Here is a 57671-nt window from a genome sequence, read left to right on the forward strand (position 1 = left end):
TTGATTGCAGGTGTGTAAATCTCCCAGGTGTAATCAAAGTCAAACAATTCGCTGATAAGTTTTCTGTCCCATATGAAATTATCTAGCGGGGCAATAAGTTCGCAACGCAATTTTGTTGGCTCCTGATTTTGCAGAACGGCTTCAATAAGCGGTAAATCCTCCACGAGGCAGTACAGCATGTCCTTCATTTGCTCCACGGCAATAGCAATAATGCGAGCTTCGTGTAATAGCTGGCGGAAAACCTCTTTCCGCTGTGCTGCTTTCAGCCCCCATATATTCAACCATGCATCTGACGCACGATTCCATAAGAGACCAACCGAGCCGATACGACGTAGTACCCGCCACTTATGATGCTCAAGCTCATCTTCAAGCGGCTCTGATGCATTCAGCAGATTTGACTGTATGTACTTTTTGGCTATATCGTAATATTTACGCGTTCCTTTTTTATGATGGATAATCAACTCACCCGTCGAATACATCTGTTCCAGCACTGATCGAGATGAATTGCTTCCGCTGCTCCAGTGGATGGCCGATTGCCAGGAGAAATCTCCATCTAATTTTAAATCATCTGAACATATTGGACCGTGAATTTGGATATGAGCCCGTACTTGCGCTGTCAACGCTTCCATTTCGGGATAGCGTACGGCATGTTGTCGGGCGGCCTGTCTGTATCGCTCAAAATACGGCCAGTCCTCCACAGGGATAATGGCCAGGTTCTTGTCAGGATAATCGACAAGGCTTCTATCCTCATACAGCAAATCGGCGAGCATTCCCTTAGTAAATCCTTTGATTCGTGACTGTAACACCAATTCGGCGTTTTTTCCGCAAACATCAATGGGATCGTATTGAATACAGCCAACCTGCCGAGCAAAGTCCAATACGCCCTGCTTCCCGCTAAATTTATATTCGTTCAAAAGTCCGTGTTTCAATAACAGAAATTGGCGTGTCTGGCGGTTTGTTAATTGGATCATGCGCGCACCTGCCTCTAGTTTAGTTTTCTTTTTATATTATAGTGAGGGATGGAGGAGAAAAGAAAAGCGAATGCGTGAAGGAAAATTTGTTCACGTCCTCGCTGGGGTGTTTCTCGGACTTTTTATTGGCTGGCACGAGGCCAGTGCAACCCCGTACTCAAACCAACCAATCAGCCGCATAAAAAACTCTAACTTTAAGTAATATTACCCATGAGGGCATCTCTTCTTTATTGCATTTCTTTAGTTGGGGCCATCACAGATGGTACTGGTAAGCCTGCTTGACGTACTAGCACCATCATTTGGCCGCGGTGATGTGTTTGATGGTCAATTAAGAAATGTAATAATGCACCTTTTGTTGCAATACTCGCAATGCCTCTTTCTGTTAGCAAGTCTACATCTGATAGCTTGGCTGCCTCTTCCTTGACCGCCTCTGCTGCTTTTTCGTAAGCTGTTATAATTTCTCTTGCTCTCGCTGGAACTGATTCATCTCGACTAATCATTGGCACAGTTAAACCTGCTATATGACTAAAATAACCTGTTGTTTCTACTAAATTCCAGCCTAACCAACCAAGTGTACTATGCCCTTACAAAATACCTTGTCCTAATTTGTCATCAGTTACGGCTTGTACTACTTGCAATGTCCCTTCCACAGCCAATGCCCATTCCTTTAAAAAAATCATCCACTTGTCGATACATCCATACTCCTTCTCTATCATTCATTTCTATTTTATTAGCAACATATAAAAGAAAACACAAACGTGCATTCCTGTTAAGAAGTATGTATAAAAAACATCTGTAACCGCTAAATCCGAAAGAATGAGCAGATTATTGAACATTCCTTTTCGTACAAAAAAGCCGCCGGCCCCCGCACAAAGGACAGGCAGCTTTTAGCTATCTGGTTTTACTGAGCCATTTTTTCTGCTTCCAGCTCACATAAATATAAGAAACGGCACCCAGTCCGGACAGGCAGTAAAAAGCGTTTAGAATAATGAAGTTCTCTATGTACGTTCCGCCTAAAATACCGGCCAGTCCGGCGATGCCTGCCGTAACCGCATGCTTTTTTTGATTTTCAAAAGAAGTGAACACCATTTCGTCCCGCTGCAGGCGTTCCTTTAATTCCATGTACTGCCCCGGTGCTTGAAATACCTCTTGGATCAAGTGAAAAAACCGAAAAGCCGGCTGGCTATTGATCCATTTCCATATAAACTTCCACTTATTTAAATTGCTTTCAAGCAGCCATTCCTTAAAAGCCGGTCCCATAATATCAATGCTTTCTCTCTCCGGGCAGAGTGTATGCAGCATGCCTTCTACTGTGACAAACGAGCGGCCGAGAAAAACGAACCTCACCGGCACTTGAACCGGCAGCGATCTCACCATCTGGTTTACTTCTTTTTCAACTGCAAATAAATCCATATTTTTTAAGTCATTAATTTGAAAAGCCAGCGCTTCAGCCAGCGGCTTTTCAATCACTTTTGTATCTGTGCCGGGAATTAAAAAGCCCAAATCCCCCAGCACTTCTGCTGCTTTTTTATGATCTTTTAAGAGCAGTGTTTCCACCAGGCGCTGAAAATTCGCCGCATCTGTTTTAGAAATGCTGCCTGTCATGCCAAAATCGAGCAGGATAAGAGTGCCGTCTGACTGAATCAGCACATTTCCCGCGTGAGGATCAGCATGAAACATGCCTGCCTCCAGCCATTGCGGAATAAACAGGCGAAACAGGCGCCGGGCCGTTTCCATGCGGTCGATCCCATGCTTGTCCAAAAATGAGGTGTCCGTTACTCTGGCGGCTTCTATCCACTCCATAACCATCACTTTGGAAGTAGTCAGCTCCCCGTACACTTTTGGAATACGCAGCCAGGCAAGCGGACGGAACCTCTGTTGAAAATGAAAAGAGGTATTCATTTCATTATGGAAATCAAGCTCTCTTTCCACAACCTGCTTTAGCTCCTGATAAAGCATGGAAAAATTAATAAAGCCTTTTGGCACAGGCGCAAAATAGCGCGCAAACCAGATGATGACAGCCAGTGACTGAAAATCGGTTCTTACAATCGACTGGATTGCCGGCCGCTGTACTTTTACAGCTACGTCTGTTCCGTCGGGCAATTTCCCCCGGTATACTTCGCCGATCGAAGCAGAAGCAACCGCTTTCGGCTCAATCGATTGAAGAACGTCACTAATTGGCCTGTCCCACTCTTCTTCAAGAACCCCTTTAATTTTTTTCCATGAAGAAGGCGGCACCTGATCGGCTAAATCCTGAATCTGGCTGATAAACCCGCCCGGCAGCAAATCCGCGCGTATGCTTAAAAACTGTCCGATTTTAATGAGCGGGCCTTCGAGCTCAAACAGCATTTCGCGAAACTGCTTCCCAATTCTTTCCCCTAGTTCTTCTTTTTGTTCCGCTGACTTTCTCATAAGCTTGTACCCATACACCCGCAAAACAACCGACAGGGCAAAGGATAGTATTCTCCACATACGGTACAGCTTCCGCTCCGTTTTCATCTTCATTCCTCCATCGCTTTATGTGCCTCATTGTTACATGACAGGATTGTGTTTATTCCTATATTATCCTTTTGAGATGTAAAAAGCACCAGTTTTCAAAACACCGTCAGATAAACTGCCAGGTTCCTTGCGGCTTCTTATTGGTATGAACAAAATATAAAGCAAGAAAGGAGCTGGACTGAATGCTGTCTTTTGTTTTAAATAATCTGCTGGCGGTTTTATGGATTATCCTTTTTGTAAAAACTAAAAAAGAAAACGGACTGCAGGCCGCCCATTTTCTTTTTCTTTTTATCGCCATTGGCATTTTAGTTTATTCCTGCCTGGACACGTTTCCTCCCCTTTATTCACCTTCTTAACCTGGAAGTGCCTTCACTGTAGCTACCGGCGGCGCTTTCGTTCATTTGATTTCCGGACCCTGAGCTGTGTTTCAGCCGGCTGCTTGCGGATCCATTTAATGTATTTGCTTATTTTTTCATCCTGGCGCAGCCGTTCCAGAGTATCGAGACGCACCGCCAGTTCGTTATTTGTGTAAATTGCATGTATTTGTTTATGGCATGTGCGGCACAGATTGGCTGTCGGTCCGTAAGAGCCGCCTTCCTCGCGGGGAATTAAATGATGGACGGTTGTCTCAACAGGCGACCGGCCGCACAATTCGCATACTGATGATTTCATCGCGCTCACCCTTTTTCTACATTGTAACAGGTTCTGTTATTTGCTAAAATGGACGAGACCACATGGGGAGTCTTCGGGCTGAGAACAGATACGATCTGGACCCATGGAACCTGTCGGATCATGCCGGCGCAGGGATGTGGACTTTTTTCCTCTTTCTTCGCGTGCGGTAGAAAGGAGGAAAAAATGAATCGTAAAGTACCACTTCAGGCTTTGATTGAAGCAGCAGTTATGGCAGCTCTGGCATTTATTTTAGATTTGCTTCCCTCTATTAATGTTGGACCGTGGATGTCCATATCGATTGCGATGCTGCCTGTTTTTCTTGTTGCCCTTCGCTGGGGCTGGAAAACCGGCATGGCGTCCGGCTTTATTTGGGGCTTATTGCAGATTGTATTGGGAGATGCCTACGTTCTAACGCCGCTTCAAGCATTTATTGAATATTTTATTGCATTTTCATTTGCAGGCTTAGCGGGGCTTTTCGCCAGACATTCTTTATCGGTACGTTTCATACTGCTCGCTGTATTGATCGGCTCTCTTGCCCGTTATTTCTGGCATTTTATTGCCGGCTGGGTATACTTTGGCGAATATGCGCCGGAAGAGATGCCTGCCGCGCTTTACTCACTGATTGTAAATGGCGGCACAGCGCTTTTAACGTTCGGACTATGTGCCATTGTTCTTATTCTGCTCTGGAAAACAGCTCCCCGGCTGTTCAAAACAACATAACTTCTTTTAAAGACCGGCTCAATGCCGGTCTTGTTTATTTTTCTTCAAACTGCTTAATTTTAACCCAGGATGGCGCGTTTTACTGAGGAGCGGCGCGTTTTTCTAAAAACGCGGCGCAATTCCTTGTTAAAATGGCGCGTTTCATCCAGAATCACGCCACCCCGGCTGCTTATCGCGCCGTTTTACCTGGAAAACGCGCCAGTTCCGTAAATAAATAAAATTAAGCATTAAAAAAGCAGCTGCTTAGTTTGCAGCTGCTTTCCACTTTTCAAGAAGAGGGCCCTCTGTTCCAAAAACCGGGTCGGTTTCCGGCACTGGAACGTTTGCGATCTCACTGAGCGACTGGGCTCGTACAGCGGGGGCCCGTTCTTTTAAGTTCGGGCTTTTCCCATCCGGATATGCTCCGATTACGGAAAAATCAGGACTCTGATCAAGCCGCTTATGGCCTGTTCCAGCCGGCAGCACCAAAACATCGCCAGCTTTTAATTCAAGGCGTTCGCCCTGTTCACCGCCGACCAGAGCAACGGCCGTTCCCGACTGTACACCGAGTACTTCATGAGTATTGGTATGGTAATGATGATAGTCATAAACACCGCCTGACCAGCTGTTCGTCCAGCCATGCTGGTTAAAGGACGGCTCAATATCCTGAGGATTTTCGGCAAAAATACCTTCGTAGAAAATAACCGGGAGCTTCTCGTTATTTGGAATCTCTCCGTCGTCTTTTAAACGAAATGCTTTTACATTTCCTTGCATTGATTATCCGCTCCTTTCGTAAATTGTTTACCCGGAAGCGGAAATAATAATCATGCTTTATGAGAAAGCCGGCTGTTTTACGTTAATAGGATCCTGCTCGATACATTTTTTGCCGTCGCCGAAACAAAGCTTTGTTTCAAAATAATACCGGCTGCCCTCCATTTTTGCCGGCAGCTGAAATGAAAATGGAATTCGTTTGGAGGTATTAGGCGGAATATATTCCGACATAAAAATCATAATAGCCTCTGCATCCGGCGCCTGTACGGCAGCATTTTTCGTTACAAGGTCACATTCAAGACGGCTTAATTTCTGCTCAAACACGCCGCTTTTTATAAGAAAAGAACCGGTTACTTTTTCACCGGGCGTAAATTCATTTTTATCCAGCAATAAATCGATATGTGGTGAGCCAATCCGGTCTTTAACCTGATTGATTAACTTGTTCAACATACCTTCATATTCCCTCCATTGCTTAAAATCACACTTGGCATAATCGCCTGATAAACACGTACTATACGCCCGATTTTCCCTTTTGTAAAGGGGAACAGGAAAAATTATATTGTTAAAAATATGAAAACGCTACCGATTATGAACAAACTGTAAAAAAAAGCGTCGATCCCCATCATTCGTTCTGTATGAAAGCAGCCTTTTCCTGCAAGCTACTAATAAAGAAAGGAAGGTGTTCACGGTGGAAAAACCACAAAATACAGGACAGCGGATTCAAGAAACAGCAGATGAATTAATGAAGAAAGGAGTTCCTCCAAGAGCGGCTGCTTTCGCTGCTTCAATGGGTTTCCTGCGTGAACTTCAAAAAACATCTAACCGTAAATAAGCGGGCTCATGCTCTCGAAAAAACACTTCATACATCTGCGGGCAGCCGTTTTTTGTTTTTAAGAAAACATCCCCGTCCGCGTTAACGGACAAAATAATTTATAAAATCGGCTGCCCGCTTTTTACAGATGGAAGTTCTTCCTGCCAATAGAGACGCAGCTCTTTAAGCATTTTTCCGGAATGTTCTTACTTCTGCATACACTGCACATTTTGAGCAGACACTTCTCTTTCGGTTTTGCTGGTTTATCTGAAAAAGCGGTTGACCTTTTGTTTTGCATAAAGCACATTTAGATTTCGCCAGCCGATCTACCACATGATATTTAATGGACTGTAAGTATGTAAGATTGCTCGTTTTCATAAAACCATCCTCCTTTTTTTAATAATTTCGGTAGAGTGAGAGATTTCCCTGTAAAAATCGTTCATCAAATCGCGACAAAAACTGCGGGTGCCGGGGCATTGCTTTTTATAGGCAATTGGCCTCTTTTTATAATTTAGCGCTTTAACCGCTTTTTTGCCGGGTAAAACATTGAATAACTATTTTTCTTCTACACATAATAAACAGACATAAAAATCCTCATAAAACAATCTGAAAGGGCAATATCTCTGAAATTTTTATTTTGTTTAATTTAACAAGTGACATTCTTCATAAAGAACATTATACTTATGTTATGTTCTTTATAATGAACAATAGGAGGCTTAACAAGAATGAGGCAATTTGTAGACGACACGTTTTTCATTCATCATTTAAAAAATGAATTAAAATCTGTTTTATCCGGGCGCCAGGAAATTGTTTTTGTCTGCATCGGCACAGACCGGTCATCAGGTGACAGCTACGGTCCCTTCGTCGGTTCAAAATTGAAACAAACGTTTTTCCTTCGCAAATATACGCATGTGACCGTTTACGGCTGTCTTGATTATCCTGTTCATGCTAAAAACCTGGCTGAAACGGTCCAAAAGATTAAAGAGAATCATATAAATCCGCTTGTGATCGCTGTTGATGCCTGTCTTGGTTCTGCTCAAAATGTTGGCACCGTTGTTCTTAACCAGGGCGCAATGAAGCCCGGGGCTGGTGTTCAAAAAGAGCTTCCTCCTATCGGCGATTATCACATTTCCGGCATTGTAAACATCGGCGGTTTCCTGCCGCTTCAAGTACTGCAAGGGACCCGGCTTTCCCTCGTGTACAAAATGGCAAACAAAACCGCTGATTTTATTACGAGGGCACTGGTTGAATTAGAATACGAAAAAAGAAAAAGCACAGCCGTTTAAAAAAGGTGCGCCAGATATGCGCACCTTTTTGTTATCTAAAACGCTGAATTTCCTCGGGATCATCTGTTTTTCTGTCTTCCAGGATTCCCATTTCCTGAATATGCTGTTTGGCTGCTTTATCGCCCAAAAGGTAAATAAGAGCGTACAGTACTTTTTGCGAACCATCATAATGGTCGTTTCCCGGGTCGTGATGGTACTCTAAATAAGGTATGTGGGCACGGACAAATGTTTCTAAATCTGCATCGTACTTATCGTCCAAAACCGCCTGCAGCATTTCTATTTCCTTTTCATCCGCATGAATAACAAAGCTTGGACTGTCAATTGGTTCGCTTAAAATGCTTTCACTGTTTAAATCCACATAATATGTTTTCTTTCCCTGCTCCATCCGGATCATCTCCTTTTTGTTTATTCTGTACCCGCTGCCGGCCTATTGAAACGCGCAGACAGTTTTGGATTCTGTCTTTTTTATGCCATTGCATGCTTGTTCGTTAAATACATCACTGCTTCCTCAAGCTGCTTTTCGATGGCGAGGGGGGGTATAAATAATCCATTTGGTAAAAAACAACGGTTTCTTTAAATAGCAGGGTGCACAGATGAAAAAAGTAAAGGAAGTTTATGTTTTCTTTGTCAAGAAACAGCAGTGGCTTGACTGCTCCGGACGAAGCGAACGCCTTTCTGACAAATTAACCTGCGAATAAAGCCGGGCTTTTCTTATTCTCCCCATTTTTTTTGAAGAAGTTGTTTCAAAAGCTCTACGTTTTCCTGCCCGATTTCCTTTGCGGCATCTTCCTCTGCTTTTTTCTTAATCCTGGTCATTTCCTCGCAAAACGCTTTTCCTTTATCGGTGAGCATAAGCACCTTGTCCCGTTCGTTTTTTTGAATCGATTTATCGTCAATATACTGTTTTTGAATAAGCCCTTTTGCACATTTATGGACTGCCTGGCGTGAAATATTCATTTTTCTTGCTGCTCCGGCAATGGTTTCCGGTTCTCGCTCCAGCAGGGCGAGGAGATGAGATTCAGCCTGTGATATATCCTCCTGGCCCGTTTCCTGCCACAGTGTACGCACTTTCTGCCGCATCCTTATATGTTTGTCACTTAATAAGTCTGTTAAATTTTTATCATCATGCATATGTGATCTCCCCCTTTTTTCTTTGCCATTCGTTTCATATCCTTTTACAATAGAAAGAATTTTCTTTTCCGTCAACTATGTTGACGAAAAATAGAACTCTCGTTATAATAAACCGTCAACATAGTTGACAATAAATCAAAAGGGAGTTTTAAAATGGGAAACACCAAAAAAGAAAAACTGATTTTTACTACGTTGATGTGTGCAGGTATGGTTATTTGCATGAGCATGTACAATATCTGGCTGCTTGAAGGCTTCTCTTCAACGTTTTTTAAGCATTTTATCGCAGGATTAATCCCCGGTTTTCTTGTTGCTCTTTTACTTGACCTGTTCGTTGCCGGGCCAGTTGCACGCTTCCTGCTTCACAAATTTACAGGTGAACAGACAAAGCCGGTAAAGAAAATGTTAACGATGATCTTTTCCATGGTTGCGATGATGGTTCTGTTGATGTCATTATATGGCGTTCTTGTTAATGCCGGCGCTACAGCCGCTTTTACGCAGCTTTATGTGAATACCGTATGGAAAAACGCTGTTTTCGCTTTTCCCCTTCAGCTTATTATTATTGGGCCTCTTGTAAGAAGCATATGCTCCAGGCTTTTTGCACAAAGCAGCAGGACAGCCGCCTGACCAAATCCTTCCCTCCTCACGTTTTGTTCGCTGCCAGCAGGGAACGCTAAAGATGACACATCATTTTCAGAGGAGGAATATACATGAGTAAAACCATTTTTATCACAGGTGCCGGATCAGGACTGGGCCGTGGGGCAGCACTTGGCCTTGCAAAAGCCGGCCACCGCGTGATTGCCACAACGGAGATTACCTCTCAGAAAACAGATTTGCTTCGGGAAGCCCGGGACCAGGAAATTGAGCTGGAAGTGTTTAAGCTCGATATTACCAATCCGCGCGACGTGGTTCAAATACAAAAATATGATTTCGATATTTTCGTCGCCAATGCAGCCATTAATGAAGGCGGCCCTCTCGGTGAAGTACCGATGGACCGATTTCGTGCGTTGTTTGAAGTAAATGTTTTCGCTACACTTGAAACCGTGCAGATTGCGGCCCGCAAGTTTGTTCAAAAAGGCCGTGGAAAGATCATTTTTATGAGCTCGATGGCCGGTATTTCAGCCACTCCTTATGTTGGACCTTACACCGCGACAAAACATGCGATCGAAGGCATTGCTCAGACCCTTAAAGCGGAGCTGGAAGGGTTTGGTGTCCAGGTCGCTACCATTAACCCGGGCGCTTATAAAACCGGGTTCAATGACCGGAGCGCCGAGGAAAAATGGAAATGGTTTAATGAAGACACCCATTTTACCCGTAAGGAAGATATGAAAAAGCAGGAAGAAGCGCTGGAAAACCAATTTGACCCGGCTGATATGATTGCGAAAATGGTTGAAATTATTCCCGCCGGCCACCATAAATTCCGCACGGTTCATCCGAAGGAAACAGAAGAGCAGCTGAAGAAAACAGAAAAGGAACGCTGGGATATGGAAATTTAACTGAACGCAGAGCGGAGACTTTCTTCCGCTCTTTTTTGGCGATACTCTCTAAAAAGAAAGGTTGTTTTTTACTTCCCAGGACGGGTAACATAAACATAACGATGATTGACGTAAAGGAGTGCATACAATGGTTATCAAACAAAGCAAAGGCATTCAGCTGCACGATTTTAACAACCTGACAAAATCGCTCAGCTTTAATATGTATGATATTTGCTGGACAAAAACAAAAGAAGAGCGAAAAGCATATATTGAATATATTGATGAGCAATACAACGCTGACCGGCTGACAGAAATTTTACGGAACGTTACGGATATTATTGGGGCACACGTTTTGAACGTCGCCAAGCAGGATTACATCCCACAGGGTGCGAGTGTGACGATGCTGATTTCCGAAGGGCCGGTTGACCCTGAAGCCAGGGAAGAATCACAGGAGGAATCGCCCGGCCCGCTTCCAGATACCGTTGTAATGGCGCTTGATAAGAGTCATATTACCGTTCATACGTATCCCGAATATCATCCGAACGAAGGCATCAGCACGTTTAGAGCAGATATTGATGTATCAACCTGCGGCGAAATTTCGCCTTTAAAAGCTCTAAACTACCTGATTCACTCTTTTGATACAGATATTATGACCATGGATTACCGCGTCCGTGGCTTCACAAGGGATATTAACGGAAACAAGCTTTTTATCGACCATGACATTAACTCTATCCAAAACTACATACCTGAGGATGTTAAGGAACTGTACCATATGATCGACGTTAATATTTACCAGGAAAATATCTTCCACACAAAATGCAAGCTTCGTGAATTTGATTTAGATAATTACTTGTTCGGCCATACCAAAAAAGATTTGGACAAAGATGAAATCGATAATATAACTAAAAAGCTTCATCATGAAATGGATGAGATTTTTTATGGGAAGAATATTGTTCACGATACTAATGCGGAATCGGAATAACTCCCTCCCTCCTTTCACCAGGAGGGTTTTGTTTTATCCGCTATTTGAGGAATCCACTTTTTAATGAACAAACAGATTGTTTTGAAATTTTTTCCCGCTTTCAATCCTTTCCCTGCCGAGAACAAATCTTTCTCCAGCACATTCAGCGGTGTTTAAATGTTTATTTTTGCCGCAATTCGGGCAACGAAGTAAAGACTACCGAAAGGAGAGATGTTCCATGGCAAACTCTAATGAAAAAATTCCTGAAACGCAGGGTCAAGTAGAAGAAAAAGTACAGTCAATGGGCGAAGAGAAAAAAGAAGATATTCTAGCAAGCTTTGAAACTTTTAAAAGCTACCTGGGTGAAAAAGTCGAAAAAGGCGAACGGCTCGGCATGAATGAAGAACAGCTGGCCAAAACCGCTCAAAAAGTAGCTGATTATCTGGCCGCTCATGAAGAACCGCGCAACCGCGAGGAAAAGCTTCTCCAGGAGCTATGGAAAGTCGGCGACGAAAAGCAGCAGCACCAGCTCGCCCATCTGCTGGTCAGACTTGTCCAGTAAAAAAACAGGAACTCTATGAAATGCTTAAAACAGCTCAATAATCCTGACAGGTACTGCACTTAACGAAGAACAAACAGATTACACAAACGAATACACCATTAGCAGGCAAAAAGGAGCTGAAACCAGCTCCTTTTTGTTTTGAAATTATTTAGGTATTTTCCTCCTGTTTAACGTTAAAGCTGTTTAGTAACCATTTTAAACAGGAGTGACTGATTATGCTGAAGCTGCAAACTGAACTGGAAGGCAAACACGCTTACTTTGGCCATGTACGTGAGAAATTTAGCGATCTTGGATACGACTTGGGCGGGAACTGGGAATACGACCGGGGAAGCTTTGATGCGATTCTTTCATGTAACGGAGGCGAAACCATCTATATCAGGGTTCCTTTTACAGTCCTGAAAGGCGCACTCGATAACTATGATGCCTGGATCAAATTTGAAACCCCATTTGTGATTAAGCATGTAGTGAATATTGGACTGGAAAAAGATGAACACTCTCTGCTGACCGCTTCCGGGTTTAATCAATTTCAGGACCCGGTTGAACTGGATGGGAAATTAAAACAGAAAAGCAAGTGGGAAGAAGCTGGAGAAAAAGCCGTTAAGCGCATTATCGGTTATGTAAATGACGGTCTGAGTGCCAGCTGATCTTCTTGTACTTTGTAACATGGCGGAAACGGGCCCAGCGCTGACCTGCAGAAAGCAAAGCCGCAGGCCCGCCGCTATCTTAAATTCTGTGTATTGCCACAAACTGGCCAATACATAAATCCGGCTGCCACCTAAAGGTTATTGTATATTATTTTGAAAATCGATCCATACTAACAGCATGGACTTGTAGCTCAACGGACAGAGCGGCCAATAGCTCCTTTAGATGATCTATTGTGTATCTTGTGGGTTCAACTCCCACCAAGTCCATAAAATATATAAACGAAACAGCGCTGACCAAAGAAAAATCAGGAGTGGCATATATGCTTTTTTTAAAAAGATTTTTTGTTTTATTACTCATCATCAATTCGCTAATTATATCGGCAGATCAAAACTATTTGAATGCTTTTGCTGACTCGCCCTCCTCCAATTCCCTTTCTTTTCCCGCAGGCGAAGAAGTAAAAGGTGCCTATTTACATATGAATACGCCTGAAAACCAGCTGATCATTCAAGTTAAGCCTATTGAGCAGCGAGTAGTTTTCAAAGAAGATGAAATTGATCATTCCATCCAGCTTCCAAACGGAACGAAAGCTGTATACAGCTTTGGAAATCGGATCAATCGCTTATCGTTTGAAAAAGACGGATGGCAGTATATATTAAACGCAAATAAGCGTGCCTCTGAAGTTATGGAGCTTGATATGCTCGCTGCCATTGCCAGCACTCTTATAAAAAACGGGCAATAAAAAAAGCCCCGCTTTTTGGCGGAGGCTTGCGTTAATTTTCTTCCTTATTTAAAGCTTCTTTATAAAAATCCCATGTCTGGGCTTCTTCCAGACCGAGGCTCCAGTTCCCGGCTCCCTTTAAATTATATTTTTCGATGAGTGCCAGCTTTGCTTTTATAGACTGCTCATTTTCAAACCAGAGAGTGTAACGGCCCGGAGTTAAGGCAGTCCACTCCACGGTGATTGGTTCTTCATCAGCCGGAATAGAGAAAACCGCCCTGGCAGATTGCTGCTCCTCATCATAAGTGATTTCGCCATTATAGCTTTCCACTATCTCATTCACCATATTAAGCGGAACGTGAATGCCGCGAATAGAGCCGTCTTCATTCCATAACCTTCCATAAAATGGAATGCCCAGCACTAATTTCTCAGGAGAAACCTCCTGGGATAGAGCATATTCAATTGATTTTTCAACAAAGGAAAGACTGGCGACCGGGCCGGACTTTTCGTGATCCTGGAAGTGCTCATCATATGTCATCAACATTAAATAATCCGTATATTTAGCCAGCTCGGCATAATCATACGCTCCATGCCATCCGCTCGTCCAGCCTTCAGGATTTGCAGGGACAGCCACTGTAACGATTTTTTCTTCAGGCAATTTGCTTCTCAGCAGCTTAACCAGTTCCGTATAGCTGCTTCGATCTTTCTCGGTGACATACTCGATATCCATATTCACTCCATCCAGCTCATACTCTTCTACTTCGGAGGCAATTTCGTCTGTCAGCTCTTCCCTGTTCTCCAGAGCAGCTCTGGCTTTTTCTGTATCCCATCCGTCTGATAAAAAAGGAACGACTTTTATATTCCGTGCGTGCATTTCGTCTACAAATTCCTCGCTGACAATATCCTGGTTTAAAGAGCCCTCTTCGTCTAAACTAAAGTAAAAGGGCGATACCTCATGCAGGGTTCCCGTGGCCTGATCAACTTTTTCAATGTAGTCTACATAGCTTCCATCCGGTTTTCCATTGTAGAGATAAGCCATTACGTACTTTCCATCAGGGCTGTCATCTTTTTGTGTTTCTTCATCCCTCAAAAACTGACTGCTCATAATCCATATCACTCCTGAAACAGCAAGGATTACAGTCAGCCATTTCATGGGTTTATTCATGAAATGGCCTCCTCAATATCAGCCATGTCCTGGCTAAACGGTGCTTCCATTTTTCCTTAAGCTCCTCTTCTCTTTGCACTTTCCGCAACACTCTCGAGCGGAAGGCGCACATTTCCTGATCGGTCAAATTTGTTCCAGCCTACCATTACCCCTTTTAAAACAAAGGTAAAGGATTTCCAGATCGTAAACGTTAAAAACTGGCGATAAACAAAGCGCTGCAGGAACAGCCATATTAAAGGCCTTGCGCTGACTTTTTCCAATTTAAAAGAATAGTAAGCAACCAGCATGTCCAGCAGCAGAAAAGCAGAATAAAAAGCTAAAATTTTAGGGGCATCTCCGAAAAGACCAATAATAAACACGATATCTGCTAATGGCGCCAGCGCCTGCAGTCCATATTGCGACCACATATTGGGCAGGCCAATAAAGCCGAGTGTTTTTTGTTTTGAGTTAAACAGGGCGCCTCTGTGCTTCCATAAACACTGCAAAATACCGTAAGACCAGCGGAACCGCTGCTTAATAAATGTTTTCATATCCTCCGGCGCTTCTGTGTATGCGTAGGCATTCGGCTCATACTTAACACGGTAGCCGTTTCTTAAAACCTGTATTGTAATATCTGTATCTTCCGCAAGTGTGTCCTCTGCAAAGAAACCGGCTTCTTCGACAGCGCTTTTCCGCCATGCGCCGATGGCTCCCGGAACGACTGTGATCGCATTTAATTCATCAAACGCCCGCTTTTCCAGATTAAAGCCGGTAACATATTCTACGTGCTGCCAGGTTGTCAGAAGGTTCCGTACATTTCCGATTTTAACATTCCCCGAAACAGCCGCAACCTGTTCATCGGCAAAATAACTGGCGAGCAATGAAATCGAATTAGAGGCAATGGATGTATCAGCATCAAGAATAATAATAACTTCGCCTTTTGCATCCTTGAATCCTCTATTAATGGCGGAAGACTTTCCTCCATTCGCTTTTACAATTAGCCGGACTCTTTCATCGCTGCTGAAAGCCGTTCTTACTACTTCTGCTGTTCGGTCGGAGGAGCCATCGTCCACCACCATAATCTCAAAATTTTCATAATCGCTTTTTAAAATGGAATGAACTGTTCCTTCAATGACCTTTTCTTCATTATATGCCGGGATAATCACCGTTACAGCGGGCTGGTAATCGGGATCAATTTTTCGTTTTTGATAGTTCTTTCGATGCCGGCTGCTGAAGAAAAGCAAAAATAAAAGTCTTACAATACCGAAAATGATCGCTCCTGTAAAAAAGACCACACTGAATTTTGCCAGGAAGCTATACATGCTGCTGGCGATTTTATAAAAAACCATGTATATGCTGGCATCATTTTGAACAGGAGGCATAATTTCCGACTGACTTTTCCCCATCAAGCTGCTTACTGTTACAAATGTATAGCCTTCTTTTCTCAGTTCGTCAATAATTTTTGGCAAAGCTTCTACTGTAATAGAACGGTCTCCGCCTGCATCGTGAAGCAATAATATATTGCCTCTATCCACGTTTGATACGGCAGTTTCTACAATCTGTCCGGCTGAATTTGCTCCCCAGTCCCGCGTGTCAATTAATGAACCAACCATATGGTAGCCCATATTTTGAGCAGTTAAAATCGGTCCCAGCTCATTAGGAGCATAATCCGCATCCGTTGTATAAGGAGGGCGGAAGAGACTAGTAGAATGACCTGTTGTTTGCTGAATCAGCCATTGCGTGGCATTCAGTTCTGCTTCAATCATCCACGGGCTGTCTTCCTCGATATTCGTATGGCTGAAGGTGTGGCTTCCGATATCATGCCCTTCTCTTTTAATGCGCGCAGCAATATCTGGATAAAGGGCGGTCTGCTTTCCAAGTACAAAGAAAGTCGCCGGCACTCCTTTTTCACTTAAAATATCAAGAATTTTTGGTGTGTAGAGCGGATCAGGCCCATCGTCAAAGGTAATCGCAATTTTTTTGTCTGTTGAATCGGCGTGTCTTTCAACAAAACGGTGAACCGGAAACTCCATATAGGTTTGTTTATCAATAAACCCATTCCCATCCAAATGAATGGTTCTTGAACCTTTGCCGGTATTTTCTGAAAATGTGATTACTTCACCAGAACCAGTATCAGATAGCGACACAAGGTTCTCGATGGTTTTCAGCTCATCTGCCTGCTGTGTAATAGTTCCTTCATTTTTTAAAAGGCTCCATATCCCCTTTTCCTCGAAGCCGAGTGAACGAATGGCTACACCTCTGGCTCCCTGATCAAGCCCCATTTTAATTTGATTGTACGAAGTGACTCCATCGAGAAACCAGACAATATGATTTTCATTGTTTTCTTTATAGCGCAAATATGGATTGCGGCTGTTTTCATCCCATTGGACTGTTAAGTTAGATTCCGAAGCCATTTTCATGATTTCTTCGTATGACAGCATTTTTGCAGGTTCATTGCTGTTTTCTATCCAGTCATAACCAATGTTGGCTATGCCAAGAATTAATTTATCAGCAGGGATTGGAAGGTCTTTTAACATTTTCTGTGTCCAGCCGGCAGAAGCAACCGGTCCTGCCTCACTGCTTTCATAATGTTCATCATAGGCTGTTACAATAATTCGGTCTGCAAAAGCAGATAATTGTTCAAAATCATACGGTCCTCCTTCAGGAGTAGCCGTTATTATAATCTGCAGGCCGCTCTCTTTGAAGGGTATGGATAACTCTTTTACAAACTCGTTGACAGCATTTTTGTCTTCCTCGGGTATTCCGCTAAAATCCAAATTAATTCCTTGATACTGGTCCTTTTGCACCTGGTCATGAACATTTTTCACAAGCTCTCCCCTGAGTTCCGTTGACTGTAGAGCTTTCTGCATCATTTGAATATCTTCAGGCTCTTCGAGTTCAAAAGCCGGTATTATTTTTATGTTTTCCTTTCTCGCAACGGCATCAACTTTCTTTTCCGCTTCCTTCTTGATCGTCCCTTCAGAGTTTATGTAATACCAATTGGGAATTATCACATCGAGTGAATCAATATTTTGCTTTAGAGAGCCCTGGCTGCTCGTATTATCTCGAAGATAAAACCCATATGTTTCACTGGCTTCGTTTTTAGGAATAGAGGCTGCTCTGTATTGATGCTCTGCTACAAAAGGCGGTGAACTTTCAGCTTCATTATTCAGCGGCTCCTGGACTGCTTTCAGTTCTCTGTCAAAATTAACAGGGGTTACATTAGGGTCATCAAATAAGCTGGACGTAATAACGGCAGTAACAGTACTAAGAAATAAAACGGTTAAAACTAAGACCAAAACCGATACTGGCCAGCGCCGGCCAGTATCATCGTGAAAAATAAATTTCTCTTTTGCATAGTTGCTGTACGGCTTTTCTTGCCCCCTTTTTTTGAGAGTCAAAAAACTAACCATTTTCTTAACCAAGAAAAACACTCCTTTTGCCGATAATTAAACCTCGCTTTGTTCTCCATAAAGAACACAGGTATATAATATCACGAAATGTTCGTTATATGAAAACAATTTATTCTTGATAAAGAACGACGTAATTCTTAAAAAATCGGCAAAATAGGACTATAATAAATAAATTTCGATTGTTTCTTAACAATAAAACGCTTTCTTTTTAACGAACAAATTTCTTTTTCATGAATTAATGTCGAATAAGAAAGAAAACTTTTTAAAGAACAAGCTTTTTAAACAGCAAAAAACCTGAAAAAGCTTTCAGGTTTCGGCTGTTAATAAATGGATTTTCAATTAGTTTGTTTCTTGCTGCACGACCGCTTTCGCAGACACTGTGCCTTTTAAAAAGCAGGTAATGAGCTGCCAGGCAAACGCATCGCTTAGCTCCCGCGCCTGCCGCTGTTCATTGCCCGGTCCTGGCGCTGCTTTTTTGAGATCTCTAGATAGAAACTCTCCAAAAACAAAAAGAATGACTTCTGGCAAGTTTATTTTCCAACACTGAAAAACCCTGAGAGCTTTTCTCTCAGGGTTCGTTATTCAGGCGCTTATGAAAGATGAACGCCTGCTTCTTTTTCTTCCAGTTTCTTTTGAACAATGGTTTTTTTCTTAAACACTCTCTTTTTCAAAGCGGCAATAAGCGGTTCTTCTACGAAAGAATGAACTGCGCACCCGGCCGCTGTCATCAATGCCATGACCAGTACGGTAGTTATCAGGCCGCCGGCTGCGTTATAAATGGATAATCTGCTGTACAGATCAATCGAAACGTCTAAAATTAAATTATGAGACAAATAAATAGAGAAGGCAGCGTTTCCTAAATAATGAAAAAACGCCGGGATTCTTACTTCCTTCTGCAGATCGATAGAGGCCAGCCCCAGAATAATGAATACAGAGGCCAGTCCGGTGCCAAGATCAAAATCCAGGTTTACAAAGTGATAAAGGTAATTGATCCATGTAAACGGAAAGCCCAGCAGGCCGATCATAACGAAAGCAGCAGACCACTTTATATTCCATTTAAAGTGAGTGACTGCATACGCACACAGGATCCCCGCCAGAAAAATAATATTATACAAGTTAAAGAAAAAGCGGATTAAATAATGGTCAATTCCGATGTATCCCTGGTAAAAAGCGACCGAAAGCAAAGCCCAGGCCGCCAGAATAGGAACCGAAATATTTCTTTTGACAAGGAAAAAAAGTGAAAAGACAATATAAAAAAAGACAGTATGAACGAGTGACCAGGCGACAAGAAGGAGCGGCTCGGCTTCACTGCTGTTTGGCAGCAGTAAAAAAGAGGTGAGAACCGCTTCAATATTTATGTCTACCTCCCAAAACTGGCCGGGGAATGAAAAAAGAATAAGTAAAAATACACATGTCAGAATCCAGTAAAGCGGATAAATACGGATAAAGCGATTCAGCAGAAAGCTTTTTGCCTGCCCGGGCTTATCGAAGCTCTCCCGGTAAATGTAATACATCATAAAACCCGATAAAGCAAAAAAGTAGTTGACGCCGCCCGATATCGGAAGGTACGTAAAAATCGAAATATCGTAATCAAAGTATGCTTTCATACTTTCCGCTGCATGAAAAAGCATTACCATTAAAGGCACTAGCGCCCGTGAGAATTGGATTAACACCAATTTTTTCCTGACAGCCATTTTCATCTTCCTTTCGTTTTTGCCATTCATCTTTTTGCTTTTTTACTATATCACCTTCATCGTTCATTATAAAGAACAAATTGTTCTTTATTCAACTATTTTATCGGGCAGGCTGCCGCTCGCCGCCCTGTTCCAATATCTTGCTTATGTATGCTAAAAGCCGGAAGCAGTTGCTTCCGGCCAGTCATTTTTCAATATCAAAATTCCACCCGCACACTTTTCCCCTGCTCAATAATGGATTTTTCTCCATTCACTGCATCACTCGTTAACAGCTCAATCCATTGAATTTCACTGCCTTTTTCCACAATAAAACCCATACTGCCGGACTTCACCTCACCCGGCCCAAGCTGCCCTGCCAGCTCTTCCAAATAAAAATCATCTTCCCATGTTTTCAGTTCATCATTGCTTGTTTTCAGCCGGGCAGCCGGATTAAACTGCACTGGTTCGCCGTCTGTATTTTCAATGAGTACATTTAGTTTTATAAAATCGAATTCTTCTTCGTGAGTATACATATGAAAAAAATCAATCATGCTGTAGTCGGGTTTAAAATGCATTATCTTCACTTCATTCACTGTTATCTGTACAGGACCGATCTGTTCCTGTTTATCGGCTGCTTGTAAGCGCAAAAGAGTCAGTTCACCTTTGCCGTCCGAAACGTTCTGGCCTTCTTTTATGAGAGCCCGGTCATCCGTAACCTGCGGATTGGGTACATACGTATCTGCTTCTTTTATTTCAATGGCTGTTTTCGCTTCTGCAGCAGGAAGCTCTGTGTTAGTTGGTACGCCTTGCTGCTGGCTGTTGCTGCAGCCAGCGGCAAGGAGAACTGCAAATATCCAGCTTAATCTTTTCATAGAATAGCTCCTGCCTTTCCAGAAAAACGCCTGCTGCCTGATTGGCAGCAGGTATTTTTTCTTTATTTTTTCTTGCTTCCTAGAAGTTCAAAGATAATTTCTGCATTTTGTGTATTCTCTATTTGGCCTGCAAATCGTTCCTTGTACGGTCCATACGCATAAACTGGTACGTCTTCGCCGGTATGTCCGCCTGTAGTCCAGCCTGTATGAGAACGCTTATTAAAAATTCCTTCAATCGCATTATCAATATCGGCCTGCTTGCCGGCTGCTGCCGCTTCTTCAACCGATTGAATTTCCTCCTCTGTCAGCTTCAGCTTCGCCTGATCAATGTATGTTATCAGTACGTCTTTTACATTGCCGCCTTTTACAATCTCAGCCGCCATAAAGTCTGGAGTACGTTTTGCCGCTTGAATTGGCTCTCCAAACCAGTTATAAATTCCATCTGCTCCGATTGAATAACCGCCTGTAGAATGGTCGGCTGTTACAACGACCAGGGTATGTTTATCTTTTTTGGCGAACTCAATTGCTGCTTCAACCGATTTCTCAAAGTCTTCCATTTCGCTCATTGCACCGACAATATCATTATCATGTCCGGCCCAGTCGACCTGGCTGCCTTCTACCATTAAGAAGAAGCCGTCCTTGTCTTTTTGCAGGCGATCAATGGCTGAAGAGGTCATCTCTTCAAGTGAGGGAATTTCTTCTGTCCGGTCAATCATTTTCGGCAGGCCGCCTTCAGCAAACAATCCAAGAACTTTTCGGCTGTCGTTATTGAGCATTTCTTCCTTGCTTGTTACATAGCTGTAGCCCGATTCTTGAAATTCAGCTGTTAAATCGCGGTCCGCCCGGACAAAATTCGATTCACCACCGCCAAGCAGTACATCGATTTTATGGTTTCCATTAACAAGCTCATCGTAGTAGTCATCGGCAATTGCATTCATATTTTTCCGATTTTCATCATGCGCCCCGAATGAAGCCGGTGTTGCATGTGTAATTTCAGATGTGGCCACAAGTCCCGTTGCTTTGCCGTTTTCTTTCGCTGCTTCTAGTACTGTTTTCACTTCCGTTTTATCGTTATCTACACCAATCGCCGCGTTATATGTTTTAACGCCAGCGGACATTGCTGTTGCCGCAGAAGCAGAATCCGTAATATTTTGTTCCGGGTCTTCCGGATATGTCATCTGCTGGCCAACCAAATATGGATCAAATATTGTCTGCTCAACAGCCGGCGTAGCAGGATTATCCTTTAAATATCGGTAAGCAGATGTATAGGATGTCCCCATCCCGTCCCCGATCATAAAAATGACATTTTTTACTTTTGCGTTATTCTGGTTTTTATTTTTTGCCGCTTCTGCATCTTGATTGGAAAAGCCGCCAGCTGCTCCCATAATAGCGAGCGCCGACACTGTGCAAATCGACAGGTATTTTTTTCCCCATTGCTTTTTCATTTTGTAAAACCTCCAAAGGTGTATGTTAGATTCGTACTTTACTATAAAGATGTAATATGAAGAGAATATTAAGTGAATGTAAAAATAAAAAAGCGTTAAAAAGACTTGGAATTCCCTGTTTTAAAAGTATTAGTTCTCTTTAAACCCACCGGCCTATTCATATGAAATAAAGGAGGAAATTCTAGATTAATAGGCTCTTAAAAGTGGTTATAACCGGAAATAAATTAGCGAGTAGGAAAAAAGGCATTTTTTTATGCAGACTTTAAATTTGCAGACTTTAAACAAGAGGAATAAATTCAAAGATAATGCACAAAATACAAACATTCCATTAAAGCAATCCGATCTAATTGTATTTTTTAAAATGTCAGAAGGCGGGTAAACGATGCAAATTGAAAAGGTTGACACTTTTCCATTACTTTATAAGGTCGGTACACCTTATGGCGATGCAAACGGATACAAAAAATACCGTTCTTGCTTTTTAATACACATTGTAACGAAATCCGGAATAGATGGCTGGGGAGAATGCATTGACTGGCTGCCGGCCTTGCAAGCGGGGTTTAATCAACGAATTATCCCTTACCTGATCGGAAAGCCGGCATCGAGCCGCCTTCAGTTAGTGGATGTAATCAAAAAATGGCATAAGCGCGCGGCGGCAGCTGTCAGTATGGCTTTAACAGAAATTATGGCCAAGCAGGCCCATCTTCCGGTCTGTGAACTATGGGGAGGAAAATGGCGGGATCAAATTCCTGTTTATGCCTCCTTTCAGTCCTATACTGACAGCAAAGACTGGATCAAGCACTCTATCCAGCGGGTGGAACAAACGATTTCAGAAGGATTTAACAGCATAAAGGTAAAAATCGGGGGCCGGGTATTTCAGGAGGATCTTTCTCATATTCGATTGCTGCAAAACATGACCGAAGAAAAAATAGCCCTTATTCTTGATGCCAACCAGAGTTACGATGCAGCGGCGGCTCGTTTATGGCAGCGGCATTTTTTAAACTGGCCGAATATTTTATGGCTGGAAGAACCTATGTCCATCGGCAACCTGCCTGAATATCATCTGCTGCGCGCAAGCCTCCCTGTACCCCTTGCCGGCGGAGAAAACCTGAAGGGTGCCAGAGAGTTTCTGCCGCTGCTCTGCCAGAACACGTTTGACATTATTCAGCCGGACCTTCTGCATGGAGAAGGAGTGGACGATTTTCGCAGCACGCTGCAGCTTGCCCGCCACTTTGGAATCAGGGTATCTCCTCACAGCTATGACGGCGCTCTTTCCCGATTGTATACACTTTTTGCCCAGGCAAGCCTGGCGGGCTGGAGCAAAATGGACGGTGAAAGCATTGAACCGGTCGAGTGGGATGTGATGGAAAACCCTTTTTCCGAGCTCATATCCCTGAAGCCAGTTAACGGCTATGTATCAATTCCTTCTGGAACAGGCACTGGCATCGAGATAAACACAGACATAATCAAAGCTTATTTATGGGACGGATCGGCTTACTGGCAGCAGCCAGCAGGAAAATAAAAATACAGAAAGTGTATCCTTCTTTTCTCAGGATACACTTTCTGGATTTGTCTCTGCTTATTTGCTGTTTCGATATGCTGCTCTTGTAGTTGGACTATACGCCTGGAAGATTCGGTCAATTTCTGCTTCGTGATTTTCTTTTGCGTCAACGAGCACAACAACATTTCCTTCCTTCAAATACCGCTCATACTCTTTCGCTTTTTCCTCTGGAATACCGGCACCAGCCAGCGCACCGATAATTCCCCCGCCTCCAAGACCGACCCCTGCCCCGGTTAAGCCGGCGACAATCGGACCGGCGGCGACAATCGGACCAATTCCCGGAATGGCAATCAAGCCTGCGCCAAGGATCGCTCCCAGTGACCCGCCGAGAAGGCCGCCTGAAAGTGCGCCAATGCCCGCTCCTCTTTCAGCGTGTTCAAGCCGCTCGCTACTGTCGGTAATAATATCCGCATTTGTCTCATGCTCAATATCATGAACATCCTTTCTGCTTTTCGCAAAAACAGAAATATCATCAATGCTGTAGCCTTTCAGCTTCAATTCCTCAATTACTTTAATAACTGCGTCATGTTCTTGAAAAACGCCGCCCATAATTCTCATTGCCATTGTTTTGTTCTCCTTTCTTTTTTGTTTCTATTTCTTAATACCCGGCACTCAAAAAACTAACCGGATAAAACACTGTCTTTCTTTCCAGCGCAAATTAAAGCAAAGCTATTGAAACATTGATGGATCAAGTCCGTTTGAAGCAAGAACAATATCATTTTTCCTAAAAAGCTGGATGATCAAATGACGAAGCCTGCTTTCAAGCTGTTCCTTTGTTTTAAAATTGGCAACGGGAATTTCAACCAAAAAATCCATTGCCCTGTTCCGCAAACCGACAAACCGAATGTCAGGAGCAGGCTCTGCTAAAATTCCGCTCATGCTTTCTTTCATTTTCTCTGCCGCTTCCTGTAAAAGCTCTTCCACTTTTGCTGTATCGGCACCATATTCAATACTGACGGACACTTGAGCCATCATTTCCGCCCCGGTCCGGTTTTTAATAATCTGCTCGATAAAGTACTGGTTGGGTACAATGAGAACTCCTTCTTTGGCAGTCCGGACGATGGTGGAGCGCAGCCGGATTTTTTCCACCTGGCCAACCTGCTTATCAATCTGGATTATTTCGCCTACTTCAATAGGCCGTTCAAATAAAATGATAATCCCTGATACAAAGTTGCCGGCTACATTTCTCATTCCAAAGCCGATTCCGATGCCCAGCACGCCAAAAACAGCACCAAGGGCCGTTAAGTCAATTCCTACGCTTGTAAAACTGATGGCCAGCGCCACAATCATAACCGTATAATAAATAATTTGATTGAATGTATAGCCGAGTCCTCTATCCACCCGGTAGTAATCGTAAACCGGCGTCAAAACGTATTCCATAACCAGCTTCAGGAGACGATCCGCCAGGGAAACAATCATAATGGCCATAATGATTAAAAACAGGGATACATCTACGCCGTCGCTTGAATAAAGAGGATAAAACAGCCAGCTGCTTTTTGAAAAATAAAACAAAAACAGAAGAATAAGACAATAAAACGTAATCCAATTTAAAAAAGAGGAAAAAGAAGTAAAAACTCCTTTTTTAATGCCTGTTTTTTTAGTAGACATCCTGTTGAAGAAGCCTTTTAAGATGATATTCACCAGCACAATGGAGGCAAAAGAAACAATAAACCATGTAAGCTGAAGATCTGAAAACTGCTGTAGAAAATCTGTCATTTGCTGCATCACCCATTTTTAATATAAAGCTTTCAAAGCCTGTTAGTCTGCTTATTCCCTCCTGGGCTGTTCAAAAACGCGAAGGACGGCATTTCCTGTTTTGGGAGCAGAAACAGCACCAAAGCCTTTTCCTTTACTTATCACACCTGATAGCCTATCTTTTGGTGAGGAAGCCTTACAGACGGGAAGGTTGTGTTGAAAATGAAGTTAAGCGTTTTGGATCAATCCGTTATTACGGCCGGCAGTACAGCGGCGGCTGCCTTGCAAAACACCGTAAAGCTGGCCCGGCTAACAGAAAAAATGGGCTATACCCGCTTTTGGACAGCGGAGCATCATAATGCAAACGGCATGGCGGGCTCGTCGCCAGAAGTGCTGATCTCCCATATTGCTTCAAATACCAGATCGATCCGTGTCGGGTCGGGAGGGGTTCTTCTCCCTCAGTACAGTCCATATAAGGTGGCGGAAAATTTCAAGGTACTGGAAGCTTTATTTCCGGGAAGGATTGATTTGGGAATCGGACGCTCGCCGGGTGGTTCTGCGGACACCCGCCTGGCTTTGACAGATGGCATCAGAAAAAGCCTAAATGAATTTCCGCGTCAGGTGAGGGATCTGCAGGGGTATTTAGCCGGCGAAAATCAAACTGTCCAAGCGTACCCGATGACGAGCAGCCTTCCTGAGATGTGGATGCTGGGCATTACCCACCGCGGCGCAAGAACAGCCGCTGAGCATGGCACTGCTTTTACTTATGGGCATTTTATCAATCCTTATAACGGGCGCAGGGCAATGGCGCAATATCGAAACGATTTTCAGCCTTCGTCCCTTTTAAATCAGCCGAAAACAAACGTCTGCGTTTTTGTTATATGTGCAGGCTCCCAGGAAAAAGCGGAAGAAATCGCACTCAGCCAGGATGCATGGCTGCTGGCAGTTGAAAAAAACAGGGATACGAGAATACCGGCTATTGAGGAAGCCGGACGGCGCATTGTAACAGGTGCGGACAAGGAAAAAGCAAAAGAAAACCGGAAGCGCATGATTATCGGAACTCCCCAAAAAGTGAGAGATGAACTTCTTGCCCTGAGCGAGGCTTATCAAACGGAAGAATTTATAATCATTGCCAATGTACATAACTTTGAGGACAAAATAACGTCGTATTCTCTCCTCGCTGAGAGCCTGTTATAAGCAGGCGGCAGAAATATCTTGATCTTTTTCAGGAAAATCCGTTTTCCCCACAAAAAAGCCCGCCTGTTCATGCAGTTTTCAGGCGGGTTTTCTCGTTATTAGTTTACTTTATTGTTAATATACACTTTTCTCTTTTTTGCTTTTAAAGGAAGTAAATATTTTGCGGATCACGGCCAGCAAGATAACGATCGTCAGCACGTTGACCAGCAGTCCTAAAATAGAACCTAACATCCCCATACTTCCAAATAAACTGCCAAACAGCAACCCAGCAAGACCACCTACCATTAACCCACGCATAAGCCCGCTTGACAAAAAGCTGCCCTTTTTCTGGGCCGAGCTTGTGGATTTATTTGTGGCAATCGAATCCGATTTTTTGTTTTGAAAACTTGAAGGACTGTTTACACTGTTGTTTGTGCTGTTAAAGCTTCTTTTTCCCCGCGCTTCCACAGTGGTTGAATGATCCTGAAAAACGGCTGTTCCAAGAGGAGAAAAAGCAATGACTGCTGCAAGTAAAGACGTGATGATTTTCTTCAATTCTCTATCTCCTTCATGCAGTTAAGCATGGTAATTTTGTTAAAGCACAGCCCGGAAATAACCGAAGCTGAGGAGCCAATTTAAGAAGCTTTTCCTGAAAATCAGTTCAAGCTCCTTACATCTCTTATTATACCATTTTTTCAAAAAAAACCGCACTTATAAGAAGTGCAGTTTAAAAAGGAGACTATTTGTTTTGTTGATCCAGGCTATATTCTTTCTTAGCTAATTCAAACGCTTCTTCTGCATTTTTCACGCGAAGCCTTCTCCAGCGGGCTGCAGTTTTATAAACGTCCCGATAATCCGGTGTATTCATATTAAGCTTGGCGCAGTATAAAAGAACGTTTATTGCATCGTCAGGCAGGCGGTATATCCGCAGCTTCCCAACAGCCCGCAAGTCAGCCCCTAATACTTTTCCACCGCTCATATCTTTTAATAATTGAGGCGCACTTACCTCTTTCAGGTATTGCAAAAGTTTGCGTTCTTCATCTGTCATTCAGCTACATAACTCCTTTATATCTCTTTGAAGTTCTTTACGGCCAGCGACTATCACATCGGCAGATTTTGCATCTCGCCGAACAAGCCGGTGCTGCTCCGCAAATATCAGTTGCAGCTTTTTGACATCAGCTGATTAAATATGGCTAACACGCCCTATAGTCTCCTGCAATTCTTCATGCTCCGGTCATTTCATCCATCAAAGCGGCTTGTAACATTTACGTGCCGGCTTGTTCGACGTCTTTCTGACCAAAAGCCCCCTCCCCAGTAAATTAACCGTTCCATCCTGCTTTTAAACAAATGTAAGAGCCATTCAAAGATTGCGGCTGGCTTCTTCACACCAAAGCAGGCGGCAATGATGCCATGTTTACAGGGTAAAATAATAAGGCTTTCTTTTTAAAATGACTATTATTTTATATCGGCTTATCTAAAAATCCTAAAAAGCAGTTCGATATTGTAATATTCCGAAATATTCCGGACAATGTATCTGTACCGAGATTTTGATAATCTACTTTTTATGCATAAGTAAATTTCATGGAAAAAGGCAAGGAGACGTCTCCTTGCCTTACTTTTCATAATACTTTGTATAAACTCTATATAGCAATAGCGCTAGTTGCCCTCTTGTTAAAGGGTCGTTGGTGCCAAACACTGTGTTTGATTTGCCCCGGGTAATGCCGCTGTCCGTCAAAGCATGAACCGCTCGAATGTATCGGCCAGAGACATCTTTAAATGAAGTTGATATATCTTCTGGCTCAATAAGCTCAACATTATGCTGAAATACATTGTATAGCATAATCGCTGCTTCGCCTCGTGTCATTGTATCATAAGATCCAAACAGGGTTGCGGTTTTTCCATTCATAAGACCTGCCCATTTAAGGGTTGAGATCATGTCTAGCGCACGTAGAGGCACATCTGTAAATCCTGCTGACGGGTAATCATCAAACTCAGCAATAAAATCATTTCTATACTTTCCAACGATCATTGCGGCATCCAAACGCTTAATTGGATCGTTTACGCCAAATGTTTCACCGAAACCTCTTGCTATTACATTTTTATGTAAGAACTGCACAGCGTGGGCTAGTTCTGTGTTGGCTGGCACATCTGTAAACTTCGTTACTCTCCCTGGCTCACTTTCTAATACCAGCTCCTCAGGTAGAATTTTGTCGTTTGATGGCATGGATGGAATTGCCGCCTCGTCCTCTTTTTCTACTGCAATCGGGCCATCTGATCTCCATTCAGCGAATGTCAGTGTTAATGTTGATGAAAAACATGTGCCTGCCAGCAATGCTGACGCTAAAACTTTGAATGGCTTTTTCATGGTTCCTTTCTCCTCTTATGTAAATTAATAGATGCCATTTATTATTATATCAAAAGAGCAGTAAACAAAAATTATCTTTGTAGAAACCCTCTTAGAAACCAGGCAGGGATACCTTTTGATCGACAAAAATAAAAAGAGACGTCTTAGTAAGACGTCTCTTTCTCAGCAGTTTGCCACTATAAAGATCCAAAATACGGCGTAGTTTTAGATGACCGCTGGACTGGCTGCTTCATGCAACGATATAGAAGACTGCTGCACCGCTGGTTTAACCTGCTTTTTCATGACGTCCCAGATAGGAATCGAACCTACGACCTGCAGCTTAGGAGGCTGCTGCTCTATCCTGCTGAGCTACTGGGACCTGTAAAGTGTTACTATGTAAGGATATTTGTTAAATTTGCCTGTTTCGGTTTATTCGTTTAACAAAGTCCTCTGCCACTCCTTACTTTAGCAAAAACAGAAAATCTTTGCACTCAAAAAACCTAAAAACTAAAAAAAGAATAGCTTGCACGCATCATTTTTAAAATTGATTGCCAGCAGTCTGACTTTCTTTAGGCAATTCCTATTATATTATAAAACGCCCTCCGATAAAAGACGTAAAAACTGCAGAGCACCTTAATGCACTCTCTTCTACAGCTTACTCTGACCTTTTCCAAAAGAAGCGTGCATGATCTTCTGCCGGCATTTCTCCTTTAAAACAATCACTCCCCGGTTGAGTGGCACATCAGCATTTAATCTCCAGCACTACCGGACAATGATCGCTGCCTATGACGTCAGCATGGATGTCTGCTTTTAACAGAGATCCGGCTATCCGTTTGGAAACAATGAAATAATCAATTCTCCAGCCGATGTTTCTTTCCCTCACCCGGCTCATATAAGGCCACCATGTGTAGGCGCCTTCTCTGTCAGGATAGAAATACCGGAAGCTGTCGATAAAGCCGGCTTCCAGCAATGCTGTCATCTTGCTCCGTTCCCCTTCTGTAAAGCCCGAGTTTCCTCTGTTGGATTTCGCATTTTTTAAATCAATCTCCCGGTGCGCCACATTCAGGTCCCCGCAATAAATGACGGGCTTTACACGGTCCAGTTCAATTAGATAACCGCGTACTTCCTCTTCCCAGGTTAAGCGATAATCAAGGCGGGAAAGATCTCTTTTGGAATTGGGGGTATAAATATTGACTACATAAAAATGTTCAAACTCGAGGATAATTACCCTGCCTTCTGCTTCGTTTTCATTCGCGCCAATCCCGTACTTTACCGAAAGAGGCGGAATCTTAGTAAAAACAGCAGTGCCGGAATATCCTTTTTTCTCTGCATAATTCCAGTATTGATGATAGCCTTCCAGGACGAGATCGATCTGACCTTCCTGCAGCTTTGTTTCCTGCAGGCAGAATATATCTGCGTTTATCTCATTAAAATAATCCAAAAAGCCCTTTTTCACACAGGCTCTTATGCCATTAACGTTCCACGAAACCAATTTCATCAAGTACAGTTGTCTCCTTGCCTTATGTTTTAATAAATTCCACAATTACTATACTAGGCAACAAAAGGGGAAACGTCCAGCGATGCCAATTGAGGAAATCGTGTTAAAACAGCAGCCAGGTACAAAAGAAAGATGAAAGTGGCTATGTATAAAACCAATAGTTCGCTAAAAGCACGGCTATTCTGTGTGTCCCTCTTTTTCTGCCAGAGAGGAAACAAACGGCAGGAGCTGCTTGTAAATATGAATGATTTCCTCCATTTTCATTCTGACTAAACCACTGGAAGAAGGGGCCACAAAGTCCAGCGTACCCGGCACGACAGAGTCAGGCTGCGGACCCCAGGGAACCTGTTTCCTGCCGCTGTATTCCTGATAAACTCCTTTCCCGACAAAACAAACAATTTTGGGGCGGTAATGCTCGATCTTTCTTTTTAATAGAACTCTGCCCTCCCGATACTCCTCCTTTGTAATTTCATCAGCTGTTTTCGTCGGTCTCGCGACAATGTTGGTCAAGCCGTACCCCAATCCCGGCAATTGACTGTCTTCGGCTGCCCTGAACTTCCTCGGGGTCAGCCCTGCTTCAAAAAGAATTTTCCAAAAACGATTATTCGGATTAGCAAAGTGATGCCCCGTTTCCCCCGAGCGGACACTCGGATTGAAGCCTACAAAAAGAATATCAAGATTTTCTTTTAAATGGTCGTTGATTGGTTTCACCCTTCAGAACTCCTCCTCATATGATGAGCAGATTTATTTTCTTTTATTATTCCCGCTTTTCGCGGTAATAAAAAATGCAGCATTGAGCTTTGTACTAAGAAAAGAACCATCCAGCCAGAGATTGGGTTTTTGTCACACGTTAATAAATAGACGGCAGTATGTCTCTGTCATGCAGCATTTTAAAAACCCTGAAATAAAATCGAAACTCATCCAAAAACAACCGGGTTCCTTCTTCAAAATCATGCCAGTCAAAAAACGATTCCAGCGTATCAGAGTCCTCATTATCAAGCTCACCGGAAACATAAAGCGGGTACCTCAGCTTTTCAAACATCCTGCTATGTCCATAAATACCGAAAATATCTTCGATCTCTTCTTCTGTCATTTGTAACTCTCCTTTCTGCTAAATACTTCCTATAGTATGTCCAAACAGCCGCGTGGAACCGGCACCTGTCCCTGCCTGCCGGCTTTTTCAAAAAGAGCCTGGGCTTGTTCACCAATTTACGCACACTTCTCTTTGGGCCTGTTTATAATAAATAAACAGAAATAATTGAAAGGAGCATTCTTAATGGAAAAAAAATCTGAAGCGCCTGATATTTATGAAACAATCAGAAATGCAGGCTTTCTGCTGGAAACACAGCTTAATGAGTGGATCCAGAACCAATTAAATAAAGAACAGCTTGTACTGCCCGCAGCTCTTCTATCCAATGTACACGGCAAGCTGATCGAGTTTATCAGTGAATTCCAGGAAATCATTTCTCTCCATTTAAATACTCCGACCAAGGACGATGTTGCAAATGTTGCCAGACTGGTAATTCAGACCGAAGAAAAAGTAGATGATTTGAACGATAGAATGGAGGAGCTGGCAGCAGTGATAGAGGAGCTCAGTACAGGAACAACGCATAAAAAACCGGTCTCCAGCCATCCGTTATCGGCCCGGCATGCCTCCAGACTGCCGGACCGGATAGAGGAAAAAGCAGATGATTTAGTCCGCAGGATGGATGAATTGGAAGCAATAGTAAAAAAGCTCGGAACCAAAACAGGTAAAAGGCCGGCTTCGAGCTGTTTGTTATCAGCCCGGCATGCAAAAGAGAACAGAAAATCAGAAGCCAGAGATACCAAGAAGAAAGCAATCCTTGAAGAACTTCTGAGCCCCAGGTCCTTTGTTCTTCTGAATTCTGATTCTATTTTTGGAGATGAGGCTTTTTCAAAGCTGCTTCAGGATGTAAAGCAAAAAAGGAGAAAAAAAATATGAAAGAGCTGCCAGACTTTGATAAGGAAAAAGAGTGGCAGCGCTGGAAAGGTTTTTTCAGTATTTGGACTACACCTGAACCTGAAGTGGGCCAGACACCGAGAGTCGCTGTCTGGAAGAAAAATAAAGCAACACTCTGGTATTATCCATCCCCAAATAAAAAACATGCCACCCCTCTCTTTCTTGTTTATTCACTTGTAAACAAAGCATTTGTCCTGGATATGGCTCCGGGAGCGAGCATGATTGAATCTTATCTGCAAAACGGGTACGACGTTTATTTGCTGGATTTCGGTTCACCCGGATACGAGGACAAAGATATAACGGTAGATGACTACTTGATGGACTATATTGACCGGGCGGTCCGGAAAGCGTTAAAGCATTCAAAAGCTGCTTCGCTTACCGTAATGGGCTTCTGCCTTGGAGGAACCCTGGCCGCCATGTATACTTCCATTTCAGAACAGCCGATCCGGAATTTGATTCTCTGTGTGGCACCGCTTAATTTTTCAGAGCCGCCGATTTTTACCAAATGGGCCGAAGCCATGCAAAACGGCGACTTCAGCATGGATCCGGTTTTGGATGCGCTCGGATATATCCCGGGCAGGTTTATGAAGTACGGACTGCGGCTGGCCAGCTCACCTGTTTATATCAGCCCGTATCTTTCTCTGTTAAACAAAGCCTACGATCAGGACTATGTCGACCGGTGGCGGCGGTTCAACAAATGGACGAATGGGCATGTCGGCTTTTCCGGAGCGGCCATCAAGCAGCTCACCAGCGAAATTGGCAAAGAAAACAAATTTATGGACGGAACGCTTATGATCAGAGGGAAAAAGACTGATCCCGCGAATATCAGGGCAAACCTTCTCGTTGTGGCAGGAGAACATGACCGGCTGGTTCCCAAAACGCTCAGTCAGGATTTCATCAACAAAGTATCCAGTCCAGACAAGACCTACCGCCTCGTTTCCGGCGGGCATACTACGCTGGCTGTCAAAGGAAAGGGCCTGCCGTCTTTTCTGGCAGACTGGCTTCCATCAAGGTCTGGTGAATGATAATCCTATAAAACATGTAAAGGCAGCGTTCCGGTGGGAGACGCTGCCTTTTGTTCTGTCATAGAGAGGTCGATTCTAATGACTCTTTATATAAAAATGATTTATTCGATTTCTTTTATCGCCATATTCAACATTATCAATATAAAGATAATGCTCGTCAGTATAAAGGTAAAACAGTACACGTTAGTGGTAAATGATTCGATAAGTAAAATAAAAAACTTCAAATTGATTACACTATTCTTTTGAATGAAATTTTTTAAAAGGATAATTTGAATATACTAAACCATGGATCCTTAATTTACTCTGCTACTTAGCGCGAACTTTTCCGAAAAACTGCTGAAGTATTATTTAAAAACCATTGATCCAAAAACAAAAACGGCAGTGTTTTCAGGTTTCCCCTGTAAAACACTGCCGTTTTATTACAGCTTCTCTCCGTTTGATTCAATCACCTGCTTATACCAGTGAAAGCTTTTTTTCTTATAGCGCTTTAAATCAAGCAGGTCGTTTTCTTCGCGGTTTACGTATATAAACCCGTACCGCTTTGACATTTGCCCCTGTGAGCTTAATAGATCGGTCGCTCCCCAGGTTAAATAACCGATAATATCCACGCCTTCTTTGATCGCTGTTTTCATTTCTTTAATATGGCTGCGCAAATAATCAATCCGGTAATCATCTTCCACCGTATGATCTTTATTCAGTTCTTCTTTTACCCCAATGCCGTTTTCCGTCACAAAAATTGGAAGCTTGTAGCGGGCATACATATCCTTCAGCGCCACCCGGAACCCGATCGGATCAATGGTCCAGCCCCATTCTGATGATTCAAGGTTCGGGTTTTTCGCCAGGCCGGCTTTTATGCGGCCAATTCCCTCTGCATCGGCAGCTTTAACGGTGCTGCTCTGGTAATAGCTAATTGACAAGTAATCGACTTTGTTGTTTTTCAATAATTCCGCATCGCCTTCTTCAAACACCGGCATGATGTTTTGCTGCTCCAGGTAGCTTGTAACATAACTCGGATATTCTCCATGAGCAAATACATCAAAATAAAAGTCATCGAGCAGTTCTTTTGCTTTCATCGCTGCGATGGCATCTTCGGGTTTCGGCGAATGCGGGTACACGGTAAAATACGTGATCATTCCGGCCATCTGCCCACCTGGAATAATGTCGTGAAGCGCTTTAACAGCTCGGGCATGGGCGATAAATGCATTGTGGCACACCTGGTAGCGCAGCGCCTCTGAATCTGCATCACGCACAACGCCCCAATATTCCGGGTTTGGCAGCACAAGATTTTGTTCATTGAATGTCAGCCAGTATTTCACTTTATCTTTATAACGGGTAAACACCGTTTTTGCATATCGTTCAAACAAATCAACGACTTCCCGGGAAGCAAACCCATTGTACTTTTCTGCCAGCGCCTGCGGAAGGTCAAAATGATACAGCGTAATTACCGGCTGAATGCCATTCGCAATCATTTCATCAAAGACATCATCATAAAACTGCAGACCTTCTTCGTTTGCTTCACCTTCGCCGTCCGGAAAAATCCGTGACCAGGAAATGCTTGTCCGGTAGGCATTGAAGCCCATTTCTTTAAACAGGGCAATATCTTCTTTATAACGGCTGTAAAAATCAACGGCCGTTTTCCAGTCCGAATGGCCTTCCGGAATCGGACGGGCATCAACGATCGAAGGGCCCTTTCCGCCTTTATTCCAGGCACCCTCTGTTTGAAAAGAGGTTACGGCTCCTCCCCACATGAAGTTTTCCGGTATATTGTATTCTTTGGCTTTATTCAAGAGCATGACTTCCTTTCCAAGTAAAGCTGCTTTTTATTTTTATATTTGATCGAGCGCAACAGCCGTTTCTTTTTCCTTTATAAAGCCATACACTGCTCCGAGCAGGTTGGCATTGTGCCGAAACTTGCAGACCGCAATTGATGGTCTTATTTTCGCATCCCGAACAGCTTCCAAAATTGAATCAAGCTTTTTATTCACTTGTTCAATTAAGTCTTCCCGGGCGCTGATGCCGCCGCCGATTAAAATAAGCTCCGGATCATAAACATACTGCAGATTATAAATACCGACAGCAAGAAAATAGTAAAATTCATTGATCGCATCCGAGCAGATTTTGTCTCCTGCCGCAGCCAGGTTGAAGATTTCTTCTCCGGAAAGCGTCTCTGGATCCAGCTGTTTCGCCGCCGCCACTTTTTTCACAAGCGCTATTGTTGACCCAACACCGCTCCACGTTCTGGCCTGCCCCGTTAGAGGAGGGGTCATTAACATATAGCCGAATTCTCCGCCATGCAAATTGGCTCCTTTGTGCAGTGTGCCATTTTTGATGACAGCCCCGCCAATCCCTGTTCCGATCGCAATAACCAGAACATCATTTTTGTTCTTAGCTGAACCGTTCCATACTTCGGCATACGCTGCGCAGTTGGCGTCATTTTCCATGTAAACCGGCATACCTGTACGCTCCATAATGAGCTTTTTCACATTGGGCCCGTGCAGGTAAGGAAGTGCACTGAAGCCGTAAATAATCCCGCTGTCAGAAACAGCTCCCGGAGCGCTAATCGCAATAGCTGCTGTTCCAGGATAAAGGCCGGCCAGTTCATTTATTTGATCGAGCAGGCCGGCCAATGTTTTCGGCGTTTTCACTTTGCTCTGTTTCAAAATTTCTTTATCGCTCGTCACGAGTCCATATTTAATAAACGTTCCACCAATGTCTAATGCTAAGTACTTCTCCATTTCATCCCCCACAGTTCGTTTTCATTGCCGATTTCTCATCAGCCCGCCAGTACATACTTTTTATCGAAACCGCTTTCCTTATTGAGGACAAAATTCCCGCGACATTCTATTTCCGCTCAGCAATCAGTTTAATTTCTGAAAAATATTAAACATCACAGCCATTTGAAGAAAAACAAATGGCACAAGTCCAAATAAAAGCAAAAGAGCCGGAAGCATATAAATGACTGTAAGATAAATGCCCAGAAAAAACAGCTGTATAATGATCCCGGTAAATGACGTAAATCCTATTTTTAAAATGACCGCGAAGTAATTGGCCGCCGGGATATTGAAACGGACAACTGCCGGGAATAAATACAGCCAGCTGATTAAAAGAATGAACGTAAAAAATAACAGAACCGGATACATAACCAGCCGAAGCGTCTCCGGATAATAAGGCAGGTAGTATATATTTACAAGAAGAATGCACGTGGCCGCAAGAAACATCCAGCCTAAAATATTGGCGGCTCTGTAATTCTCATAGTAGCGCTTTTTATATAAGTCGGAAAGTGAAATGGGCTCTTCTTTTTTCATCCAGTGCTGGACAACGGCATACACGGCTGCAGTTGCCGGGAAAATACCCATAAGAATCCAGCCTTTCAAAACGTAAAGAACCCAGAGAAAGTGCAAACCGAGCACCTCAGCCAGCCATTCGGTAAACACGAACGTTCTTTTCATATTCTCCCCCTTAAAATCTATTTGTTGAATGAACCTTCTTTCCTGTTCATCTTCCAGAACAGGTGATTTTCATAGCGTGATAATCCGACTAAGGAATGGAAGAAGGGAAAAGCTTCCTTGCAAAACAGCGTCAGGGGCTCCGGTATGGCAGCTGCGCTTCGCACTGTCCTGTCCACCTACCCGCAAATGCCGCTATTCGATCCCGGCGCCAGGCACTGTTTCTCCATAATAATACGTTAAATCCTTCGTTCAGTATAAGCTCCCTGCACTCTCCGGCTGGCTTGCTTTATTTCACGGCGCCTTCTGTCAATCCTGCAATAAATTGTTTGTTGAAAAGCAGGAATACAACCAGAATTGGGAGCGTAGCTAAAAACGTGCCCGCCAGTATTAAAGAATAGTCTGTAGAGTACACATCATTTAACGTCCTCAACGCAATTTGTATCGTATGGACACTGCTGTCTTTTAACACAACGAGCGGCCATAAAAAGTCATTCCATGTTCCCATAAAAGTGAAAATTCCCAGTGTGGCAAGACCCGGTTTAACCGCGGGCAGTACAATGTTCCAATAAATGCGGAAGTTGCTGCATCCATCCATTCTTGCCGCTTCAATCAGTTCATATGGAACAGCACCGGAAATATACTGCCTCATCCAGAAAACACCGAATGCATTTACAGCGGCCGGCACAATAACAGCCTGCAGTGTATCCACCCAGCCAAGCTGGCTGACGATCATGTAATTTGGAATTAAACTTAACTGAGGTGGAATCATCATGGTGGCAATCAGAAAAATAAACAATCCATCCCTGAATTTAAATGTAAGCTTTGAAAAAGCGAATCCAGCTAATGAGCAAAAGAATAATACAGATAGCGTGACCACCGTTGAAATGAGAATGGAATTAAACAATGCACGGAAAAACTCAATTTCTTCAAACACAGCCAGGCTGTTCGCAATAAAGTTAGGTCCCGGCAAAATAGAAGGCGGGAATTTGTTAATGGCTGATGTTGTATTTGATGCAACCACAAACATCCAGTAGAACGGAAAGATAGACAGCAGGGCACTGACCGTTAAAAATGCGTATAATGAAATTTTTGGAAAGGCTTTTTGGCCGACTTCATTCATTTTTTTACCTCCACTGTTAACTTGTTTGAATTTTTTTAGTAATTAACAAATTAATTAATGAAACAATAATAATCAGTAAAAACAATACCCAGGCAATAGCAGATGCGTATCCGAAGGAAAATCTGGTGAATGCTTCCTGATAAAGATACAATGTCATCGTCAGCCCCTGGTATTGGCCCCCTTCACCGAATAACATCGGCTCTGCAAACAGCTGCATACCGCCAATTGTCGATTGAATAACAGTGAAAATAATAATCGGCCGCAGCATTGGAACTGTAATGTACCAAAGCTGCTGAAGTTTGCCTGCACCATCAATGGTCGCTGCTTCGTACAGCTCTCTCGGAATGCTTTGCAGCCCGGCTAAATAGATGATCGCGTTATAGCCGACCCACCGCCACATAACCATCGTTGCAATTGCAACGTGGGTGCCGAAATAAGAGCCTCTCCAGTTGATTCCCTCGATTCCAAAAACAGAAAGCACGTAGTTAATCAAGCCGTATTGAGAGCCAAACATTGCAGAAAATACAAGGGCTACTGCTACAACAGACGTCACGTTCGGCATGAAAATTGCCAGCCTGAAAAGCGATTTCCCTTTTAAAAATTTTTCGTTTAAAAAGTAAGCAATCAGCAAAGCTGCAATGAGCTGCGGAATTGTTGATATGATCCAGATGCTGAATGTGTTGCCGACTGTTTTCCAAAACAGCGGGTCATTTGTAAAAATATTAACGTAGTTTTTAAATCCTATAAATTCTTTTGTTCCCAATATATCCCATTTGTGGAATGAAAGATAAGCAGTGAAAATCAGTGGAAAAACGCCGAATATGCCAAATAAAATAAAAAAAGGAGAGATAAACAAATACCCTGATCTGCGTTCGCTTTGTGCGGTGCTGTATTTTTTTTTGCTTTTTGTGAATTTTCCGCTTACTTCTACGCCCTCTTTTTTAAGCTCCACGTTCCTGCCTCCTGACTGTTTGTTAGTTTTCAGGTGTGCTAATGAAAAAGAAGGAAGAGGCTGAACCAAAATCATCCTGCAGCCTCCTCCATTGATTGTCCTTTACTTTTACTGCCGGTCGAGCTGGCGTTTTGCTTCCGTTAATACGTTATCCCATGCTTCTTTCTCTGTGGCATTTCCATCTTCAATCGATATTAATGCATCCTGGAACAGCTGGCTCACCGGATCATGCATAACTCCTTTATGGCCGGCCACAATTTTCTGTGCCGCTTCCGCATAATAAGAACCTAATTCCGGATTATTGAAAAAGTCATCATTGTATTCTTGAATGGACGGGTCTTCATAAACACCTGGCGTAGACGGGAACGGGCCATTTGCTTCCGACCAAATGCGCAGCTGCTGGTCCGGTGACATAACCCATGTGATAAAGTCATACGCTTCTTCTTGGTTTTTACCTTGTTTTGGAAGTGTTAAAAACGATCCGCCGAAGTTGCCCGAACCTTCCGGTATAAACGTAACGTTCCACTTGCCTGCTGTATCCGGGGCAGCATTTTTTATATTTTGCATCATCCATGGCGGCAGCAGAACTGTTGCAATATCGCCGGCTGCCAAAGCGGAGCCCCACTCAGCGGAATCCCTCTCTAAATTGCTCGATATGTCTTGCGCGCTCGTTGCCAGTTCCCACGCCCGAACGTTTTGTTCACTTTCTTCAGCAACAAAATTTTCTTCTTCATCAAAATATTGAATCTGCGCTTGTTCAAGTACAGCCTGGTACAAATCGGTTGTACGGCCGATCATATTGGCTCCTGTTGTTTCTTTTACTTTCTTTCCGGCTTCAATGTATTTTTCCCAGGTATCGATTTGGGCCGCTACTTCAGTCGGATCTGTAGGAAGGCCGGCTTTTTCAAAAATGTCTTCGCGATACGCCATGACCATCGGGCCTACATCAGTTGGAATGCCCAGCAAGAAATCACCTGCTGCGTTATTCGCCTGCTGCCATTTCCAATCCAGGTAATCTCCCTCAAGATCTTTTGCTCCAAGATCGTATAAATTATGAAATTGGTCGCTGTTTTTCTTCATCCGCTCTAAATAACCTTCATCAACAGCAGAAATATCAGGCGCACCGGAACCGGATGAAAGCGCTGTAATTAAATTTTGATGGACATCCGCATAATCAGCTTCTTGAATTTCAATCGTCACGCCCGGATTGTTTTCCTCATACTCTGCCGCTAAATCTCCAAGACCGAAGCCCGGCCACGCCCACATCGTCAGCTTAACATCTCCGCCGCTTTCACCAGAGCTGCCTCCTCCTGATTCTCCACCGTCGCATGCTGATAAACCGAAGAGTAAAAATAAACTTGCCATTGCGCCTGTTGCTTTTTTGCCAAATGTCATTGTATTCTCTCCCCTTTTGTTATTTTTGTTATCTTTATTTTTTGATTACACGATAACAATAACATCTCAACCCATAAATGTAAACGCTTTATTTTACTTTTTTAAATAAAATGTAAACGCTATATATTTTATGTAATAAGCGCTAACAAAAAAAACCGCAGTCTCTCCGCGGTTTTTCAGTAGAAGAACTCGTCTGTTATCTGGAAGGTGAGCTAATCGATTCACGAATTAAAATGTCACCAGAAATCAGGACTTTTTCAGAAGGGAATTCAAAATTTTCCATTCGCCACAGCAGCATATTCACTGCCCGGCGGCCCATTGCTTCCTTCAGCACCTGCACTGTTGCCAGCGGCGGAGAAAGAGAAGCCGTATAAGCTAAATTGTCAAAGCCAGTAACCGAGCAGTCTTTCGGGATAGACAGCCCCATCTCCGTCAAAAGCAAAATAATTCTTGCAGCGATTTCATCATTTGCGCACACGAAGGCGGTTGGCAGGCTTCCTTTCTCCTGTCTGGAAATAAAAGAAGATTCCAGCGCCTTTTTTGACTCTGACCATGCGCTGTAATTAATTCTTATCAGATTTGTTTCTTCCGAATGGTAAAGACTTTGTTCTTCCAGCGCCATTCTAAACCCCTGCCATCTGTCATAAAAGCTGCGGGAAAAGGAATGGTCCCCAATAAAAGCAAGCCGTTCATGCCCGAGCCCTATTAAATGATTCGTCATTTTGTACACACTGTCAATATTATTCATAAAAATGGTATCCACTTTTAAAAGGGGGTCTTCATGGTCGATCATCACAAGTGTAACGTTATGTTTATTTAATTCCAGCAGCATCTCTGTAGACACGAGTCCCACTGTTATAATACCGAGAAGGTTGTCATTTTTCACATGGACAGCCAGGTTGTTTTGGCTCGATATGACCATCGCGCCTATATTCAGCTCATCAAGCGCCTCAATAATTCCATTAAAAATGTTACTCCAATAATAAGATGCTTTATTCTGGTACCGATGATTAGGCATAACCACAAGGACAAAACCTTCCTCCGCCGCCACTTTGCTGCTCTGCTTGCTTTCTTTTGCTGTTTCGATCTGCTTGATTGGATGGTCTTTAAAATAGCCAAGCTGCTTTGCTGTTAAATAAATTTTTTGCCTTGTCGCTTCACTCACTCCATCTTTTCCATTTAACGTTTTAGATACGACATATTTCGAATATCCAGCCGCATCAGCGATCATCTGCATAGTAATTTTTTTATTTGCCATTGCGTCACCTGCTTTTGTTATTTCTGTTATTTTTGTTAGTTTTGTTATTTAACTATATCACTAGATGCACCTGGTTACCAGACTGTTTATCCCTTTTTTTATTTCAACCCCATAAAAAAAGAAGAGCTGCTTTGCTCTTCTCACAGATTAATCCTTCACTGCTTTTAAGATAAACAATTCAGAAGCAAAGTCACCGGGTTTTTCTCTTTGCCAAAATTCCTGCGCCCGGCCGGTATAATCTTCACTGAGAATGATACCCGCATTCATTAATTCATCTCCATAATGTGTCGTTTCTTTTCCCTCAATTTTGTACAGCTTCTCAGGCTCCAGCCCTTTTAATTTCAAGCGCCGATAGGAATCGTTCGGTTTCGCGAGTATACGGAAAGACAGTACGATTGCTTCGTCTTTTGACACTACCATCCAGGCAACATCATTGAGATCCGCATCAGCCTGCAAACGATAAAAAGAGCCTTTCCGGATCAAGCCGCGGTATTGTTTAAAAAACGCCACCTGCTGTTTCACCTGCTGTTTTTCTTCTTTATTCAGCTTCCCGGGATCGAGTTCATAGCCGAATGTGCCGAAATAAGCGGTATTCGCCCGCGATTCAATCGGTGTCAGCCTTCCCACCTGGTGATTTGGAATTTCGGACACATGGCTGCCAATGGAACTAAGCGGATAAACCAGCGAAGCACCCGACTGGATTTTCAATCGTTCCACGGCATCCGTATTGTCACTCGTCCATATTTGCGGAGAATAATACAGCATGCCCGGATCAAACCGGGCGCCTCCTCCCGCACAGGATTCCAGAAGAATTTCAGGATAGTTGTCCGTTATTCTGCCGAGCAGCTGATAAACACCTAAAATGTAGCGGTGGAATACTTCTCCCTGCTGGTCTGCCTGCAAAGAAGGACTGTATGCTTCGGTAATATAGCGATTCATGTCCCACTTGATATAAGAAATCTCTGCTTTTTTAAGAATATTGTCCATTAATGTAAAAACGTGCTCCACTACTTCAGGCCTGGAGAAATCCAGAACAAATTGATTGCGTCCGTGTGAGGCTGTGCGCCCCGGCGTTTGAATAATCCAGTCAGGATGTTCTTCAAACAGCCTCGTTCCTCTGCACACCATTTCCGGCTCAAACCAAAGTCCAAACTTCATGCCCGCTTCGTTCACTTTTGCTGAAAGACCCTCGATCCCCCCGGGCAGTTTCTTCTTATTTGCAAACCAGTCGCCAAGTGAGCTTGTATCGTCATTACGCTCGCCAAACCATCCGTCATCCAGGACAAACAGTTCAATGCCAAGCTCCCGGGCTGTATCAACAATCGACAAAATCTTTTCTTCATTGAAATTAAAATAAGTCGCTTCCCAATTGTTTATTAATACCGGCCGGTCCCGGTCCCGCCAGTATCCCCGTACAAGCCGATCTCTGTACAGCGCATGATAGGACTGGCTCATCCCGTTTAACCCTTCGTCTGAATACACCATGACGCATTCCGGTGTTTGAAACGATTCTTCGGCGTTTAATTTCCATTTAAATAAAAACGGATTAATCCCCATCATCACACGCGTGACCTGGTATGTATCAACTTCTACTTGAGCCAGAAAGTTGCCGCTGTACACAAGGCTGAATCCCATTACTTCTCCGCTGTGTTCAGTTGCATCCAGCCTTTTCAATGCCAAAAAAGGATTATGGACGTGGCTGCTTGCGCCTCTTGCACTGTAAATAGATTGAATGCCTTTCGTTATTTTTTTGGTTTCCTTATGAGTTTCTCTCGCCCATGCCCCGGCCAGGTGCACCATTTCGTACTGATCATCCGGCAAGTCCAGGCTGGCGCTCATCGCATTATTTACGTAAACAGATTCACTGCCTTCGTTCACAAAACAGGCATTCCGGCAGATCACATTCCGGTTCCGGTATATGGTATAGCTAAGCCGCAATGTACAATGCAGTACGCTGTCATACAGCGTGATTACGAGTGTATCGGCTTCTTCTTTCTCTTCGACATATGTCGCCGGAAGCGGGGCAAGCGATGGTTTTCCTTTTATAATTTGATAGCCCGTGTATTGAAAGTCAGTCACGCTGCTGCCATCGCTCCGTGTTATTCTATGGGCGGGATACCGGTAATCCGTTGTGCCAAACGCTGGATATTCCTGTTTAATATGCTCAAAAGAAGATGTATGGTCACCTTCGAATCTATTGCAGGAAGGCCGCACCTCCCGCTCAATTAAATGCTTAAAGGAGCGGCGGTGTGTTATATTTCTGCCGTAATATAAATGCTCCAGCTGGCCGCTTTTTTCGATAACTCTGAAAATATAGCTTACTTCCCCGTTAAACAAATGAAATTCTTTTTGTTCTTCATTTACCTGTATGCCCATTTGCTCACCTCTTCGTTTTGATAGCAGCTTTTACCTTCTCTTACACTTGCTTTGACTATAACGGAAACCAAAAAACGAATCGCAAAATAATTTAGGTTTATTTTAGTTTCCCTTGAAAGCGTTGTCAAATTTGTTATAAAGCTTAGACAGCTCTGTTCCGCCTGTGAAAGCTGGTTTGCAAAAACTGTTGCTGCAAAACGCAGTCTGATATAAGCAGCCCGTGCTTTCTTTTTGTTAATCCGGTCATGTATTATATGTTCTGCCGATCAAAAAGCAGCTGATAAATTAAACTGCCTTTTTTCATCCAAAAAAGACAGCATTTAAAGGTTCGTCCCCCATCCATCCTTAATCATGAATTTAAAGCAAAAAAAGACCACCTCCGAAGAAATGGTCTTTTCCGCTTACACCTTTGCTATATAAGGTTTTAAAGCTATTGAAACATTGATGATTCCTACTGGGTTCGAACCAGCGACCTCTACCCTGTCAATATCGATTTACAAAAATAGATTAGTTTAGCTGAGATAATTAAATTTTTAAAGCTTTATATATTAAGGATTTTTCAAATTTTTAAATGAGCTTAATAAAATAAATTCAGTTAAAAAAATTAAATATGTGATCATTCGTGTTAGCAAGTTGGTTGGCGGGTGGTCTGTTACAATCAATTTAAGTGTTACAGGTTAATACAGCTAATAATTTTAGCTCTAAGTTCTATTGTTCTCACCACAGCTTACTTGTTACCGAAGAGATAATTTATAAAAATATAGTAATGTATTTATCAAAACATTTAGATATTTGAACTCATATAGTCCTGTATTCAAATCATTAACTCAATTCCAACTATACTAACCCCATCCCAATTAGAGAATCAACCTTTAAAAATCTTTCTACAACCAAAGCATCTGTCAGTTAAATAAGAATCTCTAACTATATTACTTTTTAATCGCTATTGCATTTAGATGATTGTCCAACTTTTTCACCTTCCTTACATACTTCATAGACAGGTTCAATTTTTTCATAGCACCTTCTTTTGCTTCTCATTGGGTTAGTAAATTGAAAGCTTTGATCACTCGTTCCGTCCCCTGATTGTATAGCTCTTCTTCGTATGTATTTACAGCTCTCTCCCTCATTTTTAGTCTTTCCTTTTTCTTCACAGGAACAAATTTACCACTCTGGTACTCCTTAATCAATTCACCTAAGTTCAGATAAAACGCCATCCATGGGGAAAACAACGCTTGCCTTGAATAATCTAATCCCTCTAAGTTCAGATAAAACGGGCTTACAAATGGGCGTATTTGGGTGGCGTGGCAATTTATATCCCTCTGAGTTCAGTTAAAACGATGTATGGGAATGGCTTGGATGGTTAGATCTAAATAATTTATATCCCTCTAAGTTCAGATAAAACTACAGTGAAGCGCCGCACGGACAAAAATTTTATCCATTTACATCCCTCTAAGTTCAGATAAAACGCAAACTTGCGTACAACTTGCAAAAAGTTTAGCCGAATTTACATCCCTCTAAGTTCAGATAAAACGACTTCATCTTCATTCTTTAAATTCTTGCCTATTCTATTTACATCCCTCTAAGTTCAGATAAAACAATCATCCTAATTTCATCAATGAAAATCCTGTCACATTTACATCCCTCTAAGTTCAGATAAAACGCACCCCTCTCTTTTTATGTAGTTAGTTTATATTTATATTTACATCCCTCTAAGTTCAGATAAAACGAATCGATTTAGGAATGTCACAGCCGCGCGGCAAACATTTACATCCCTCTAAGTTCAGATAAAACAGCAGCAAATCAAAGATGAACTTGACGTTGATTTAATTTACATCCCTCTAAGTTCAGATAAAACCTTCGTACAGCTGAATATATTCTTCTACATGCTTCATTTACATCCCTCTAAGTTCAGATAAAACTCCATTGTTCCGTTTTGTGCAGAAAGCAATTTCACATATTTACATCCCTCTAAGTTCAGATAAAACAAGAATATTGCTTCTGTAATTAGAAGGTATATTCAAATTTACATCCCTCTAAGTTCAAATAAAACCGATTTGGATAGCGATTCTGGTTGTATTTGTGATTATTTACATCCCTCTAAGTTCAGATAAAACATGAAGCCATTTTATATGACCGATGGTGTGAAATTAATTTACATCCCTCTAAGTTCAGATAAAACTTAACTTCTCCTCTCGCTCAATTAACGCTTCTTTCATTTACATCCCTCTAAGTTCAGATAAAACTTTCATGGGGTTACTGTAAAATAATATTTACCAAAATTTACATCCCTCTAAGTTCAGATAAAACGAATCCAGGTCAGAAGTTCTCAGGATATAACATCACATTTACATCCCTCTAAGTTCAGATAAAACTACCCGTGGAAATGATGGATTTGACACGGTGAACTAATTTACATCCCTCTAAGTTCAGATAAAACAGGAATTAGGTTCAAAAGGAATTGTAAATCGCATCGTATTTACATCCCTCTAAGTTCAGATAAAACACAAGCTGCGCCGATTCCTACCGGCACATTAAAACTATTTACATCCCTCTAAGTTCAGATAAAACGATGAGCCTGGGCGTGCAGAAACCATTGATATTCTATTTACATCCCTCTAAGTTCAGATAAAACGCACAGCTATTACAACAGAGAACTATGAAAAGATGGATTTACATCCCTCTAAGTTCAGATAAAACAATCGCCATCTGCAAAGGAAATGGAAACCCCGTCAAATTTACATCCCTCTAAGTTCAGATAAAACAGCCTGGATTCAAGCTCTTACTTCATGATGGCGGTGAAATTTACATCCCTCTAAGTTCAGATAAAACATGCGGAAATTGGGGCTTGTGTTCAGTCTCATCATCCAATTTACATCCCTCTAAGTTCAGATAAAACATCACAAGAAAAGAGCGGCGAGAAGTTATTTAGTTGATTTACATCCCTCTAAGTTCAGATAAAACCGCTTTTTCTGCGGATTGATACATAAGGTCCTTCGTAATTTACATCCCTCTAAGTTCAGATAAAACACAAAAGCCGGTTCCTGTTCCAGATCGTCCAGGCGTATTTACATCCCTCTAAGTTCAGATAAAACCAAGGCAGCCTTAACGGGCGTCTTGCGGTTCGATGAAATTTACATCCCTCTAAGTTCAGATAAAACTGGATCGGTACTATTTTTTAAAGACGTACCTAATTTATTTACATCCCTCTAAGTTTAGATAAAACTTTCTTGATGCCGTTTCAGCCTGTTTTCGCTTATTCATTTACATCCCTCTAAGTTCAGATAAAACTGATCTGGATGAAAACGGCAAGGCATCGGAAAACATTTACATCCCTCTAAGTTCAGATAAAACCGGCGCATCCCCACAGATTACCGCAGACGGTGATTTATTTACATCCCTCTAAGTTCAGATAAAACCACTTGCCGAAGCTCTTGAATACACTTTCCGTATGATTTACATCCCTCTAAGTTCAGATAAAACGGTCATTGGTGGATTTAATGCGATTCTCTCGTTTTTATTTACATCCCTCTAAGTTCAGATAAAACCGACGCACCTATCAAGCGAGCGATCTTGCTGAATACATTTACATCCCTCTAAGTTCAGATAAAACGTTATGACAGGCAGACAAGGGTATGGAAAAACGAATTTACATCCCTCTAAGTTCAGATAAAACCGCTACCACTAAATAAAGACCGTCACTTGCTTTAAATTTACATCCCTCTAAGTTCAGATAAAACGGGGAAAACGGCTTTTGCCATTAACTTAGCGATGAAATTTACATCCCTCTAAGTTCAGATAAAACAAGCGCCCTCTCGAACCCATATGTGCTGTTTACGGATTTACATCCCTCTAAGTTCAGATAAAACTTTCAGACGCATCGAACGAGATTGAGCAATATAGACATTTACATCCCTCTAAGTTCAGATAAAACCGATGCTCGCGACAATGAGAGAAGCCGTGCAACCGAATTTACATCCCTCTAAGTTCAGATAAAACGATTAACCCTAGCCAAACTCAATCTGCTTGTATTGAATTTACATCCCTCTAAGTTCAGATAAAACCCCCTGAATTCTGGTTTCAAAACCCATTCTCATCAATAGTTTAGCTGGATCAAAGTATTTTTCGTTGCCGTAAATCGAGAATTAGGAATGACAGCTTGATTAAAAACCAGCATAAACCTTTGTGATATAAGGCCTCAAGCTCAATCATAAAAAAATCGATCTACTGCAAATCATTCTTTATATCCTTATTATACTATAAGAACAAGTCTAAATCGTTTTTCGAAGAACCATATGTGACTTTTTTTAAATGCTTCGGGTTAGCAATTTGATATACGTATAATGAATCATCTGCTCCCATAATTTCTTCAAGAGAAGCCAGACATTCTTGCAGTTTTCCTTTCGTAATTTCCCCTTCAAATACTGAATTTTGCGTCCAATCTAAATAAGCACGCAGTTTTTTACACATCTTAGACGTACGTTTCTCATTCACGTCATACGTAATAATGACATACATGTTACCACCACGCTTTCAATGGCTTATAATCTTCATCATCAACTAAGTGTTTAATCAGTTTATAGCATTCTAATCGAATTAAGTGCCTATACGATGTTTTTCTCTTTAGTACCCGGTGATTGACTGATGTTTTCATTTTCTCTTCAAATGCCACTATAAATTTTTTACGACCTTCTTCATTTAAATAACAAATCTCCTCCTCTATATAATCGAAATGTTTTGTTGTTATCACCCTTTTATTAATGAGTGAAAAGATCATTGAATCAATAATAAGAGGTTTATAGATTTCCGCCAAATCCAGGCTCAGCGAAAAACGTTTGACAGAAGGCTCATGCAAATAGCTGACCGTCGGATTCAGTTGGGTGCGGTATAGCTCGGATAACACAGCCTGATACATCATCGTATTGCCAAAAGAAATAAGTGCATTTAACGGATCACGCGGCGGCTTTTTTTCTCGTTTTTCAAAAACAAAACCATATTTAATTATGTTGTTAAATGCACTGTAATAGAGCTGCCTGATTCTTCCCTCAATGCCCATTAATTCATTAATTGTTTTTGCCATTTGTAGCTTCTGGCTTTCTAATAAAATAGCGGTAATAATCTCTTCTGTTGCCGGTCGGTGTCTTCGCAGGTTGCGCAGCATGTGGTGAACAGCTCCATATAAAAATTGATGAGCAAGATACATTCGCTTCAACCGATCTTCATAGTGGCCGCATTGCTTCACCAGCAGAAAACCGGATACCTGTTTTTCACGTGGATAATACGTTCCTGCATAAAAACCATAATAGTTATACACATGGATACAAATATCGTGTTGACTTAAAAAGTTTAACAATTTTGTATTGAGATCCACTTCACCAAATACATGAAGGTTGCGAATCTTTTCAACCGGCAGTGGCTGCTTCTGTTCATCTGCGTTGATGAAATAAATGGTATTGTTTTTCCGCTGAATCCGTCCATTTGAAAAAATATAATGATCACGCATCATCGTCATCTACCTCCGTGGCATAACAAAATGAATGATATGAACATGACTTACAGTAAGGGACTTTAATAGGCTTTATTGGTTTTGCTTGTTCTAAAATCGTATAAACATCCGCGATTGCTTCTTTGATTTCTTTTATTTCCTCTTCACCCAGATGAATTTCATTCGTTTTTCGTTCTTTAGGATAACTGACTAGACCAATTTTATGAATTCTTCGCAGCTGAAGCTGGTAAAGATAAAAGAGCATTTGCAGGCGGTCTGCCTGCTTCATTTTTGATGAGTTTTTTACTTCTCGCACATATTCTCCATCTATTGCATCGATTTTAAATTGCCCATCCACGATAATCTCTTTCTTCATCAACTTCGGATATGAAGTATCATGTAAAACAGATCCTTCAAGCACTTTATCGGATTCGTCTTCCATTCGAATTCCATGCTTATAAAGCCATAGCTTACGCTTGCACAATGCATAGTACTGAAGTTCAACACCGCCAATGGTTTGGTTTTGCATCGTTGTTCCTCCTTATGAAAAGGCATCTGGCTTATCTTTTAGTTCAAGTCCTTTGTCAAATGAATAAGGACACTCTGCTACAAATATATCTTTAAAATCAGCTGGTATACCGTTTCGCCAGACTGTCAACTCATGATATTTAATTTGTGAATGATAGATATTCACACTCAACCGGGTAATCTCCCTGCGTATCCGCCTTTTCTCTTTCAAGTCACTTAATTGTTCGTAATGTTCGAACAAAGAAAAAGCCTCATTTTTGAAAATATCAATTGGAATAACCTGCACCTGCCGAATGTCTCTCATTAAATTTTGCGCTTGTCTGCTATCGATTTCATACGGACTCATGTGCTTGAGTTCATATAGCGTATTCCGAAAAACTTTTTTAAACTCAGTTCCTTCCAGTTCGTCTTCATCATACAGCGTTTCAATCATCTGCATTTTGGATGATTCTTTTAAAACGGTGCCATCTATAATTTGAATCATTTTCTTGCTTCGGTCGAAAATATCTTTATCATAAATGCCCCCGCGGCCAGTCTCGTCTGCAGTGTAAACATGAACATTCGGCACATTTATGGGCTTCTCTCCTTTTCGATTACAGCGTCCGAGACGCTGAAATAAGCTGTCCAGTGAAGAAAGTTCGGTATAAAGACGATCAAAGTCGATATCAAGGCTTGCTTCAACTAATTGCGTGGTCACCCAGATGCCAGGTTCATTTCCTTTTTTTGCAAAGTCCATAATGGCTTTTTCTTTGATCGACCGGTCCCGTTGCAGAAAGCGGGCATGAAGGAGATGAACATTGCTGCTTTTTTCATCCAGTTTCTCGTACATCTCCATTGCCTGTGCAATCGTATTGCAGATAACTAATACTTTTTTTGTTTCTCCGTCACTCTCTATGTTGTCTATGGCATCCAAAATACTTTCATCATGAACACGGATATGATGCCGTAAAACCTGATCATCAAAGAACTGATGCTGGATGAGCGAGATGCGGCTCCTGCTCATAATCCGCTCCAACTCTTTTTTGTACAAATGTGGCATTGTAGCCGTCATAATCATAAAACGTCCGCCTACTTGATCAATCATTTCAAGCGCTCGAATGAGCAGCGCGGCAATACGCGGATCGTATGCCTGCATTTCATCAATAACAACTTTTGCTCCAGCTAATGTAGCCAATTCTTTTTCAAATCCTCGGTAATAGAGGGGGAATTTCATAATTTGATCAATTGTTGAAATAATCAGCTTGTTCGCAAATTGTCTGGTTTGGTTATAGACCACTTCAATATCTTGCTGCTGCTCGCTGTTTTCTTCATCGAGATAATCCATGCTGGATGAATGAAGCAGGCCAATCGCTTCTTCTCCCTCTTCCGATATATTCGAAAATCCAATCTTGTTTTTCACCCGGTCATACATTGCGTTAATACTTGTGCGAAGAGGAAGTGTAAAAAAGCCTTTTTCTTCTCCAATCCAAAGCAAGCCCGCTTCTGTTTTTCCCATTCCAGTTTGTGCTAGCGCCAAAATATGCTTATCACGATTTTCTTCAGCAAATACCTGCAAGTCCCTCTTCGGCTTCTTGATTTCTTTTATAAAATACCGGTCTACATATTCCGATACATGATAACCTGACGCCAGTTCAATAGGCAGTCCAGCAGAAGCACTGTGATCCAGCCGGTGAAGCAGTCCTTTGACCATGATATAGCGGTAAAACAGCTCACCGTCATGATGGGTGAAACGGTTTTTTAAATAATTCAATGAAATCATTTGAGGTTTTTCTGAAATAGGATGCGGGAATTCTGTTTTAATCTCTTTTAATAAGGATTGTACATTTTGAAGAAAAGAACTTTTTAAAATATCCCGGTCAAACCGGTCATTTTTCTCATGATGATAACCAATTGCCTGTACCATCATTTTCTTTTCCTCCTTTGTAAAAGACCATTGGTGGAAAGGCAAAAATAAAACAGATAAGTAGTTGTGGCGTACAGTCTCCTGGAAAGGAACGGGCAGCGGGGGGTCGTTTAATACTTGTCTAATCTTGTTTTGAAACACAGGTTCCGCTTTACCGATGTCATGATAAAGAGCGGCATTCCAAAGTAATAACCAGTCCGTTTCACTCATCGTACAATATTTTTTTCTATTTATTTCGTACAGTTCCTCATATCTCTTTAAGAGTTCAGACGTGTGTGCATAAATAGATTCCTTTGGGTTTGACTTGGCATATAACATATAATTCTCCTTCAGAAAAGGACCGGCCGAAGCCGACCCAATGGATTAATGATGAAAGAATACAGCATGATTTTCATCGTCGATATAAAGAGGAAACTCTTCTGTCTCAACAATTGTTTGGTCTTTCTCTGCAAACGAAACAGCAATCTTATCCCAAACCCGAACACCCTTCACAATTCTGTACACCCAATTCAGTTTATAAGGCATCCCATAAATATCACTTTCGGATGCTATAGGCAAAGGCACAAAGGCGCTGTGTGTAAGCTCACAGCTGTCCGTTTCTTCCAGCTCCACGATATCGCAGCCATCCACCCGTACAAGATCTTCATGGCGGCCAAGGCTGATAAAAGCTGATGATGCCAAGATGGATTCGCATATCTGCTCAAGCACAGTTTCTTCCGCTTGCACAAAAATCACAAGCTGGACATGGTATAGCAAATGCCTGTAAATCGGCATCGTCGTGATTTGATTAAATTCTCCCTTCACACCTGGCAGTCCGGCAGCTGTCAGCGCGAATTCAGGTGTTGTATCACTTTTAAAAAAGTAATACGTCTGATAGTCATTGATCATACCGGTGTGGGTTCCCTGAATACATAGTTTCATATCAATCAATGATGTGGCACCCATGACCGCATGAAGCATTCCTTTTACAGTAGCAAAGGGCGGAAGGGGATAGGTTTCCGATACTTTAAGTGCATGGGGCTTTTTATAACAGGCTGTTTCTTGATACAGCTTCAGCCGTAGTGCTTTCATTGGCCCGCATCCGCATAATAAGCGGAAACTCCTTGCTTTAGGTGTCCAAAAAAGGATTCTACATTTCCTGCTTCGCACAAGCTGCCAATTTCCCCGTCATTCTCAAATACTCCTTTTATATAGCCGATACGGGTCTGGTCTTTGATGGAACTGCCTCCAAACGTTGTATCCAATGTATCCTTTAAAATGTCCGTTTCAATCAGCCAGTTTTTCATATCATGATTCAGCATGAGACGGCCTAGAAAGAATGGATTAGCTACATCATATACGCCCCCAATGACAAACAAAGGAGCAAGTGATTCCTGGCGTCCGCGAATGTTACGATTTAATAGTTTAATAACATCTAAAAATTCATGCATTCGCTTTGTTTTTTCTTCCGGAGACAGCTCAATATCTAGGTCTTTCCCAACCCGGTTCATATCGATGGTGATGGTATAAGCATATAGACTCTCATGCTGCTCAATGTTCGCAAGATTCGGTGTTTCGCCGATTCGTTCAGCCATTCCCATATTATTCAAAAATTCCATATCACTGCGATATGGCTCCATAGAAACAGCATGAGATAAGCGGGCAACCGCCGGGCGTTTTTTCGACTGCTTCGCTGTTTTCAAATAACCGAACAAGTCCATTTCTACCGAATCATTAATCGATGTGTTTTCTTTAAATTGAAGCGTTCCTTTTGTTTTATCGACCGTGTCCAGATTCCAGCCAAACCACTCATTACCGAGCCGCACTATATCATACCGGATGCTTTGACGGGAGGCGAATGTATACACGTTTCCATCTGCCCGGTGAAATTTTTTGAGTTCAGAAATATTCCCGATTCCTTCCCCATAATTTAACGAATTTGCTCGAAAAATAATTGACATTGTCATGGCTTTGCTCATTTTGCTTCCTCCCCTATCGGTTTTTCTTTGTATTCTTCGCCTAGCAACCCTGCAATAAAAGCGCCGCCTATTGTCTCAAAATCAAGTCCACCCTTTTTTAAAACATCCAGGAACAGAGAGGAAACAGGCAGCCCAACTCCGACATGGAGCCGCATTATGGTATCTAAGAAACTATCAGGATTTCCTGTCTTCAGAGAATTCAAAAGACGATAAGCAATCCCCTGTATTTTTTTGGAGGCATCCGCCCGGTAAACATCATGAGTTTCCGTATTTGTTTTTCCTTCCAATCTTTTTTGAAGAGCGATACCCTGTTTATAAATCACATAAATCTGTTTGTCTTGTTTTTCGTCCATTTCTTCATTCACTCCTTTTTTCACCCGCATGATTTTCGCCCGCTGCTGCACCATAACCAAAGCTCCCGTTCGGTGTGTGGCGTTCTTAATGGCTTCTCTCACATAACGGAACATTTCCTGCTTCGGGTCACGCCCGTTTAAAATAGATCGAATAAACTGGTCTTTTTCTTCTTTCAAAAACAAGACCCTTAATGCATTGCTTTGATTGGATGAAAAATATTTAGATGCATAGGCCGGCATATGATAGTAATCCAGCACCGTTTTTTTTGACCCGTCAGTATGGACTTCGATAAACAATAACGAACGCTGGCTGCGTTCTGCTTTTTGCTTTACATCCGCCAACACCCCAAAGACAGCATCCGTAAAGGAACCACCTTCATTTCGAATATTCCGGTACGTTTCATTAGCGTCATAATTATCTGCAAACCGAGTTGAATTCAGCACAATCCCTGCATAACGTCTTGTTTCCTTTGCTGTACCGTGTCCGACTTGACGATTATAAAAAGTTGCACCGATGGGGAATAGAAATAAAATAAGGCGGGCCACGGCACTCATCGGAATGGGATTTATTTTGTTAAAGTCATAAAAAAAGTTGGTTGCATTTGTCCTGGAAATGCCAAGGGGCAAAAACATCATTTCTTCAAAGTTCATCGTCGCATATAGAGAATCAATAAATGAGCAGGGTAGCAAATTTTCGTGAAACCATTGGTGAGTGTCTGATAATTTCATTTTTTTAATGGCTTTCAACCAACCTTTAAATCCGCTATAATCTTTGTGTTTTTCTAAGAAATCCTTGATTTCTTCTTCACTCTTTGCGGATTGCAATAACTCTGCGAAAGTAATTTCAAGTCGAGCTGGCTCGATAAAGTCTTTTATCATCCGTTTTAAGTGCGTGTCATACGTCATGGCTGAAAACGTTTTTTGAAGGAAACTTGTTTGTCCGTAAAACGGCGAAATATAAAGTGACTTCACATAATTAATTGTCAGCTTCTGATTTATTTCTTCGCTAGTCACAATCTTCAGATATTTATCAACATACACTTTCATTTGTTCTATTGACTCTGGCTTTTTCATAACATCGATAACTCTCTTTAATTCAACCGCCTGGGTGGGAAAATACTTATCAATCTTTTTTAATTGCTCAGCAGCAAAACGGGATATTTCCTTGAATGCATCTCTTTCATTTTTCTCTGCCCAGCTTAGGAGATTTTGCATTCTTTTAGCATCGCGCTCTGCGATATTGTACGTAGAAAACAAGTAATGAAAATACCTCTCAGCCAGCGTATCCAGCATATCAACTGTAATAGCTGGATTTCCATTTATAATTGGCAATTCATCAGGGTACAGCCTTTTTAGCCCGATAAGGCCTGCGTTGAAAAACCATTCTTCACTTATAAGCTCAACGGCATAGCCACTCATGTCCTCATTCCTTCCATTTCGATATCAAGAAGGCCAAAACCAGCCGATCTTCTTTTAGAACATCCGTTTTTATACAAGCAATCCAAATCGGCTGGATCGCCCTCTACAAAAATCATGCCCTTATAAGCTGTCAAATATAAGACTTGGTTCCCTCCATTGATATGGTGTGTGTTTTCTTTAATTACCACTTTCTTCATTTGCATTGGCCGGACGATGAGCGGTTTTTTCAGCGATCTTTTAAGCATCCGCTGTACTGTTAAATTGGCGTAATAATTAAATTCTTGCTCGTAGCCAGGATCGTGAGGCGCAAGCGGCTGCTGATCTGCTGATTCAATTAATAGAGGAGACAAGGTGCGGAACAAGACAGATGACGACTGGATATTTTTTTCCGGAAGCATTTCAATCCTTCCACGCTCCCACTCATATGTTTTATAGCGATATTTCCGAATATGAACCAAGCCGTTATATAACATAGTCATAAACATAAGGTCAGAAGAAGAGATAGTGATCGTAAAGCTGTCCACCTTAATAGAATCTCCCTCGAAACGGAAATTTTTTAAATAGGTACTGTAGGCAAAAGGTTTCATTTCTCTATTTTGGCTGTCAAAAAGTTGCTTTGCATAATGAGGATCAGATGCCGTGACAGCTTCTTTGATCATACTCAAAAACCCAAACCGATAAGCGACTGGAATTTCTTTAGCTTTTATATTAATTTTTAAACGCACTCTCAAACACCTCCCATATTAAAATTTATATTTAGGCATAAATAACATTTGAATAATATACCAATTTTGTAAAAATGACAAACAAAAAGTGAACTTCCCTTGATGATCACTTTCCACTTCGTTCAGATATAAATTTTGTTCATACAATCAAAATTTTAATAATTTACATCCCACTTCGTTCATAAGACTGAATTAATTTTATTATGACAAGATGCAAACGAAAAGCGAATTAAGACATCTAAAAATTCAGATGTGCTTTTGCCTATCATAAAAACAACAACTTCTTTTTGAGAATCCTTTTGTTTTCCGACAACTCTACCTTTTGAAAGTTACTTACCTTATAGTTCCTAAATTACAAGATTACTTTCTAATCATAGTTAATATTATAAAGAAGGACATTTTTAAACATAACATTTTAGTTTGCTGTTAATTGAGGATTAAACAAATGAAAGATCTGATAGCATTAGGAAAACCACTATAGGTCTCTTTTAAAGTATCGTTTAAAACTACACAAGACAAAATTAAAATTTACACTCTACGACATCAATTACAGCTCTAAATGGTCTAAAAGCTTTTAATTATTTACAAAGCGCTTGATTCATCATACTTGTCCTGTAGCCTTTTTTACTCGCTCTATCAAAAAAATCCATTTTATGTATGCCTTTACAAATTATTTGAAAATTAATACTATTATGTATATATAACAATATAGTATTACATCAGAAAAAGAGGTGATGACATGTTGTATTTATATGAAATTAAGAATCTGTATAATGACCTTTGTAATTTTGAAATTAGCCCACATGAGTCCATCGAAAACTTCCATATTCGCAGTGAAATGAATGAAGTATATCACTTACTGACTGAACAAGAGAAAACAGAACTTGATAAATGCGACTATAAAATAATTGAAAACGCTGAAGCTTTACTACATCATCTTCAAACAGTATATGACTTTGACAACACTAAGCGACCAATAGAGGAATGGTGGTGGCACTTACATAAAATCTCTTGCAGTGAGTTAACTGTTGCTCTAGAGATTAAAAAGATGAACAGTTAAAGTTATTATAAAAGCGCTGATAATATATCCTACACTTTTGTTTTAAAAGGGCAGCTAGTAAATATTTTCAGTTTCAAATTTAAAACGAACACTATAATCAATAAGTACTCTCCAATAAATTTGTATATTAATCCTTTTTTTTGTATAATCATAAAAACAAAAAACTACCTTGGAACGTACTTTTAGCAAACAGCAAACTACTACCAAATCGGATAGTATATTCCTATATAGTCGGGATTTCTCACGGTTCTGAAAATAGCTTTGAGCCCTTTCTCTTCCTGGGTTTTTTCTGAACAGGGTATGTTATCTCAAATAACATACCCCAATAACATACCTGCCTATGTGATTGGGTCTTCCCTCTAATAGGTCCTTCATTTGAATAACTATGCATTCTAAAGTTCGAAGGGAGTCTTATTTAAAAAGTGCTTATAACAGCCTAAGCGATACTTTCTGTTTCGCATAGCACTTGAATGAGAGTAGCAAATCTCAGACTGCAGTATAGGACAAATATTGTGCGTATCATCCAAAGGGCTTTGCTGTTTTCCGTGGGACAGACGCCAAGTGCAGTTCAATGGGGCTGTATAGGGCTAACTGTATTTTAAAATAGTCACTTCTTCCTTGCTTATTTTGTCTTATAAAGACGTAGTAAAGCCAGTCATGCAAATTACTCC

General features: G+C 41.9%; 54 protein-coding genes, 2 tRNA genes, 1 CRISPR repeat array and 1 riboswitch (1 of these 58 running past the window's edge). Of the genes, 16 read left to right on the forward strand and 40 right to left on the reverse strand.

The features are described 5' to 3' along the window. The 3 genes from VP98_RS10445 to VP98_RS10455 all read right to left on the reverse strand — a co-directional run. Positions 1–971 carry the 5' portion of a winged helix-turn-helix domain-containing protein gene (locus VP98_RS10445; protein ID WP_046175305.1) on the reverse strand. Its footprint begins 226 nt before the window's first position, so the window shows 971 of its 1197 coding nt (coding positions 1–971); its start codon is at positions 969–971; the stop codon falls past the left edge of the window. 227 nt (positions 972–1198) lie between these two features. After that, positions 1199–1492 carry a DinB family protein gene (locus VP98_RS19375; RefSeq protein WP_331428627.1) on the reverse strand — a complete coding sequence of 98 codons (294 nt, stop codon included), beginning with the start codon at positions 1490–1492 and terminating at the stop codon, positions 1199–1201. A 370-nt stretch (positions 1493–1862) separates the two neighbouring features. Beyond that, on the reverse strand, positions 1863–3470 hold the full coding sequence (locus VP98_RS10455) for an ABC1 kinase family protein (protein ID WP_082087910.1): 1608 nt from the start codon (positions 3468–3470) through the stop codon (positions 1863–1865). Positions 3471–3652: 182 nt separating this feature from the next. Here VP98_RS10455 and VP98_RS18895 point away from each other — a divergent pair, with 182 nt between their 5' ends. Then, complete coding sequence (locus VP98_RS18895) at positions 3653–3826, forward strand: hypothetical protein (protein WP_156151363.1); 174 nt, start codon at positions 3653–3655, stop codon at positions 3824–3826. 22 nt (positions 3827–3848) lie between these two features. Here VP98_RS18895 and VP98_RS10460 read toward each other — a convergent pair whose 3' ends face one another. Beyond that, positions 3849–4142, reverse strand: a complete 294-nt coding sequence (locus VP98_RS10460; protein ID WP_046175307.1) for an HNH endonuclease — start codon at positions 4140–4142, stop codon at positions 3849–3851. A gap of 53 nt (positions 4143–4195) precedes the next feature. Further along, positions 4196–4294, forward strand: a riboswitch (TPP riboswitch). Positions 4295–4325: 31 nt separating this feature from the next. Between VP98_RS10460 and thiT the strand changes: the two genes are divergently transcribed. After that, positions 4326–4862, forward strand: coding sequence for an energy-coupled thiamine transporter ThiT (gene thiT, locus VP98_RS10465; RefSeq protein WP_046175308.1), 537 nt, complete (start codon positions 4326–4328; stop codon positions 4860–4862). Between the two features lie 243 nt (positions 4863–5105). Here thiT and VP98_RS10470 read toward each other — a convergent pair whose 3' ends face one another. Both VP98_RS10470 and VP98_RS10475 read right to left on the reverse strand, forming a co-directional pair. After that, positions 5106–5615 carry a cupin domain-containing protein gene (locus VP98_RS10470; RefSeq protein ID WP_046175309.1) on the reverse strand — a complete coding sequence of 170 codons (510 nt, stop codon included), beginning with the start codon at positions 5613–5615 and terminating at the stop codon, positions 5106–5108. 57 nt (positions 5616–5672) lie between these two features. Continuing rightward, positions 5673–6062 carry a sporulation protein gene (locus VP98_RS10475; protein ID WP_046175310.1) on the reverse strand — a complete coding sequence of 130 codons (390 nt, stop codon included), beginning with the start codon at positions 6060–6062 and terminating at the stop codon, positions 5673–5675. Between the two features lie 238 nt (positions 6063–6300). Between VP98_RS10475 and VP98_RS18900 the strand changes: the two genes are divergently transcribed. Both VP98_RS18900 and yyaC read left to right on the forward strand, forming a co-directional pair. Further along, positions 6301–6444 (forward strand): hypothetical protein, encoded by a 144-nt coding sequence (locus VP98_RS18900; RefSeq protein WP_156151365.1) that lies wholly within the window; start codon positions 6301–6303, stop codon positions 6442–6444. Positions 6445–7148: 704 nt separating this feature from the next. Further along, positions 7149–7709, forward strand: a complete 561-nt coding sequence (yyaC, locus tag VP98_RS10485) for a spore protease YyaC (RefSeq protein ID WP_046175312.1) — start codon at positions 7149–7151, stop codon at positions 7707–7709. Between the two features lie 31 nt (positions 7710–7740). On the opposite strand, the gene VP98_RS10490 is transcribed toward yyaC, so the two are convergent. Together VP98_RS10490 and VP98_RS10495 are read right to left on the reverse strand one after the other, a co-directional pair. Beyond that, complete coding sequence (locus tag VP98_RS10490; protein ID WP_046175313.1) at positions 7741–8094, reverse strand: hypothetical protein; 354 nt, start codon at positions 8092–8094, stop codon at positions 7741–7743. Between the two features lie 326 nt (positions 8095–8420). After that, a complete protein-coding gene (locus tag VP98_RS10495) occupies positions 8421–8840 on the reverse strand; it encodes a MarR family winged helix-turn-helix transcriptional regulator (protein WP_046175314.1) in 420 nt (139 codons plus the stop codon). Between the two features lie 153 nt (positions 8841–8993). Between VP98_RS10495 and VP98_RS10500 the strand changes: the two genes are divergently transcribed. The 7 genes from VP98_RS10500 to VP98_RS10525 all read left to right on the forward strand — a co-directional run bounded on the left by VP98_RS10500 (position 8994) and on the right by VP98_RS10525 (position 13219). Further along, positions 8994–9464 (forward strand): DUF2798 domain-containing protein, encoded by a 471-nt coding sequence (locus VP98_RS10500; RefSeq protein WP_046175315.1) that lies wholly within the window; start codon positions 8994–8996, stop codon positions 9462–9464. 83 nt (positions 9465–9547) lie between these two features. Next, positions 9548–10333, forward strand: coding sequence for an SDR family oxidoreductase (locus tag VP98_RS10505; protein ID WP_046175316.1), 786 nt, complete (start codon positions 9548–9550; stop codon positions 10331–10333). Between the two features lie 127 nt (positions 10334–10460). Continuing rightward, on the forward strand, positions 10461–11294 hold the full coding sequence (speD, locus tag VP98_RS10510; protein WP_046175317.1) for an adenosylmethionine decarboxylase: 834 nt from the start codon (positions 10461–10463) through the stop codon (positions 11292–11294). A gap of 217 nt (positions 11295–11511) precedes the next feature. Further along, entirely contained in the window at positions 11512–11835 is a 324-nt protein-coding gene (locus tag VP98_RS10515) for a DUF3243 domain-containing protein (protein ID WP_046175318.1), read from the forward strand. A 215-nt stretch (positions 11836–12050) separates the two neighbouring features. Next, the gene (locus tag VP98_RS10520; RefSeq protein WP_046175319.1) at positions 12051–12479 is read left to right on the forward strand and encodes a YugN family protein; all 429 of its coding nucleotides are present in this window, start codon (positions 12051–12053) and stop codon (positions 12477–12479) included. A 180-nt stretch (positions 12480–12659) separates the two neighbouring features. Further along, positions 12660–12746: transfer RNA gene (locus VP98_RS18905), tRNA-OTHER, on the forward strand. Positions 12747–12799: 53 nt separating this feature from the next. Further along, positions 12800–13219: a hypothetical protein gene (locus VP98_RS10525; protein WP_046175320.1), complete on the forward strand. Its 420-nt coding sequence runs from the start codon at positions 12800–12802 to the stop codon at positions 13217–13219. A 31-nt stretch (positions 13220–13250) separates the two neighbouring features. On the opposite strand, the gene VP98_RS10530 is transcribed toward VP98_RS10525, so the two are convergent. From VP98_RS10530 to VP98_RS10555, 7 genes are all read right to left on the reverse strand, one after another. Then, entirely contained in the window at positions 13251–14363 is a 1113-nt protein-coding gene (locus VP98_RS10530) for a glycosyl hydrolase family 18 protein (protein WP_052712208.1), read from the reverse strand. A 56-nt stretch (positions 14364–14419) separates the two neighbouring features. Beyond that, complete coding sequence (locus VP98_RS10535; RefSeq protein ID WP_052712209.1) at positions 14420–17767, reverse strand: glycosyltransferase; 3348 nt, start codon at positions 17765–17767, stop codon at positions 14420–14422. Between the two features lie 327 nt (positions 17768–18094). Beyond that, positions 18095–18283, reverse strand: coding sequence for a hypothetical protein (locus VP98_RS10540; RefSeq protein WP_046175321.1), 189 nt, complete (start codon positions 18281–18283; stop codon positions 18095–18097). Positions 18284–18345: 62 nt separating this feature from the next. Continuing rightward, positions 18346–19362 carry an acyltransferase family protein gene (locus VP98_RS10545; RefSeq protein WP_231584155.1) on the reverse strand — a complete coding sequence of 339 codons (1017 nt, stop codon included), beginning with the start codon at positions 19360–19362 and terminating at the stop codon, positions 18346–18348. Next, on the reverse strand, positions 19346–19516 hold the full coding sequence (locus VP98_RS19250; RefSeq protein ID WP_231584156.1) for a hypothetical protein: 171 nt from the start codon (positions 19514–19516) through the stop codon (positions 19346–19348). Before VP98_RS19250 ends, VP98_RS10545 begins: the two co-directional genes overlap by 17 nt. A gap of 130 nt (positions 19517–19646) precedes the next feature. Beyond that, positions 19647–20300: a DUF4352 domain-containing protein gene (locus VP98_RS10550; RefSeq protein WP_046175323.1), complete on the reverse strand. Its 654-nt coding sequence runs from the start codon at positions 20298–20300 to the stop codon at positions 19647–19649. Positions 20301–20362: 62 nt separating this feature from the next. After that, a complete protein-coding gene (locus tag VP98_RS10555) occupies positions 20363–21745 on the reverse strand; it encodes an alkaline phosphatase (RefSeq protein ID WP_046175324.1) in 1383 nt (460 codons plus the stop codon). A gap of 382 nt (positions 21746–22127) precedes the next feature. Here VP98_RS10555 and VP98_RS10560 point away from each other — a divergent pair, with 382 nt between their 5' ends. Next, entirely contained in the window at positions 22128–23264 is a 1137-nt protein-coding gene (locus VP98_RS10560) for a mandelate racemase/muconate lactonizing enzyme family protein (RefSeq protein WP_046175325.1), read from the forward strand. Positions 23265–23321: 57 nt separating this feature from the next. Here the strand turns inward: VP98_RS10560 and VP98_RS10565 are convergent, their stop codons facing one another. Then, positions 23322–23867 (reverse strand): general stress protein, encoded by a 546-nt coding sequence (locus tag VP98_RS10565; RefSeq protein ID WP_046175326.1) that lies wholly within the window; start codon positions 23865–23867, stop codon positions 23322–23324. 105 nt (positions 23868–23972) lie between these two features. Further along, positions 23973–25019 carry a mechanosensitive ion channel family protein gene (locus VP98_RS10570; RefSeq protein ID WP_046175327.1) on the reverse strand — a complete coding sequence of 349 codons (1047 nt, stop codon included), beginning with the start codon at positions 25017–25019 and terminating at the stop codon, positions 23973–23975. 201 nt (positions 25020–25220) lie between these two features. Here VP98_RS10570 and VP98_RS10575 point away from each other — a divergent pair, with 201 nt between their 5' ends. Further along, positions 25221–26195 (forward strand): LLM class flavin-dependent oxidoreductase, encoded by a 975-nt coding sequence (locus VP98_RS10575; protein ID WP_046175499.1) that lies wholly within the window; start codon positions 25221–25223, stop codon positions 26193–26195. 114 nt (positions 26196–26309) lie between these two features. On the opposite strand, the gene VP98_RS10580 is transcribed toward VP98_RS10575, so the two are convergent. From VP98_RS10580 to VP98_RS10610, 7 genes are all read right to left on the reverse strand, one after another. Next, complete coding sequence (locus tag VP98_RS10580; protein WP_046175328.1) at positions 26310–26729, reverse strand: hypothetical protein; 420 nt, start codon at positions 26727–26729, stop codon at positions 26310–26312. 184 nt (positions 26730–26913) lie between these two features. After that, the gene (locus VP98_RS10585) at positions 26914–27222 is read right to left on the reverse strand and encodes a replication initiation and membrane attachment family protein (protein WP_046175329.1); all 309 of its coding nucleotides are present in this window, start codon (positions 27220–27222) and stop codon (positions 26914–26916) included. Positions 27223–27786: 564 nt separating this feature from the next. Next, positions 27787–28539 (reverse strand): S-layer homology domain-containing protein, encoded by a 753-nt coding sequence (locus VP98_RS10590; protein WP_046175330.1) that lies wholly within the window; start codon positions 28537–28539, stop codon positions 27787–27789. Positions 28540–28823: 284 nt separating this feature from the next. After that, a tRNA-Arg gene (locus VP98_RS10595) sits at positions 28824–28897 on the reverse strand. 363 nt (positions 28898–29260) lie between these two features. Beyond that, the gene (locus VP98_RS10600; protein WP_046175331.1) at positions 29261–30016 is read right to left on the reverse strand and encodes an exodeoxyribonuclease III; all 756 of its coding nucleotides are present in this window, start codon (positions 30014–30016) and stop codon (positions 29261–29263) included. Positions 30017–30193: 177 nt separating this feature from the next. Continuing rightward, positions 30194–30727 (reverse strand): mismatch-specific DNA-glycosylase, encoded by a 534-nt coding sequence (locus tag VP98_RS10605; protein WP_046175332.1) that lies wholly within the window; start codon positions 30725–30727, stop codon positions 30194–30196. A 139-nt stretch (positions 30728–30866) separates the two neighbouring features. Further along, positions 30867–31109: a hypothetical protein gene (locus VP98_RS10610; protein WP_046175333.1), complete on the reverse strand. Its 243-nt coding sequence runs from the start codon at positions 31107–31109 to the stop codon at positions 30867–30869. Between the two features lie 183 nt (positions 31110–31292). Between VP98_RS10610 and VP98_RS10615 the strand changes: the two genes are divergently transcribed. Both VP98_RS10615 and VP98_RS10620 read left to right on the forward strand, forming a co-directional pair. After that, positions 31293–31979 (forward strand): hypothetical protein, encoded by a 687-nt coding sequence (locus tag VP98_RS10615; protein WP_046175334.1) that lies wholly within the window; start codon positions 31293–31295, stop codon positions 31977–31979. Next, entirely contained in the window at positions 31976–33022 is a 1047-nt protein-coding gene (locus tag VP98_RS10620; protein ID WP_046175335.1) for an alpha/beta fold hydrolase, read from the forward strand. Before VP98_RS10615 ends, VP98_RS10620 begins: the two co-directional genes overlap by 4 nt. A 419-nt stretch (positions 33023–33441) precedes the next feature. On the opposite strand, the gene VP98_RS10625 is transcribed toward VP98_RS10620, so the two are convergent. From VP98_RS10625 to cas6, 16 genes are all read right to left on the reverse strand, one after another. After that, entirely contained in the window at positions 33442–34809 is a 1368-nt protein-coding gene (locus VP98_RS10625; protein WP_269431501.1) for a glycoside hydrolase family 1 protein, read from the reverse strand. Positions 34810–34848: 39 nt separating this feature from the next. Next, on the reverse strand, positions 34849–35757 hold the full coding sequence (locus VP98_RS10630; protein WP_046175337.1) for an ROK family protein: 909 nt from the start codon (positions 35755–35757) through the stop codon (positions 34849–34851). 123 nt (positions 35758–35880) lie between these two features. Then, complete coding sequence (locus VP98_RS10635) at positions 35881–36471, reverse strand: YesL family protein (RefSeq protein WP_046175338.1); 591 nt, start codon at positions 36469–36471, stop codon at positions 35881–35883. 286 nt (positions 36472–36757) lie between these two features. Beyond that, positions 36758–37591 carry a carbohydrate ABC transporter permease gene (locus tag VP98_RS10640; protein ID WP_046175339.1) on the reverse strand — a complete coding sequence of 278 codons (834 nt, stop codon included), beginning with the start codon at positions 37589–37591 and terminating at the stop codon, positions 36758–36760. A 16-nt stretch (positions 37592–37607) separates the two neighbouring features. Then, positions 37608–38543, reverse strand: a complete 936-nt coding sequence (locus VP98_RS10645; protein WP_231584157.1) for a carbohydrate ABC transporter permease — start codon at positions 38541–38543, stop codon at positions 37608–37610. 108 nt (positions 38544–38651) lie between these two features. Beyond that, positions 38652–39938 carry an ABC transporter substrate-binding protein gene (locus VP98_RS10650; RefSeq protein ID WP_046175340.1) on the reverse strand — a complete coding sequence of 429 codons (1287 nt, stop codon included), beginning with the start codon at positions 39936–39938 and terminating at the stop codon, positions 38652–38654. Positions 39939–40134: 196 nt separating this feature from the next. Beyond that, on the reverse strand, positions 40135–41196 hold the full coding sequence (locus tag VP98_RS10655) for a LacI family DNA-binding transcriptional regulator (RefSeq protein WP_046175341.1): 1062 nt from the start codon (positions 41194–41196) through the stop codon (positions 40135–40137). Positions 41197–41343: 147 nt separating this feature from the next. Continuing rightward, positions 41344–43572 carry an alpha-galactosidase gene (locus VP98_RS10660; RefSeq protein WP_046175342.1) on the reverse strand — a complete coding sequence of 743 codons (2229 nt, stop codon included), beginning with the start codon at positions 43570–43572 and terminating at the stop codon, positions 41344–41346. Positions 43573–44815: 1243 nt separating this feature from the next. Then, a CRISPR array of direct repeats spans positions 44816–47633; the repeat unit is 29 nt; unit sequence ATTTACATCCCTCTAAGTTCAGATAAAAC. A gap of 193 nt (positions 47634–47826) precedes the next feature. Beyond that, a complete protein-coding gene (gene cas2 / locus VP98_RS10665) occupies positions 47827–48087 on the reverse strand; it encodes a CRISPR-associated endonuclease Cas2 (protein ID WP_046175343.1) in 261 nt (86 codons plus the stop codon). A 1-nt stretch (position 48088) separates the two neighbouring features. Beyond that, positions 48089–49075: a type I-B CRISPR-associated endonuclease Cas1b gene (gene cas1b / locus VP98_RS10670; protein WP_046175344.1), complete on the reverse strand. Its 987-nt coding sequence runs from the start codon at positions 49073–49075 to the stop codon at positions 48089–48091. Then, entirely contained in the window at positions 49065–49583 is a 519-nt protein-coding gene (cas4, locus tag VP98_RS10675; RefSeq protein ID WP_046175345.1) for a CRISPR-associated protein Cas4, read from the reverse strand. Before cas4 ends, cas1b begins: the two co-directional genes overlap by 11 nt. Positions 49584–49595: 12 nt before the next feature. Continuing rightward, positions 49596–51803, reverse strand: a complete 2208-nt coding sequence (locus VP98_RS10680) for a CRISPR-associated helicase/endonuclease Cas3 (RefSeq protein ID WP_046175346.1) — start codon at positions 51801–51803, stop codon at positions 49596–49598. A gap of 45 nt (positions 51804–51848) precedes the next feature. Then, complete coding sequence (gene cas5b, locus VP98_RS10685) at positions 51849–52556, reverse strand: type I-B CRISPR-associated protein Cas5b (protein ID WP_046175347.1); 708 nt, start codon at positions 52554–52556, stop codon at positions 51849–51851. Then, on the reverse strand, positions 52553–53443 hold the full coding sequence (gene cas7i, locus VP98_RS10690) for a type I-B CRISPR-associated protein Cas7/Cst2/DevR (protein ID WP_046175348.1): 891 nt from the start codon (positions 53441–53443) through the stop codon (positions 52553–52555). The genes cas5b and cas7i overlap by 4 nt, the downstream gene beginning before the upstream one ends. Further along, positions 53440–55089, reverse strand: coding sequence for a type I-B CRISPR-associated protein Cas8b1/Cst1 (cas8a1, locus tag VP98_RS10695; RefSeq protein ID WP_197076582.1), 1650 nt, complete (start codon positions 55087–55089; stop codon positions 53440–53442). Before cas8a1 ends, cas7i begins: the two co-directional genes overlap by 4 nt. A gap of 122 nt (positions 55090–55211) precedes the next feature. Next, a complete protein-coding gene (cas6, locus tag VP98_RS10700) occupies positions 55212–55940 on the reverse strand; it encodes a CRISPR-associated endoribonuclease Cas6 (protein ID WP_046175350.1) in 729 nt (242 codons plus the stop codon). Between the two features lie 739 nt (positions 55941–56679). Here cas6 and VP98_RS10705 point away from each other — a divergent pair. Then, a complete protein-coding gene (locus VP98_RS10705) occupies positions 56680–57000 on the forward strand; it encodes a hypothetical protein (protein WP_046175351.1) in 321 nt (106 codons plus the stop codon). Positions 57001–57671: the final 671 nt, after the last annotated feature.

Origin of the sequence: Domibacillus indicus (assembly GCF_000970685.1) — a bacterium.
Taxonomy (GTDB): Bacteria; Bacillota; Bacilli; order Bacillales; family Domibacillaceae; genus Domibacillus; species Domibacillus indicus.

What these genes read in the sequence shown, in the direction of transcription:
- VP98_RS10455 (WP_082087910.1), bottom strand. Translation starts at nt 3,470, where the DNA reads ATGAAAACGGAGCGGAAGCTGTACCGTATGTGGAGAATACTATCCTTT.
- VP98_RS18895 (WP_156151363.1), top strand. Translation starts at nt 3,653, where the DNA reads ATGCTGTCTTTTGTTTTAAATAATCTGCTGGCGGTTTTATGGATTATC.
- VP98_RS10460 (WP_046175307.1), bottom strand. Translation starts at nt 4,142, where the DNA reads ATGAAATCATCAGTATGCGAATTGTGCGGCCGGTCGCCTGTTGAGACA.
- thiT (WP_046175308.1), top strand. Translation starts at nt 4,326, where the DNA reads ATGAATCGTAAAGTACCACTTCAGGCTTTGATTGAAGCAGCAGTTATG.
- VP98_RS10470 (WP_046175309.1), bottom strand. Translation starts at nt 5,615, where the DNA reads ATGCAAGGAAATGTAAAAGCATTTCGTTTAAAAGACGACGGAGAGATT.
- VP98_RS10475 (WP_046175310.1), bottom strand. Translation starts at nt 6,062, where the DNA reads ATGTTGAACAAGTTAATCAATCAGGTTAAAGACCGGATTGGCTCACCA.
- yyaC (WP_046175312.1), top strand. Translation starts at nt 7,149, where the DNA reads ATGAGGCAATTTGTAGACGACACGTTTTTCATTCATCATTTAAAAAAT.
- VP98_RS10490 (WP_046175313.1), bottom strand. Translation starts at nt 8,094, where the DNA reads ATGGAGCAGGGAAAGAAAACATATTATGTGGATTTAAACAGTGAAAGC.
- VP98_RS10495 (WP_046175314.1), bottom strand. Translation starts at nt 8,840, where the DNA reads ATGCATGATGATAAAAATTTAACAGACTTATTAAGTGACAAACATATA.
- VP98_RS10500 (WP_046175315.1), top strand. Translation starts at nt 8,994, where the DNA reads ATGGGAAACACCAAAAAAGAAAAACTGATTTTTACTACGTTGATGTGT.
- VP98_RS10505 (WP_046175316.1), top strand. Translation starts at nt 9,548, where the DNA reads ATGAGTAAAACCATTTTTATCACAGGTGCCGGATCAGGACTGGGCCGT.
- speD (WP_046175317.1), top strand. Translation starts at nt 10,461, where the DNA reads ATGGTTATCAAACAAAGCAAAGGCATTCAGCTGCACGATTTTAACAAC.
- VP98_RS10515 (WP_046175318.1), top strand. Translation starts at nt 11,512, where the DNA reads ATGGCAAACTCTAATGAAAAAATTCCTGAAACGCAGGGTCAAGTAGAA.
- VP98_RS10520 (WP_046175319.1), top strand. Translation starts at nt 12,051, where the DNA reads ATGCTGAAGCTGCAAACTGAACTGGAAGGCAAACACGCTTACTTTGGC.
- VP98_RS10525 (WP_046175320.1), top strand. Translation starts at nt 12,800, where the DNA reads ATGCTTTTTTTAAAAAGATTTTTTGTTTTATTACTCATCATCAATTCG.
- VP98_RS10530 (WP_052712208.1), bottom strand. Translation starts at nt 14,363, where the DNA reads ATGAATAAACCCATGAAATGGCTGACTGTAATCCTTGCTGTTTCAGGA.
- VP98_RS10545 (WP_231584155.1), bottom strand. Translation starts at nt 19,362, where the DNA reads ATGAAAGCATACTTTGATTACGATATTTCGATTTTTACGTACCTTCCG.
- VP98_RS19250 (WP_231584156.1), bottom strand. Translation starts at nt 19,516, where the DNA reads ATGAACGATGAAGGTGATATAGTAAAAAAGCAAAAAGATGAATGGCAA.
- VP98_RS10550 (WP_046175323.1), bottom strand. Translation starts at nt 20,300, where the DNA reads ATGAAAAGATTAAGCTGGATATTTGCAGTTCTCCTTGCCGCTGGCTGC.
- VP98_RS10555 (WP_046175324.1), bottom strand. Translation starts at nt 21,745, where the DNA reads ATGAAAAAGCAATGGGGAAAAAAATACCTGTCGATTTGCACAGTGTCG.
- VP98_RS10560 (WP_046175325.1), top strand. Translation starts at nt 22,128, where the DNA reads ATGCAAATTGAAAAGGTTGACACTTTTCCATTACTTTATAAGGTCGGT.
- VP98_RS10565 (WP_046175326.1), bottom strand. Translation starts at nt 23,867, where the DNA reads ATGGCAATGAGAATTATGGGCGGCGTTTTTCAAGAACATGACGCAGTT.
- VP98_RS10570 (WP_046175327.1), bottom strand. Translation starts at nt 25,019, where the DNA reads ATGACAGATTTTCTACAGCAGTTTTCAGATCTTCAGCTTACATGGTTT.
- VP98_RS10575 (WP_046175499.1), top strand. Translation starts at nt 25,221, where the DNA reads ATGAAGTTAAGCGTTTTGGATCAATCCGTTATTACGGCCGGCAGTACA.
- VP98_RS10585 (WP_046175329.1), bottom strand. Translation starts at nt 27,222, where the DNA reads ATGACAGATGAAGAACGCAAACTTTTGCAATACCTGAAAGAGGTAAGT.
- VP98_RS10590 (WP_046175330.1), bottom strand. Translation starts at nt 28,539, where the DNA reads ATGAAAAAGCCATTCAAAGTTTTAGCGTCAGCATTGCTGGCAGGCACA.
- VP98_RS10600 (WP_046175331.1), bottom strand. Translation starts at nt 30,016, where the DNA reads ATGAAATTGGTTTCGTGGAACGTTAATGGCATAAGAGCCTGTGTGAAA.
- VP98_RS10610 (WP_046175333.1), bottom strand. Translation starts at nt 31,109, where the DNA reads ATGACAGAAGAAGAGATCGAAGATATTTTCGGTATTTATGGACATAGC.
- VP98_RS10615 (WP_046175334.1), top strand. Translation starts at nt 31,293, where the DNA reads ATGGAAAAAAAATCTGAAGCGCCTGATATTTATGAAACAATCAGAAAT.
- VP98_RS10620 (WP_046175335.1), top strand. Translation starts at nt 31,976, where the DNA reads ATGAAAGAGCTGCCAGACTTTGATAAGGAAAAAGAGTGGCAGCGCTGG.
- VP98_RS10630 (WP_046175337.1), bottom strand. Translation starts at nt 35,757, where the DNA reads ATGGAGAAGTACTTAGCATTAGACATTGGTGGAACGTTTATTAAATAT.
- VP98_RS10635 (WP_046175338.1), bottom strand. Translation starts at nt 36,471, where the DNA reads ATGAAAAGAACGTTCGTGTTTACCGAATGGCTGGCTGAGGTGCTCGGT.
- VP98_RS10640 (WP_046175339.1), bottom strand. Translation starts at nt 37,591, where the DNA reads ATGAATGAAGTCGGCCAAAAAGCCTTTCCAAAAATTTCATTATACGCA.
- VP98_RS10650 (WP_046175340.1), bottom strand. Translation starts at nt 39,938, where the DNA reads ATGACATTTGGCAAAAAAGCAACAGGCGCAATGGCAAGTTTATTTTTA.
- VP98_RS10655 (WP_046175341.1), bottom strand. Translation starts at nt 41,196, where the DNA reads ATGGCAAATAAAAAAATTACTATGCAGATGATCGCTGATGCGGCTGGA.
- VP98_RS10660 (WP_046175342.1), bottom strand. Translation starts at nt 43,572, where the DNA reads ATGGGCATACAGGTAAATGAAGAACAAAAAGAATTTCATTTGTTTAAC.
- cas2 (WP_046175343.1), bottom strand. Translation starts at nt 48,087, where the DNA reads ATGTATGTCATTATTACGTATGACGTGAATGAGAAACGTACGTCTAAG.
- cas1b (WP_046175344.1), bottom strand. Translation starts at nt 49,075, where the DNA reads ATGATGCGTGATCATTATATTTTTTCAAATGGACGGATTCAGCGGAAA.
- cas4 (WP_046175345.1), bottom strand. Translation starts at nt 49,583, where the DNA reads ATGCAAAACCAAACCATTGGCGGTGTTGAACTTCAGTACTATGCATTG.
- VP98_RS10680 (WP_046175346.1), bottom strand. Translation starts at nt 51,803, where the DNA reads ATGTTATATGCCAAGTCAAACCCAAAGGAATCTATTTATGCACACACG.
- cas5b (WP_046175347.1), bottom strand. Translation starts at nt 52,556, where the DNA reads ATGAAAGCACTACGGCTGAAGCTGTATCAAGAAACAGCCTGTTATAAA.
- cas7i (WP_046175348.1), bottom strand. Translation starts at nt 53,443, where the DNA reads ATGAGCAAAGCCATGACAATGTCAATTATTTTTCGAGCAAATTCGTTA.
- cas8a1 (WP_197076582.1), bottom strand. Translation starts at nt 55,089, where the DNA reads ATGCTGGATACGCTGGCTGAGAGGTATTTTCATTACTTGTTTTCTACG.
- VP98_RS10705 (WP_046175351.1), top strand. Translation starts at nt 56,680, where the DNA reads ATGTTGTATTTATATGAAATTAAGAATCTGTATAATGACCTTTGTAAT.